The organism is Mesorhizobium sp. WSM4847, assembly GCF_055811335.1.
In genome coordinates, this window is record NZ_JBVVPY010000002.1 from 224904 (window position 1) to 282574 (window position 57671).

49 protein-coding genes and 1 tRNA gene (1 of these 50 only partly in view) are annotated in these 57671 nt (G+C 60.1%); 35 read left to right on the forward strand and 15 right to left on the reverse strand.

Translation table 11 applies throughout. The features are described from left to right. Positions 1-53 precede the first annotated feature (53 nt). The 5 genes from AC0L28_RS03835 (at position 54) to AC0L28_RS03855 (ending at position 4444) form a co-directional block, all read left to right on the forward strand. On the forward strand, positions 54-815 hold the full coding sequence (locus tag AC0L28_RS03835) for a 3-hydroxyacyl-CoA dehydrogenase (protein WP_023797931.1): 762 nt from the start codon (positions 54-56) through the stop codon (positions 813-815). 6 nt (positions 816-821) lie between these two features. Then, a complete protein-coding gene (locus AC0L28_RS03840) occupies positions 822-2012 on the forward strand; it encodes a CaiB/BaiF CoA transferase family protein (protein ID WP_473475628.1) in 1191 nt (396 codons plus the stop codon). Between the two features lie 38 nt (positions 2013-2050). Then, complete coding sequence (locus AC0L28_RS03845; protein WP_031254499.1) at positions 2051-2812, forward strand: HugZ family pyridoxamine 5'-phosphate oxidase; 762 nt, start codon at positions 2051-2053, stop codon at positions 2810-2812. Positions 2813-2985: 173 nt separating this feature from the next. After that, complete coding sequence (locus AC0L28_RS03850; protein WP_023797933.1) at positions 2986-3324, forward strand: ArsR/SmtB family transcription factor; 339 nt, start codon at positions 2986-2988, stop codon at positions 3322-3324. A gap of 316 nt (positions 3325-3640) precedes the next feature. Continuing rightward, a complete protein-coding gene (locus AC0L28_RS03855; RefSeq protein ID WP_023797934.1) occupies positions 3641-4444 on the forward strand; it encodes a TrmH family RNA methyltransferase in 804 nt (267 codons plus the stop codon). 29 nt (positions 4445-4473) lie between these two features. On the opposite strand, the gene AC0L28_RS03860 is transcribed toward AC0L28_RS03855, so the two are convergent. Then, entirely contained in the window at positions 4474-5622 is a 1149-nt protein-coding gene (locus tag AC0L28_RS03860; protein WP_473475633.1) for a coiled-coil domain-containing protein, read from the reverse strand. 148 nt (positions 5623-5770) lie between these two features. Next, positions 5771-6379, reverse strand: a complete 609-nt coding sequence (locus AC0L28_RS03865; protein ID WP_023797936.1) for a DUF1134 domain-containing protein — start codon at positions 6377-6379, stop codon at positions 5771-5773. A gap of 357 nt (positions 6380-6736) precedes the next feature. Between AC0L28_RS03865 and chpT the strand changes: the two genes are divergently transcribed. Next, positions 6737-7366 carry a histidine phosphotransferase ChpT gene (gene chpT / locus AC0L28_RS03870; protein ID WP_023797937.1) on the forward strand — a complete coding sequence of 210 codons (630 nt, stop codon included), beginning with the start codon at positions 6737-6739 and terminating at the stop codon, positions 7364-7366. A 244-nt stretch (positions 7367-7610) separates the two neighbouring features. After that, on the forward strand, positions 7611-7979 hold the full coding sequence (locus AC0L28_RS03875) for a response regulator (protein WP_023797938.1): 369 nt from the start codon (positions 7611-7613) through the stop codon (positions 7977-7979). 118 nt (positions 7980-8097) lie between these two features. On the opposite strand, the gene ctrA is transcribed toward AC0L28_RS03875, so the two are convergent. Further along, entirely contained in the window at positions 8098-8793 is a 696-nt protein-coding gene (gene ctrA, locus AC0L28_RS03880; RefSeq protein ID WP_006203583.1) for a response regulator transcription factor CtrA, read from the reverse strand. Between the two features lie 450 nt (positions 8794-9243). Between ctrA and AC0L28_RS03885 the strand changes: the two genes are divergently transcribed. Next, positions 9244-9621, forward strand: coding sequence for a flagellar export protein FliJ (locus AC0L28_RS03885; RefSeq protein ID WP_023797940.1), 378 nt, complete (start codon positions 9244-9246; stop codon positions 9619-9621). 414 nt (positions 9622-10035) lie between these two features. Here AC0L28_RS03885 and sciP read toward each other — a convergent pair whose 3' ends face one another. After that, entirely contained in the window at positions 10036-10311 is a 276-nt protein-coding gene (gene sciP / locus AC0L28_RS03890) for a CtrA inhibitor SciP (protein WP_006203587.1), read from the reverse strand. Between the two features lie 274 nt (positions 10312-10585). On the opposite strand from sciP, the gene mnmA reads away from it, so the two are divergent. Further along, positions 10586-11776 carry a tRNA 2-thiouridine(34) synthase MnmA gene (gene mnmA, locus AC0L28_RS03895; RefSeq protein WP_077380422.1) on the forward strand — a complete coding sequence of 397 codons (1191 nt, stop codon included), beginning with the start codon at positions 10586-10588 and terminating at the stop codon, positions 11774-11776. A gap of 55 nt (positions 11777-11831) precedes the next feature. On the opposite strand, the gene AC0L28_RS03900 is transcribed toward mnmA, so the two are convergent. Further along, positions 11832-12797, reverse strand: coding sequence for a Gfo/Idh/MocA family protein (locus tag AC0L28_RS03900; protein WP_023797942.1), 966 nt, complete (start codon positions 12795-12797; stop codon positions 11832-11834). 328 nt (positions 12798-13125) lie between these two features. Here AC0L28_RS03900 and AC0L28_RS03905 point away from each other — a divergent pair. The 7 genes from AC0L28_RS03905 (at position 13126) to AC0L28_RS03935 (ending at position 20380) form a co-directional block, all read left to right on the forward strand. Beyond that, positions 13126-13202: transfer RNA gene (locus AC0L28_RS03905), tRNA-Met, on the forward strand. A 312-nt stretch (positions 13203-13514) separates the two neighbouring features. Beyond that, positions 13515-15308, forward strand: coding sequence for a putative bifunctional diguanylate cyclase/phosphodiesterase (locus tag AC0L28_RS03910; RefSeq protein WP_128247152.1), 1794 nt, complete (start codon positions 13515-13517; stop codon positions 15306-15308). Between the two features lie 69 nt (positions 15309-15377). Then, positions 15378-15899: a ubiquinone biosynthesis methyltransferase UbiE gene (locus AC0L28_RS03915; RefSeq protein WP_473475640.1), complete on the forward strand. Its 522-nt coding sequence runs from the start codon at positions 15378-15380 to the stop codon at positions 15897-15899. Next, the gene (locus tag AC0L28_RS03920; RefSeq protein ID WP_473475643.1) at positions 15896-17074 is read left to right on the forward strand and encodes a methyltransferase domain-containing protein; all 1179 of its coding nucleotides are present in this window, start codon (positions 15896-15898) and stop codon (positions 17072-17074) included. The genes AC0L28_RS03915 and AC0L28_RS03920 overlap by 4 nt, the downstream gene beginning before the upstream one ends. Positions 17075-17088: 14 nt before the next feature. Next, positions 17089-19455, forward strand: a complete 2367-nt coding sequence (locus AC0L28_RS03925; protein ID WP_473475841.1) for a SpoIIE family protein phosphatase — start codon at positions 17089-17091, stop codon at positions 19453-19455. 2 nt (positions 19456-19457) lie between these two features. Further along, entirely contained in the window at positions 19458-20021 is a 564-nt protein-coding gene (locus tag AC0L28_RS03930) for a slr1658 superfamily regulator (protein ID WP_287240399.1), read from the forward strand. A gap of 20 nt (positions 20022-20041) precedes the next feature. After that, the gene (locus AC0L28_RS03935; RefSeq protein ID WP_023797948.1) at positions 20042-20380 is read left to right on the forward strand and encodes a slr1659 superfamily regulator; all 339 of its coding nucleotides are present in this window, start codon (positions 20042-20044) and stop codon (positions 20378-20380) included. A 230-nt stretch (positions 20381-20610) separates the two neighbouring features. Here the strand turns inward: AC0L28_RS03935 and melA (AC0L28_RS03940) are convergent, their stop codons facing one another. From melA (AC0L28_RS03940) to melA (AC0L28_RS03965), 6 genes are all read right to left on the reverse strand, one after another. Continuing rightward, on the reverse strand, positions 20611-21984 hold the full coding sequence (melA, locus tag AC0L28_RS03940) for an alpha-glucosidase/alpha-galactosidase (protein ID WP_287259345.1): 1374 nt from the start codon (positions 21982-21984) through the stop codon (positions 20611-20613). A gap of 23 nt (positions 21985-22007) precedes the next feature. Continuing rightward, on the reverse strand, positions 22008-23678 hold the full coding sequence (locus tag AC0L28_RS03945) for an ABC transporter ATP-binding protein (RefSeq protein WP_287227688.1): 1671 nt from the start codon (positions 23676-23678) through the stop codon (positions 22008-22010). Positions 23679-23691: 13 nt separating this feature from the next. Further along, positions 23692-24819: an ABC transporter permease gene (locus tag AC0L28_RS03950; RefSeq protein WP_128173700.1), complete on the reverse strand. Its 1128-nt coding sequence runs from the start codon at positions 24817-24819 to the stop codon at positions 23692-23694. Further along, entirely contained in the window at positions 24816-25829 is a 1014-nt protein-coding gene (locus AC0L28_RS03955; protein ID WP_128173701.1) for an ABC transporter permease, read from the reverse strand. Before AC0L28_RS03955 ends, AC0L28_RS03950 begins: the two co-directional genes overlap by 4 nt. A 123-nt stretch (positions 25830-25952) precedes the next feature. Beyond that, positions 25953-28037 carry an ABC transporter substrate-binding protein gene (locus tag AC0L28_RS03960; RefSeq protein ID WP_128173702.1) on the reverse strand — a complete coding sequence of 695 codons (2085 nt, stop codon included), beginning with the start codon at positions 28035-28037 and terminating at the stop codon, positions 25953-25955. A gap of 205 nt (positions 28038-28242) precedes the next feature. Then, the gene (gene melA, locus AC0L28_RS03965) at positions 28243-29709 is read right to left on the reverse strand and encodes an alpha-galactosidase (protein ID WP_473475650.1); all 1467 of its coding nucleotides are present in this window, start codon (positions 29707-29709) and stop codon (positions 28243-28245) included. Between the two features lie 230 nt (positions 29710-29939). Between melA (AC0L28_RS03965) and AC0L28_RS03970 the strand changes: the two genes are divergently transcribed. The 4 genes from AC0L28_RS03970 to AC0L28_RS03985 all read left to right on the forward strand — a co-directional run bounded on the left by AC0L28_RS03970 (position 29940) and on the right by AC0L28_RS03985 (position 34919). Next, positions 29940-30806: an AraC family ligand binding domain-containing protein gene (locus tag AC0L28_RS03970; protein WP_473475843.1), complete on the forward strand. Its 867-nt coding sequence runs from the start codon at positions 29940-29942 to the stop codon at positions 30804-30806. Between the two features lie 465 nt (positions 30807-31271). Next, positions 31272-32486, forward strand: a complete 1215-nt coding sequence (locus AC0L28_RS03975) for a glycosyltransferase family protein (protein WP_023797956.1) — start codon at positions 31272-31274, stop codon at positions 32484-32486. 1 nt (position 32487) lies between these two features. Continuing rightward, a complete protein-coding gene (locus AC0L28_RS03980; RefSeq protein ID WP_023797957.1) occupies positions 32488-33732 on the forward strand; it encodes a glycosyltransferase in 1245 nt (414 codons plus the stop codon). Then, a complete protein-coding gene (locus tag AC0L28_RS03985) occupies positions 33729-34919 on the forward strand; it encodes a glycosyltransferase family protein (protein ID WP_473475653.1) in 1191 nt (396 codons plus the stop codon). The genes AC0L28_RS03980 and AC0L28_RS03985 overlap by 4 nt, the downstream gene beginning before the upstream one ends. Positions 34920-35010: 91 nt before the next feature. Here AC0L28_RS03985 and AC0L28_RS03990 read toward each other — a convergent pair whose 3' ends face one another. Next, a complete protein-coding gene (locus AC0L28_RS03990) occupies positions 35011-35682 on the reverse strand; it encodes a class I SAM-dependent methyltransferase (protein ID WP_128173811.1) in 672 nt (223 codons plus the stop codon). Between the two features lie 187 nt (positions 35683-35869). Here AC0L28_RS03990 and AC0L28_RS03995 point away from each other — a divergent pair, with 187 nt between their 5' ends. From AC0L28_RS03995 to AC0L28_RS04010, 4 genes are all read left to right on the forward strand, one after another. Then, entirely contained in the window at positions 35870-36130 is a 261-nt protein-coding gene (locus AC0L28_RS03995; protein WP_287375542.1) for a hypothetical protein, read from the forward strand. Between the two features lie 17 nt (positions 36131-36147). After that, the gene (locus AC0L28_RS04000) at positions 36148-38862 is read left to right on the forward strand and encodes an ABC transporter transmembrane domain-containing protein (protein ID WP_473475656.1); all 2715 of its coding nucleotides are present in this window, start codon (positions 36148-36150) and stop codon (positions 38860-38862) included. A gap of 300 nt (positions 38863-39162) precedes the next feature. After that, positions 39163-39612: a cyclic nucleotide-binding domain-containing protein gene (locus tag AC0L28_RS04005; RefSeq protein WP_023797962.1), complete on the forward strand. Its 450-nt coding sequence runs from the start codon at positions 39163-39165 to the stop codon at positions 39610-39612. Between the two features lie 132 nt (positions 39613-39744). Further along, on the forward strand, positions 39745-40599 hold the full coding sequence (locus AC0L28_RS04010; RefSeq protein WP_473475659.1) for an MBL fold metallo-hydrolase: 855 nt from the start codon (positions 39745-39747) through the stop codon (positions 40597-40599). A 1-nt stretch (position 40600) separates the two neighbouring features. Here the strand turns inward: AC0L28_RS04010 and AC0L28_RS04015 are convergent, their stop codons facing one another. Both AC0L28_RS04015 and AC0L28_RS04020 read right to left on the reverse strand, forming a co-directional pair. Then, positions 40601-41365 carry a polysaccharide deacetylase family protein gene (locus AC0L28_RS04015; RefSeq protein ID WP_023797964.1) on the reverse strand — a complete coding sequence of 255 codons (765 nt, stop codon included), beginning with the start codon at positions 41363-41365 and terminating at the stop codon, positions 40601-40603. After that, positions 41362-42450 carry a glycosyltransferase family 4 protein gene (locus AC0L28_RS04020; RefSeq protein WP_023797965.1) on the reverse strand — a complete coding sequence of 363 codons (1089 nt, stop codon included), beginning with the start codon at positions 42448-42450 and terminating at the stop codon, positions 41362-41364. Before AC0L28_RS04020 ends, AC0L28_RS04015 begins: the two co-directional genes overlap by 4 nt. A 73-nt stretch (positions 42451-42523) precedes the next feature. On the opposite strand from AC0L28_RS04020, the gene AC0L28_RS04025 reads away from it, so the two are divergent. The 8 genes from AC0L28_RS04025 to AC0L28_RS04060 all read left to right on the forward strand — a co-directional run bounded on the left by AC0L28_RS04025 (position 42524) and on the right by AC0L28_RS04060 (position 53527). Further along, a complete protein-coding gene (locus AC0L28_RS04025; RefSeq protein WP_031254510.1) occupies positions 42524-43702 on the forward strand; it encodes a DUF3095 domain-containing protein in 1179 nt (392 codons plus the stop codon). Positions 43703-43812: 110 nt separating this feature from the next. After that, positions 43813-45156 carry a nucleotide sugar dehydrogenase gene (locus tag AC0L28_RS04030; RefSeq protein ID WP_473475846.1) on the forward strand — a complete coding sequence of 448 codons (1344 nt, stop codon included), beginning with the start codon at positions 43813-43815 and terminating at the stop codon, positions 45154-45156. 205 nt (positions 45157-45361) lie between these two features. Further along, a complete protein-coding gene (locus tag AC0L28_RS04035; protein ID WP_473475663.1) occupies positions 45362-46702 on the forward strand; it encodes an adenylate/guanylate cyclase domain-containing protein in 1341 nt (446 codons plus the stop codon). A gap of 166 nt (positions 46703-46868) precedes the next feature. Further along, a complete protein-coding gene (locus AC0L28_RS04040) occupies positions 46869-48764 on the forward strand; it encodes an ABC transporter ATP-binding protein (RefSeq protein WP_023797969.1) in 1896 nt (631 codons plus the stop codon). Then, positions 48761-50659, forward strand: a complete 1899-nt coding sequence (locus tag AC0L28_RS04045; protein WP_473475666.1) for an ABC transporter substrate-binding protein — start codon at positions 48761-48763, stop codon at positions 50657-50659. Before AC0L28_RS04040 ends, AC0L28_RS04045 begins: the two co-directional genes overlap by 4 nt. Before the next feature lie 2 nt (positions 50660-50661). Next, the gene (locus AC0L28_RS04050; RefSeq protein ID WP_023797971.1) at positions 50662-51660 is read left to right on the forward strand and encodes an ABC transporter permease; all 999 of its coding nucleotides are present in this window, start codon (positions 50662-50664) and stop codon (positions 51658-51660) included. Further along, a complete protein-coding gene (locus tag AC0L28_RS04055; RefSeq protein WP_091594734.1) occupies positions 51657-52838 on the forward strand; it encodes an ABC transporter permease in 1182 nt (393 codons plus the stop codon). Before AC0L28_RS04050 ends, AC0L28_RS04055 begins: the two co-directional genes overlap by 4 nt. Before the next feature lie 209 nt (positions 52839-53047). Beyond that, entirely contained in the window at positions 53048-53527 is a 480-nt protein-coding gene (locus tag AC0L28_RS04060) for a class I SAM-dependent methyltransferase (protein ID WP_128173712.1), read from the forward strand. Positions 53528-53578: 51 nt separating this feature from the next. Here the strand turns inward: AC0L28_RS04060 and AC0L28_RS04065 are convergent, their stop codons facing one another. Next, complete coding sequence (locus tag AC0L28_RS04065; RefSeq protein WP_023797974.1) at positions 53579-54994, reverse strand: adenylate/guanylate cyclase domain-containing protein; 1416 nt, start codon at positions 54992-54994, stop codon at positions 53579-53581. Positions 54995-55185: 191 nt separating this feature from the next. Between AC0L28_RS04065 and AC0L28_RS04070 the strand changes: the two genes are divergently transcribed. From AC0L28_RS04070 to AC0L28_RS04080, 3 genes are all read left to right on the forward strand, one after another. Beyond that, entirely contained in the window at positions 55186-56010 is an 825-nt protein-coding gene (locus AC0L28_RS04070; RefSeq protein WP_473475672.1) for a hypothetical protein, read from the forward strand. A gap of 74 nt (positions 56011-56084) precedes the next feature. Then, entirely contained in the window at positions 56085-56609 is a 525-nt protein-coding gene (locus AC0L28_RS04075; RefSeq protein ID WP_128168936.1) for a GNAT family N-acetyltransferase, read from the forward strand. A 58-nt stretch (positions 56610-56667) separates the two neighbouring features. Further along, positions 56668-57671 carry the 5' portion of a hypothetical protein gene (locus tag AC0L28_RS04080; protein WP_023797977.1) on the forward strand. It continues 382 nt past the right edge of the window, so the window shows 1004 of its 1386 coding nt (coding positions 1-1004); it begins with the start codon at positions 56668-56670; its stop codon lies off the right edge, out of view.

A 57671-nucleotide genomic window follows, 5' to 3' on the forward strand; every position in this document is an offset into this window, starting at 1 on the left:
GCGCTTCGATTGAGTCCGTTCAGTTCGACGCGCTTTAGATGGAGGACGCCGACATGAACCCGAACGGCCAGATTGCGATCGTCACCGGTGGCGGCTCCGGCCTCGGAGAAGCGACGGCACGTGCACTGGCCGCAAAGGGCGCCGGCGTTGCCATCCTCGACCTCGGCATCGAGCGTGCGGCGAAGATCGCGGCCGATATCGGCGGCATCGCCATCCAATGCGACGTAAGCAGCGCCGACGGCGGTGCTGCTTCAGTGGCAGAAGTGGTAAAAAAGTTCGGCGAACCCCGTATCCTGGTCAATTGCGCCGGCATCGCCATCGGCATGAAGACGATCGGCAAGGACGGTCCGCACCCGCTCGACCAATACCGCAAGGTGATCGAGGTCAATTTGATCGGCACCTTCAACATGATCCGCCTCGTCGCCGACCGGGCCGCGAAGCTTGAGCCGCTGGAGGGCGGCGAGCGCGGCGTCATCGTCAACACGGCATCGGTCGCCGCCTATGACGGTCAGATCGGCCAGGCGGCCTATTCAGCCTCCAAAGGCGGCGTCGTCGGCATGACGCTGCCGGTGGCGCGCGATCTTGCCCGGTCGGGCATTCGCGTCTGCACCATCGCGCCCGGCATCTTCAAGACGCCGATGATGGCCGGCATGCCGCAAGAGGTGCAGGATACGCTCGGCGCCGCGGTGCCCTTCCCGTCCCGTCTCGGCGAGCCTTCCGAATATGCAGCCCTTGTGCTGCATATCATCGAAAACCAGATGCTCAACGGCGAGACCATCCGCCTCGATGGCGCCATCCGCATGGCGCCGAAGTAGCCGACCATGAGTGCCGAAGTCGCCCTTCAGGCGAAGACTGGCCCGCTCGCCGGCCTGACGGTGATCGAGATGGCCGGGCTTGGACCGGTGCCGCTGGCCGGCCTGATGCTGTCGGAGATGGGCGCCGAGGTGCTGCGCATCGAGCGGGCTGGGTCGAGCCAGCCGTTTCTGGCGCTACCGGACGAATACGACATCGACTGTCACGGCCGCTCCATCCTGCGGATTGACCTGAAGCGCTGGGAAGGCGCCGAACTGGTGCTGCGCCTTGCCGAAAAGGCCGACATGCTGGTCGAAGGGTTTCGTCCCGATGTCATGGAGCGGCTTGGTCTCGGGCCGGATGCGGTTCTGGCGCGCAATCCGGCCCTGATCTACGGCCGCGTGACGGGTTTCGGTCAGGACGGTCCGCTATCGGGACGTGCCGGCCACGACATCACCTACCTCGCCTATTCGGGTGTGCTGCATGCCATCGGCCAGCAAGGCGGCCGGCCGGTCCCACCGCTCAATCTTGTCGCCGACTACGGCGGCGGCGCCATGATGCTGGTCGCCGGCGCACTGGCCGCCCTGTTTGAGCGCTCGCGCTCCGGCAAGGGTCAGGTGATCGACGCCGCGATGACCGAGGGCGCTTCAATGCTGGCGACACCTGTGCACGCCCTGATGGCGGCGGGCCTGTGGAGTGACACGCGTGGCACGAACCTGCTCGATTCCGGCGTGCCCTTTTACGACACCTATGAGACCGCGGACGCACGGCACGTCGCCGTCGGCTGCCTTGAGCCCCGGTTCTTCGCCGAATTCGCAAGACTGCTGCCGCTCGACCAGATTTTTGTACGCGGCCAATACGACAGGTATTTGTGGCCGCAGATGCGGGCCGCCATTGTCGATCGGGTAGGGCAAAAGTCACGGGACGACTGGGACCGTCTCTTTGCTGCGACCGATGCTTGCGTCGCACCGGTCTTGTCGCTGCGGGAAGCCAGGGATCATCCGCACAATCGCGCTCGCAACGCCTTCTTGAAGTCGGGTGCGCTTGAGCGCCCCGCCCCAGCGCCGCGCTTTTCGCGCTCCCGGCCGACGCTTGCCGCCATGCCGGCCGATCACGATTGTCAGGCGGCGACGGTGCTGGCACGCTTCGGTCTTTCGGAAAGCGAGACTGAGGCCCTTTTCAAATCTGGGGCCCTTGTCAAATCCCGTGTGATAGGTTGATAACTGGAGAGCAAAGATCAGCTTAGGACGGTGTGGATTTGAACGATCGGAAGAAGGACGTGATCCGCGAGACCGACGCCGAAGCGATCAGGCTGGCGAAGACGCTGATCCGCAGTGCCCGTTTCGGCGCGCTGGCGGTGATCGAGCCCGGCACCGGTTCGCCGCTGGCCAGCAGGGTTGGTGTCGCCACCGATATCGACGGCACGCCGCTGATCCTTGTATCGATGTTGTCCGCCCATACCGGCGCGATCCTTGCCGACCCGCGCTGTTCGCTGCTTGTCGGCGAGCCCGGCAGGGGCGACCCGCTGGCGCACCCACGGTTGACGCTCGTCAGTCGGGCGGCACGGCTTGAGCGGGGATCCGACGAGCACGCCGGCGCCGAACGGCGCTATCTCAACCGCAACCCCAAGGCGAAGCTCTATGCCGGCCTTGGCGACTTCTCGATCTTCCGCCTGGAGCTGGAGCGCGCCAGTCTCAACGGCGGCTTTGGCAAGGCCTACCTGCTCGAACGCGCCGATCTGGTCACGACCGCGCCGATCGTCGAAGAGCTTGCCGCTGGCGAACAATCCGCCCTCGACCATATGAATGCCGACCATAGCGACGCAATTGCCGTCTACGCGCGCCACTTCGCCAAGGCGGCGGGCGACGGCTGGGTCGTCACCGGCTTTGACGCCGACGGCATGGACCTGGCATTGGGCGACGATATCTGCCGGGTATTCTTTCCCGAGCCATTGAGGACGGCGCGCGAGCTCAGGCATGTTCTGGTCGACATGGCAAAAACCGGCCGAGTGGCGGATTAAACACAGTCCGACAGTTAATCGCGCCGGGTCGAAAGCAAGTCTTGAGGTTTGAGCTAGATGTTCTACGCTTTCCCGGTCGCGTTGAATCGCCAGCGCAAATTCGCAAGTGAGCCTATGGAATCAGACGCTATTGCCCCCATAGCGCCGGAGGAGCAGGAAGGTATGGGGGATCGATGGTCTCGAAAAAGCTAATCGCCAATGCCGAATCAGCGGCCTCGTTTCTGACGCTGATGGGCAACGAGAAACGACTGTTGATCATGATCCACCTGGCCGAAGGTGAAATGTCCGTCGGCGCTATCGCCGAAAAGGTTCTGCTCAGCCAATCCGCCCTGTCACAGCATCTGGCCAAACTGCGGGCGCTCGATCTCGTCGAGACCCGGCGCGACCGGCAGATGATCTACTATTCCTGCAAATCCGATGCCGTGCGCGAACTTCTCACCACGCTGGACGGGGTTTTCGGCGAGGGTGAGCTATCGCAGATGGCATACCGCTCGCGTCGCTCCGGGACTTGACCGGCCAATGCATGTCGCCCAAAGCCGGCACATGCATAAGATAAGAACTGGTCCGAGCGCCCCTTGCCTCGCTGACGACTCCTAATGCATGTCGCGCAAAAGCATGCCCGTGCAGCGGTTTTGCGATAGCGACATGCATAAACAACAACCTAAAGCGCGTCGCGAGAGGTCGGTTGAGGTCGGTCGAACGCGACGCGCTTTTGAGCGACTTGCGTCCACTTGGACGCAGAAGGTACGCTCTGACACTTTGGATCCACGCGTCGTGCTGTCGCAAAACCCACCACGATCGGGCCGATGCGGGTCAGTTGAGGCAAGCATGCGCAGCATTCGTATCGACGACCCGCAAGACCCGCGCGTCGCCGCCTATCTCGACATTCGCGAGCGCGATCTTGCCGGCCGGCAGGGTCGTTTCGTTGCCGAAGGCAAGGTGGTGCTCGAAATGTTGCTCGCGGCCAAACGCTTTGCCGCCGAATCGGTGCTGGTGCTCGAAAACCGGCTGGCAGGCCTCGACGCAACCCTGCGCAAGGCGCCCGCGGACCTTCCGGTCTACGTGGCGGCCAGCGAGGTTATGGACAGGATTGCCGGCTTTCACATGCATCGCGGCATATTGGCGATCGGCCGCAAGGGCGAGGCGCAGCCTGCAGAGGCCTTGCTGGATGCCCTGCCCGCCCGCGCGTTGATCGTCGTGCTGGTCGGCATCGCCAACCATGACAATATGGGCTCGATCTTTCGCAACGCCGCCGCCTTCGGCGCCGATGCCGTGTTTCTGGACGCGACCTGCTGCGATCCCCTGTACCGCAAGGCGATCCGCGTTTCGGTCGGCGCCGCGCTGAAAGTTCCTTTTGCCTCCTTCGCTGAGACCGTCGGCTTTACCGCGGCGCTCGATCGGCTGGGCTTCGGCCAATTCGCATTGTCGCCGCGCGGACAAACCGACATCCGCGATGCGAAAAGGACCGAACGGCTGGCACTCTATCTCGGCACTGAAGGCGAAGGCCTGCCCGAGATGCTGCTCGCCCGCCTGCGGACGGTGCGGATCGATATGACAGAAGGCTTCGAAAGCCTGAATGTCGCCGCCGCGTCAGCCATCGCCTTGCATCATTTCTCGGCAAGCAGGACCTGAGCCGCAGAAGTCAGCATCACTGCCTTGGCTCAATGCCCCGATTCGGCCTGCTGCAGCGCCCGCACGCGATCGGCAAGGCTGCGTTCACCGCTTCCTGGTGGGTTGGGTGCCGCAAGAACCTTTGCGATCGGCGATTCCGGCCCGTCGAGCTTCGCCGTCAGGGCTACGACCTGCGCCGCCAGGTCGCTCATCTGCTCGCGCAACGCAGCGCTGGCGCCTTCGGATCTGGATGCCGCGTCGGCGGCAAGATCCGTTTTCAGCCGCTTGTTCTCGCTGGCCAGTGCCGTCAATCTCGCCTCCAACTGCTCCCGGTCGCTGTCGAGCCTGGCGATAGCTTTTTCCATATCGCCCTTGACGGCCACATCGGCCTGACTGCCTTGCGCTCCGACGAGACGCACCGCCGCCGACGCATTTTCCACGCTTTCGCTTTTCAGCTTTTCGCGAAGCCGCGCGATTTCCTTTTCGCGGCGTTCAAGCTTGTCCTCGCGATCGGCAAGCGTGGCGAGCAGGCGCTCGATCTTCTTGTCCAGTTCGCCGGTCCTTTTCTTCTCGGCTTTCAACGCGTCTCGCGCGGCCTTGCTCTCGGCCGCGATCTCCTGTTGGCGCCTGTCCGCCTCCTTGCGCTGACCGCGCAGCACTGAAATATCATCGGCCAGCTTTTGCAATTCGGATTCGCGCGCCACAAGTTCGATCTGACGGCTGCTGGAAGAAAAGCTGGCGTCGTCATACATGTGCTCCAGTTTTTTCAGCTCGAGCACACGCTTTTCCAGGGCATCCTCGGTTTGAGCAAGCCGATCCGACAAAAGCTGCAACTGGTCTTTGCGCTGCCGAAGGTCTTCGCCCTTGACCTCGAGCGCGGAAAGGGCCTGTTCCTTGTCCTTCCGCTCGAGCGCCAGTTCCTTCAGTGCTTCGCGGCCACGGCCGATCTCGACAAGCTGTTCGGCCGATTTCTCGCGCAACGCCTTGACGCTCATCTCAAGCCGACGTGTCGCCATGGCGAACTCGGCGCGGATGCGATCCTTCTCCGCATGGATCTCGGCCAGCGTCAGCGGCATCGAGCCCTCGATGCGTTTACGCGTCAGCATCACGGCCCGCCGCCAGATGGCCGGGGCAATCATCAGCGCCAGAAAGCCGGCGCAGAGAAAGCCGAGGACAAAGAACAGGACCGACTGAACCAAGGTGACTATCCGTTATGAACGGCAAACAACCGTAAGGGACTGTGCCACGTTCGCATGACGGAATTCCAGTGCCGCGGCAAGGGTCTGCCGCAGCATTGTTCAGACCGTCGATCCTGGAAACAATCGCGGTGACGAGGCAACCACTTGCTCAGAATGGATTCCAGGTGGCGCGCTGGGTAAGCTTGAGGTAGCCGAGATTGACGCCAAGCCGGGCGCCGACGCCGGTACGGATCGGCACCAGCAGCACATTGTTGTTCTTCATCACGTTGAAGCCGACGCCAGCCACGAGGTAGGCGGAGCCGGCAAGGCCGCCGAAACGATTGTAGAGGCTGTTCACATCGTCGAGATTATAGACCAGCATCATCACCCGCGAGCCCTCGCCGCCAAAATCCCAGCCGAGAGACGGGCCCTGCCAGAACACTTTGTGATCGCCGGCATTCTTGGTGTAGAGTGTGCCTTCACCATAGGTCAGGCCACCGATCAGGGCGCCCGAGCCCTCCTCGCCAAGCAAATAGCCATTGGGCAGGCCATAGGAGGAGAAAATCTTCTCCACGACGGTGGCGAGCCCGCCCGACGTCGCACCGAAGAATTTATGACCGGAATCGACGATCTCCTGAGCGGTGTACTCCTGGGCCCGCGAAGGCGAGGTTGAAAAGACGACAAGGCCCATGAGAGCGATCGCCATCGAGAAGACACGGAGAAAACTCCGGTCTGTGAAGACACGGAAAAAACTCCGGTCGTAGTATCGGGAAAACATGCTTCCAATCTCCGTCAGGGAGCACTTTCGCCGACGCCTCGCATCCGTGCGGCTCTTTGGCGGCCGTTAAGGATGACTGTTAAGGACAAACTATGCCGTAATCCTTTTTCAACCATTAATCTTTCACATGAAGATGGCGGTTAGTAGGCTGGTTTCGCGCTGATTTCGCGTCGGCCCGCAGTATTCGCACCCTGGGTGAACACACCATTTTCGATAACGACAATTCCGGATTTGTTGCTGCACGCTCAGGCGCTGTGTATTCAGTAGGCCTTGGGAGAGCGAGCGTGATTCGTGTGGGCAGGCGTGATCGTTGATCGCCCGGCCATTTCCAGTGAAATTTTGCAGGGACTTTCGCCGATGGCCGAGCTTTTCACCCTTTCCGCACCCGATCTCGCCGCGCTTTTGTGCAGCCGGGTCTGCCACGACATCATTTCGCCGGTCGGCGCCATAAACAACGGGCTTGAGCTGCTCGACGAAGGCGGCGCCGACGAAGACGCCATGAGATTGATTCGCCAGAGCGCCAGAAACGCTTCGGCCCGCCTGCAATTCGCCCGCATCGCCTTCGGCGCAGCCGGTTCTGCCGGCATGATGATCGACACCGGCGATGCCGAGGCCGTTGCGATCGCCTTCTTGAAGAACGAGAAGCCGGAACTGATCTGGAATGGACCCCGTGCGCTGCTGCCCAAGAACAAGGTAAAGCTGCTGCTCAACCTCATTCTCGTCGCCAACGCTGCCATTCCGCGTGGCGGCAAGCTTACGGTCACGCTTGAAAACCTCGACACGGAACCACGCTTTGCGCTCGCCGCGAGCGGTCCGATGCTGCGCGTGCCGCCCAAATTCCTGGAGCTCCATTCCGGCAACAAGCCTGAAGAACCGATCGACGCGCATTCGGTGCAGCCCTACTACACACTGCTTTTGGCGCGCGAGGCGAACATGACAATATCGATCCACGCGACCGCAGAAGAAATCGTTCTCTCGGCTGCTTGAAGTTGCTAAGAAATGATTGAAAAGAACAGATAAGAGTTTTTAGACAATATTTACTACGCCATCACGGTGGAATGAAATGAGCCATCCAGGCTAGTTCGGCCGAAGCATCGGTTAAGAAGTTTCCGTAAAAGCTGTTCTTGCAAAATTTTACCTATCGGCTTTTCAGCTTCTTTACCGGATTGATCCTACGGTGCCTCCAGACCGCGACGCTGCCGGATTGCCGCATGGCAAAGAGGGCCCGGAAATGAAACGCTGCATGTTCATCGATGAGTCGAGCGTCATCAGGAGGGTTGCAAAGCGCATCCTGGGTGGTTCCGACATGCTGGTCATCGAAGCTGCCAGCGGGCTTGATGCGGTTGAGATGTGCACTGCCGACATGCCGGATATCATCATTGTCGACGGCGCCTTGCCGGACATGCAGGCCGAGGACGTCATTCGCCGCGTACGCGCCATGGAAAGTCCGATACAACCCCAGATCCTGATTTTGCTGGTTGAGGTCGACGTCGCTTCGATCATGCGGGCAAAGCGCGCCGGCGCGCAAGGCTATTTGCTGAAGCCGTTCACTCGGCCGCAACTTCTCGAGCGCTTCCGCACCTTGAGATTTGCCGGCTGATTCGCCGCCGCTGGCGCATGGCCGCGGAAATCGGCTCTCCAATATCTGCGACATAAAAACGCAAAATCCGGCCGAAGCCGGATTTTTCGGAAAAATCGATCGGATCGGCGTCGTCAGCTCAGGCGCTGACGCGGATGTCTTCCGGCTCGCGCAGCACGTAGCCGCGACCCCAAACCGTCTCGATGTAGTTCTGGCCGCCGGAAGCAGCGTCGAGCTTCTTGCGCAGCTTGCAGATGAAGACGTCGATGATCTTCAGTTCCGGTTCGTCCATGCCGCCGTAAAGGTGGTTGAGGAACATTTCCTTCGTGAGCGTAGTGCCCTTGCGCAGCGAGAGCAGCTCCAGCATCTGGTATTCCTTGCCGGTCAGATGCACGCGCTGGCCACCGACCTCGACGGTCTTGGCATCAAGGTTGACCACCAGGTCGCCGGTGGTGATGACCGACTGGGCATGGCCCTTGGAACGCCGCACGATGGCGTGGATGCGGGCGACCAGTTCGTCCTTGTGGAACGGCTTGGTCATATAGTCGTCTGCGCCGAAGCCGAGGCCACGTACCTTGTCCTCGATGCCGGCCATGCCGGAGAGGATAAGGATCGGCGTCTTCACTTTGGAAAGGCGAAGTGTTCTCAACACCTCGTATCCCGACATGTCGGGGAGATTAAGGTCGAGAAGGATGATGTCGTAGTCGTAGAGCTTACCTAGATCGACCCCTTCTTCGCCAAGATCGGTCGTATAGACATTGAAACTTTCCGATTTCAGCATCAGCTCGATGCTCTGTGCGGTCGCACTGTCATCTTCTATCAGCAGAACACGCATTTCATTCCCCTTTTCTGCTGCCGGACCATTTCACGACCCGTCCAGGACCGGAGCAGTGATTGCCTGAGCAGAGGCTGCCATCGAATGGTTAACAAAACCTAATTCCGTGCCGTTGACGGTACCAGATTTTTTAACCCTTTTCTACACCCTGTTGAATTTAATAGCGAATCTAAGAACCAAACCGCTAATGCAAAACATTAATAAGCCAGACTAAGTGACTCCAGGGACTCGCTAGCCGTGCTTCCGCATCGGGGCCGGAATTTTTACCCGGCCTTAAGTCCTGAGCCGTATGATTAACAATGCCCGTAAACGAATGGTTACCGCCGGCAAAAAACTTTAGGAATTTGTTTCCCATAGTTCTGGTAAAGTCGGTGGGAGCGGGTCGAAGCCTGAGTTTGCCAGGCGGATTAGACGATATGTGCAGGTGTGCGTTTCCAGGAGTACCGAATCATGAAGTCACGTGAAAACCTCGTTCGGCTGAAGCAGTTTCAGGTGAACGAGAAGCGGCGGCAGATGCTGCAACTCGACATGATGATCGCCGAATTCGAGCGCATGGCTGTCGAACTGGAACTCCAGATCACTGCCGAAGAAAAGAAAGCCGGCATCACCGACATCAACCATTTTGCCTATCCGACCTTCGCCAAGGCAGCACGCTTGCGCCGCGACAATCTCAGAAATTCGCAAAGCGACCTCGCCCAGCAGCGTAGCGTTGCCGAATCACTGCTTGGCGAAGCCGAAGCGGAGCTTTCCAAAGCAGAAATGCTCGAATCACGCGACACCAAGATCCGAGACGCCGAGACCGGCGGCCGCAGCGCCATGATCGGCTGAAAACAAGGCTTTCAGGCCGGTCAGCACCCAGCGATCAGGGCGTTGCCCATCTGGAATGTCGCCGCTCGTAGGTCGAGCAACTGCCAGTTTCAGGCCTACGCTGCCAAATCCCCTTGATGCTCCGCGACCGCCCGCACCTGGCATCCTGATGTCGGGCGCAGGCGATTCCGGCCAGGACCTTATCTGATTGAGCAGCCCACCAGGTTCCGGCCGAGTTCGGCTCGAGGCCGACCGCGCAGGCTTGTGGAACTCGGCAAGGTCGACGCGAAAATGCTTGCTCCAAGAAGCAGGCGCTGCTCATGCCTTTTGTCAGCCCGATCGGCAGGTGGTGCTGACCGTCTGAAGCAGAGAAAACCTGTCGGCAAAGCAAAAAGGGCGCGGATTGCCGCGCCTTTTGACATCCTTGAACCAGCCCTAATGCCGATATTGCTGGATGCGCGTCGTGCGCAGGCCGGCAAGGCCATATTCATCGATCGACGCCTGCCAGGACAGGAATTCCTCGGTGGTCAGCTTGTAGCGCTGGCATGCCTCTTCGAGGCTCAGCAGCCCGCCGCGCACCGCCGCCACCACTTCGGCCTTGCGCCGGATAACCCAGCGACGTGTGTTCGTCGGCGGCAGATCGGCAATCGTAAGGGGGCTGCCGTCAGGCCCGATAACATATTTGACGCGCGGTCTAACAAGATCGGTCATCGTACTCTCTACTAAAAACTCAAAGACCCAATCCCCACCACATTACCGCCACAGCTTTAAAATTTGCCTAAGCGATCCCTAATAGCTAGGTAAGGATCATGAACGCCGCGTTAGTCTTTTCGTCGGCATTTGAGGCATCTGCCCAGCAAGCGCCCGAATCCGTTCAAAAAAATCGGCCGGTTCGCGAAGCTGGCGCACCCGGAAAGCTTGACCTATATTCCGGCCATTGGCATTCAGGCGCCGTCATCCAGGCGCCGTGCAGAACGAAAGAACCATGAACAGCCTCGACCTTCCCGGACGCCCCGAAGATACCCGCATCGTTGTCGCCATGTCGGGCGGCGTCGATTCGTCGGTTGTTGCCGGCCTTTTGAAGCATGAAGGCTATGATGTCGTCGGCGTCACGCTGCAGCTCTACGACCATGGCGCGGCAACGCACCGGGCCGGCTCGTGCTGCGCCGGCCAGGACATCGACGATGCCCGCCGCGTCTCCGAAACGCTCGGCATTCCGCATTATGTGCTTAATTACGAGGAGCGTTTCCGCAAGGCGGTTATCGACCCCTTCGCCGAGAGCTATGTGGCCGGCGAAACGCCCATCCCTTGCGTTTCCTGCAACCAGACGGTGAAATTCGCCGACCTCCTGGCGACCGCCAAGGAACTCGGCGCCGAGGCGCTGGCCACCGGCCATTACATCCGCTCCGGCGCCAACGGCGCCCATCGCGCGCTGTACCGGCCGGTCGACGCAGATCGCGACCAGAGCTATTTCCTGTTCGCCACCACACAGGCGCAGATCGACTACCTGCGCTTTCCGCTCGGCGGCCTGTCGAAGCCGCAGGTTCGCGCCATCGCCGAGGAAATGGGGCTGACGGTCGCTGCCAAGCAGGACAGCCAGGACATCTGCTTCGTGCCGCAGGGCAAGTACTCCGATATCATCGCCAAGCTGAAGCCGACTGCTGCCAATCCGGGCGACATCGTCCATATCGACGGCCGCGTGCTCGGCCGCCATGAAGGCATTTTGCGCTACACGATCGGTCAGCGCCGCGGCATCGGCATTGCCTCGGGGGAGCCGCTCTACGTCGTCCATCTCGACGCCGACCGGGCCCGCGTCGTCGTGGGCCCGCGCGAGGCGCTGGAAACGCACAAGATCTATTTGCGCGACATGAACTGGCTGGGCGACGCTGCGCTGTCAGATATTCCGGCCGCCGGGCTGGAGCTTTTCGCCAAGGTCCGCTCGACACGCCCGCCACGCCCGGCCGTGCTGCGTCACAACGCCGGGATCACTTCAGTGGAACTGGTCGACGGCGAGTCCGGTATCGCGCCCGGCCAGGCCTGCGTGCTCTATTCCGACGACGGCAACGAGGCCCGCGTTTTCGGCGGCGGCTTCATCGAGCGTTCCGAACGCGGCGCCGAGGCCGAGGCGATGCTGACGCGGCTGGCGGCCCGGCCGGCGCAGATTCCCGCCGAATAGACGATAATCCCGATCTATCGGGATCGATCAGGCTCTGATACAGCCGCACTTTCTCTCAGGAAGACGATCCGGTGTGGGCAACCGTGCCAGCGGTCAGGATACGCAGCACCCTGATGGCTTCCTCGCCGCTGGTACGAGGTTCTGCCCGCGTCTCGATGCACTGGATGAAATGCTCGAGCTCTCGCGTCAGCGGCATGCCCTCGCCCACTGCAACATAGGACGGCTCGTTGGTGGTGAAGGCCCATTGGCCGCTGTCTTGCCAGACCGCGTGGCGGTAGACGGCGAGCTTGCGCTCCCACGGCTCGACATCGTCGAACACCGCCATCGCCTTGGTGCCGACCACGGTCAGCCGCCGTTCGCGGTAGGGATTGAGCCGCGACGCGAATAGGTGGCTGCGCAGACCGTTGGGAAAGCGCATGTGCAGATGCGCGAAATCGCTGAGATTGTCGAGGAGCGCTGCCCCTTCGCCACGCACCTCGATCGGTTCCGTGCCGGTGATGGCCAGGATCATCGACAGATCGTGCGGCGCCAGGTCCCACAGCGCATCGTTCTCGGTGTGGAACTTGCCGAGCCCGAGCCGGTGCGAATGGATATAGCGGACCTCGCCGAGCTCGCCGTTGTCGATCAGCGCCTTCAACGTCTCGAAGGCGGGATGAAAGCGCAGCACATGACCGACCATGAAGACGCGGCCATTGTCGACCGCCGCCTTCACCGAACGCTCGGCATCGGCCACCGTCAGCGCGATCGGCTTCTCCACCAGCACGTCCTTGCCGCCCTGGACGGCGCGCACCGCCATATCGGCGTGGAACTGCGGCGGCAGCGCCATCACAATGGCGTCGATGTCGCTGCGCACAAACAGCGCCTCCGGCTCGATCGCCAGGCAATCCTGCTCACTGGCGAAACCTTCGGCGCGGGCAGGGTTGACGTCCGAGACCGCGTGCAGCGCGCCGAGCGCCTTGAGGGTGCGGATATGGTTGCTGCCCCAGTATCCGCAACCGAGGACTGCAATGCGCGGTTTCATCATTCCAACTCTAGAATTTCGTGGCCGAGACATAGCGGCGCGCCCCGCCGAACTCAACCCGGCATTTCTGTGCCCGATTGTCTGCCCGGCAAAGCTTTTCGGCCATCAGAGCGAGGTGCGTCCGCCTGGACACACAAAGTACGTCTCAGACCGAGAAGCTTGGCGACGCGACAGGATGCGATAGAGTGTGGCGCCAGACCGGCTGCGTCGACACCGGCTGCATCGATGCTTGACAGGCTTGGCGTCCCAACCTTATATCCGCCCGACCTTGGCGAACGCTTCGACATGCCCTCTGATTTGAGGCAGATTTCGGGCCTTTCGCCGCCCTGGCGGGGTAGCTCAGTTGGTTAGAGCACGGGAATCATAATCCTGGGGTCGGGGGTTCAAGTCCCTCTCCCGCTACCACCTTCAAAATTGCCCAACAATTCTCCGGCCCCTTCATGACTCCCGGAAGCCCAGCGTTTGCGGGATGTGCGGCCGAAAGCTGGGGAGAGCGGAAACAACCTTCCCATTCAATCTGCTCTCCGAATGTCCACCATTCTCCGAAGCTGGGGAGCCTTTTGGATCTTCGATCCGGCCCATCCGCGGGCACAATCTTTGCGTTTCCGCCAACGGTTCCGCCAATGGCGTCTCTATGACTTGCCCGCAAGCACCGCCGCAACCTATAGGTTTGCAACTAGCCTTATGGTTTGCTAGCTTCACCGTAGGGATGAGGAGATGCGGATTTTGTACCGCCTTTGGAAGTGGCTCTTACGTCCGAAAGCACTGGGTGCCGGAGCGAACAGGGAGGAGCTTTCACCAAGTCATCCGTCCTCCATCAGCGAAGCACGTCTCCTGGACTTTTTGGCGAACACGACTGATGGTGTGTCGTTCTATGATCAGGACTTCCGCCTGACGCACTACGCAACCAACCTCAAAAGCATCCACAGCCGCCCGCCAGTTGCGGGCGACGCTCTGTGGGAGATTTATCCGAACGTCGACACTGAGCTCATCGAAAAATTTGTTCGCGTGCTGCGCGGCGGCACTCCAATAAATGTCAATCTCCAGCGATCGCTGGGGGAGGCGCCCCGTTCCGCTGTCGTTTTCGGCGCTGCGAATGGAATTGGAATCATTGAATCCAGAGAAAGGGAGCGGGGCGGGCGGGGCTCACCGGAAGAGCAAGAGCGTATGATGCTCCTTCATCAGGCGACGCATGACGCATTAACCGGATTGCAGAACCGGCGGGGGTTCAGCGAAAACCTGCAACAAGCTCTGTCGGTGGTCGATGAGCCAAATGCCACTGCCCTGCTGCAAATCGACCTTGACGGTTTCAAAGCGGTCAATGACACACTCGGCCATGGCACGGGCGATACGTTGCTTCAACTGGCAGCAGGCCGGATCCGGGACACGCTGCAGGACGGCGAACTCGCATACCGGTTAGCTGGAGACGAGTTCGCCGTCATTCAATCGCGTACGGGACAGCCCGCCGAAGCGGAACGCCTCGCGGGGGCGTTAATTGAAGCATTCAAGGCGCCGTTCATGATCAACGACATCCCCGTCTTCGTCGGCGCGAGCATCGGAATTGCATTCGGACCGGGACACGCGACCGAGGGCGAGCAGTTGATGAAGGCCGCGGATATCGCCCTTTATGCCGCCAAAAGAGACGGACGCGGCTGTGCGCGAATTTTCAATCGCTCGATGCAGCTCCTGCTCGAACAGCGTGAAAACCTGAGGCGCAGTCTTCGAATGGCGCTGGACCGGAACGAGCTTTATCTTGAATATCAACCCCTCATTCGGGCTCCCGCGTCGGTCGTGGGCTTCGAAGCGCTGCTGCGATGGCGGCATCCCGAAGTCGGGACCATTCCTCCGAGCGTGTTCATACCGATCGCCGAAGCCGACGGTCTCATGGACGAGATTGGACGATGGGTGATCGAAGAAGCCTGCCGCCAAGCAACGAGATGGCCGTCTTCACTGACGGTCGCCGTGAACCTGTCGCCGGCGCAGTTCCTGAGCGGTTCGCTCACGGACACGGTTGCTCAGATCGTCGACGCAGTCGGAATCCGCGCCGACCGGCTTGAGCTCGAGATTACCGAAACCGTTCTTCTCGAGCAAACCGTCGACAACATTGACACACTGAATACCCTGAATGTCCTCGGGATAAGGATCGCGCTAGACGATTTCGGCACCTACTACTCCTCGTTGAGTTACCTTAAGAACTTCCCGTTCGACACATTGAAGATAGACCGATACTTCATAAAAGACTTAGAAACCGATCGAAAAAGTCAGACGATCGTGCGATCGATCATAGGCATGGCGCACGGCTTGGGGATAAGCGTCACCGCGGAGGGAGTTGAAACGCCGGGACAAGCACAGTGGCTGATCAGGGAAGACTGTGATTACCTCCAGGGCGATTTCCTTGGACGGCCACTCGGAGCCGAGGCGACGCGCGATTTCATCAGGCGATCTCCCAAGGAACTAATACGCGAAAGTGGGGACGAAATCTGGCGATCCAGCGTCCGGCCCCATGCATAGCGGCGTGGACGAAACTGAGGGGTCGCATCGCTTGACTAAAATGCAGCCAGAAACGAGTGAGGAACGCCAATGAATATTGCTTCTCATGCCGAAGATGGCGAAGCAGTCTTTGAGACAATGATCCAGATCGATTTGGACGTCAAAACTTTTATGTCTGATTGGATGCTCTGCGATCAACTCTCGACCTACTCGGCGCGGATGATCAGCCATAACAGAACTGACTCCGTACGGCATTCAAACCTCTTTTCCTCTGCGTTGAACGAATTATTGGAGGTCGCCTTTCGTACGCGGCATTACGGCGGTGAAATAGCCTGTAGAGTGTCCCGCCGGGGTGAGACGGACAGGATCGAACTGACATTCCCTTGCATGCCCGAAGAACGACAATTCTTTGAAGAAGCGGTGTTTCAAATTACGGGATCCGAGGCAATGGAGCGCTATCTCAACTCAGTATCCGGAGACCTCGCGCCCAGTCGTGAAGTCGTTCTCCTGGAACTCGCCATCGACTACAACGCGACCCTTCGAGTCGAGCAAGTCGGCGCTGAAATCATCACTCTTGTCGTCGATCTTCCGCTTGAGGGCATGCCAAGTTGAGCGCGTACAACCTTTTCCCGCGTTTCAGAGCGCAATACGATGCAAACGATCAGGAGTTCTCGATATCGGGAATACTGCGGCCCCAATCGATCGATGAGCTTGCGCCCAGCATTGCCCTGTTGAAGGAATCAATCGCTCGTGTACGCGGCACTCTTTACGTAAACGTCAAACGATTGACGCAAATGAACAACACCGCATTTCATGCTTTCTCGCGGGTCATTATTGACGCCTGTCGCGTTCGACCAGATCTCAGGTTCGTACTCGTAACGTCAAGCGTTGTCGGGTGGACGACCAGAAAATTCGGGCGCCTGAACGGAATCGAAGCGAACATCACTGTTCAAGAGTATGACAGTGATTTCTATCCGGGGCAGAGCTTCCTCGAAGAAGGCGGGTTCATTCCGATCCTCCGCACACAGACGAAGATGACTTGGCGCCACGAGCGCACAATCTTGCCGCGACACGGCATGCAACCCGGTATCATCATGGCCGACATCTGTTGCGGAATTGGTGATTTCGCCGTACTCGTGCAGAAAGAATTTCAGCCATCACGGATTGTCGCTCTCGACCATTCCAGATCAAGCCTTGCTTATGCGCGAAGCGTGGCTGCGGCGTTCGATATCGGAGGAATTGAATACACCTATGGCGACGCGTCAGAAATGCTGCTCGACCGAGATCAGTTTGACTTGGTCACATGCCGACACTCCCTGCAGGTGTTCAACAAGCCCGAACTGATTCTCAAGGAACTCTTTCGCATCTGCAAGCCGGGGGGACGCGTCTACATCACGAATGAAAAGAACTCGCACTGTCTGGGCGAACCGCGCGCCGATAGCATCCAGTGGACCTATAATGAAGTCGCCAAGCTTTGGGCGCACTTCCAGATGGATATCGAGCTTGGCCCCAAAAGCCGTCGATACCTGGTCGAAGCGGGGTTCGAAGACATTCGAGTCGAGTCTTTCGTGGTCACCAACCACGACGGCGATCCGCAGGACTTCGCAGATGTCGTCGCGGCATGGGAGAACGTCTATGCAGGCGAGATGGCGACAAAGCGAGGTGACCCGCCGGCGTTCATCAGACGGTTCCGACAGGGTTTCCAGGATCACATTTTCGCTGCGCTCCACCCCAAGGGATATGCCGGCTGGCCAATCTGGGTTGCATCGGGACGTAAGCCACTGTGAGCGAGTCGCATGCCATTTCCCCCAAACCCTGGTCCGTTTTCCGGCCTAACAGCTTCCGCGCGAAATTCATAATCGTTGTAGGCGGGGCGGTGCTGTTCGACCTCCTGGTCGGTGGGAGCGTCGCCCTGTGGAACGTCAACCGGCTTTCCCGCGACGCGACGTACCAGATCGAGAGCGGCCTCACCAAGGCGAGCCAGGAATACCTCCAGAATTATATCGAGACGACTGCTCTGCGCGCCGATCTCCTGTTCGACCAAATGCACTCCGAGGTTACCGCACTTGCAGGCTCCATGCAGAGACTGATCGATCATCCAGAGGCGAAGGAGGCAATCGGCAACGCGCTGGCGACGGACTCCTATTTCAATGCGCCGCTTATACATGACCCCAAGGGAAACTGGATGCAGAGCCCACAAGGGTCGCCTTCGGTCTTGAGTATCTGGGGATATCTTCTCTCCCCCGATGGCCGACCGAAGCCCGAAATTCTCCACAAAATTCAGGAGAGTGCGGCGTTCGACATTTTTGGCCCAAGCCAAATGGCAACAGGCGCCAGGAAGTTGCAGGTCTATTACGTTGGACCGAAGGCAGCACCTATCATGCGCACGACTCCTTACTCCGATCAGGCGCAAACCTTCGACAAGCTCTATCCGGGCCACAACAACGCAAATTTCTGGGATTTCTTCTTTCCTGGCGTCTATGAGCGCTGGCAGGGGTGGATCAGGGACTCGAATTCGCGCCCCGTAAAAGGCGATGACATCACGGCGACTGCCCCATATATCGATGCGATTACCGGTAAGCTCATAGTGAGTTTCTTCCATCCGCTCTGGACGAAGGACCGCAAGGATGTCGCCGGCATGGTCGCTTCCGACGTAACGCTCGATCAACTCGCTGAAATCGTCGAAAGCGTGAAGGTCGCTGAGACGGGCTTCGGTTTTCTCACCATGTCGAATGGCAATGTGCTCGCGATCAAGCCCGAAGGCGAGAAAACGCTCGGGCTCAAGATTGCAAGCGGTGCGGCGGGTCAAGGCGTTACCGGACTCGATCGCTCGCTCAAAAAGAGTACGCATTCGGCCGTTGCGGCGCTCGAACTTCCTGCCGACGACAAGACGGTCATCAAGCATATTTCGATTTGGGAGGATGGCGAAGCCGAACCTCACATCGTCGCGCTTCGCCGACTGGAGGCAGTCAATCTCTGGAACAGCACGGGGTCCATCACAGCCGAAAACCAGATGCTCGGCTTCGTCGTCCCGGAGCGGGAAATCTATGCTTCCCTGCTTGCAGCGCAACAGAGCATTTCCAGCGCGACCAACCGGATCCTGGTCTCCCAGATCATCGCAATTATCATTTCGCTCCTGATTGTCTTTGCGGCTGTCTTCGGAATCTCAAAGCGGATCACCGCAGGCCTCAGCGCGCTTGCAGCAGCCGCAAAGCGGCTCCAGGCACAAGACTATTCAGTTCGAGTAAGCATTCCGACGCATGACGAAGTGGGAGAGGTGGGGGTCGCGTTCAACCGGATGGCGGAGGAGATCAGCTTCCATACGGAAAATCTCGAGCAAATCGTCGATGAAAGAACGAAGGAGCTTGAAGACGCAAATCAGGAGATTTCCGCCCTCAACAGCAAATTGCGAGATGAGAACCTCCGCCTTGGTGCAGAGCTTGCAGTTGCCAAACATATCCAGATGATGGTTCTGCCGAGAGCCAGCGAACTCGAAGCCATCCACGGGGTCGAAATCGCCGCTTATATGCGGCCGGCCGACGAGGTCGGCGGCGACTACTACGACGTCTTGCAAGAGGGATCGCGGGTCAAGATCGGGATCGGCGATGTGACAGGCCACGGGCTCGAAAGCGGTGTGCTGATGCTGATGGTTCAATCCGTTGCACGCGCACTGCAGGAGACTGGCGAGGACAATCCACGTCAGTTTCTCGATCGACTGAACAGAGCCATCTATAAAAATATCGAACGGACCAACACCGACAAGCATCTCTCGCTGGCCTTTCTTGACTTTGAGAATGGGAGGGTGACCCTGTCAGGGCAGCATGAGGAGGTTCTCGTCGTTCGTGCAAATGGAGAGATCGAGCGTATCGATACCGCCAATCTTGGTCTGCCGATCGGCCTCGAACGCAACATCTTGCCGTTTATCGCAACGCGCGACATTCCGTTCAACAGCGGCGATGTGATCGTGCTCCACACGGATGGTGTGACCGAGGCGGAAGATCAGGAGGGAAAATTGTTCGGTTTGATACGCCTCTCTAACAGTGCGCGCCACTATCATCGCAGGAGCGCCGAGGAGATCAAAACTGGAATTATTGAGGACCTGATGGCGCATATCGGAACACAGAAAATCCACGACGACATCACGCTCGTGATCATGAGGCACAAGTAGGAATGACAACACTGTTCGGAACAGCCGACTTTGCAATTGGAATGAGAGAGAGCGTCAGCCGCGTGCGATTGTTCGATGGACCTCTCGACCTGAGTTGGCATCATTGCGCTACTACTTCGGACTTCATCGCGGACGTTTTTGCCCTGCGCTTCCAGTCTTCTCGCAACGACTACAGGGAAGTGCGACACAGCATTGGCTATCTAGTCAACGAACTGATTGAAAATGCGGTCAAGTTTCGTGCGCCAGGCGAGATCACGATCGAGGCGGCCATAGAATCGGAAAGCTTTAAAATCAAGGTTTCGAATGTTGTTGACGTCGAAACAACCGCTAAATTTCAAAATCTTCTGTCGGAGATCACAGCCGGCGATCCGGGTGAGCTCCTGATCCAGCGAATCGAAGAGAATGCCGCGGACCCTCAGACAACAAATTCCGGTCTTGGATTGCTGACGTTGATGAACGACTATGGCGCGAGCCTGGCTTGGGTCTTCAGCCCCGCCGACGAAAGGGACCAGGTTCGCCTGGAAACATATGCTTCAATTGTGGTATCATCAGAAACTTATAACTAAAACGAAATGAAGACAAAATCGTGGACATAACAACGACAAATTATCGCGTGTGGAACGAAGGAAGCGATGTTTATTTTGACGGCGTAATGAGGTTGTCCAGTTCTGAGGCCTATGCGCCCATTTTGCAGCTAATGATGAATGTCCTTACCTCCAATCCTACTACTATAACGATACATGTATCAGACTTGGAGTTCCTTAACTCGTCGGGCATCAATTTATTGGCCAAATTTACCATAGAGGTCAGAAAGCATCCAGAGATCCAACTCATTGTCCGGGGAAGCTCGGAAATACCTTGGCAGTCGAAATCGCTGCCAAATCTCAAAAAACTACATCCTGCGATGGTACTCTTCGTTGGCTGACAGGCGGGTTTATCCAGGCGCCAAAGACCATTCGGCTACACTTTCCGGACGTCTGCCTTTTGAGATGCGAATCGAAAAGGACGGGAGCGGGCTCATACGCTCTGGCATCCGGCTGAATGCCGCTTCCGAGGCGGCGGCCGAAAGGCCGGTCAGGGTCATGACTTCCGGTACGGCTGAACGTCGGCGTTGGAGACGCCATATCGCGGTTCCAAACCAGGACCGTTCCGTCCTTACGCTGCCTGCACGTTTTTCGAGATCCGCGCCCACTCCGGAATCCAGTCGCGGTGCGCGGCGAGCAGGTCGTCGACCAGCGACCAGATCTGGTCGAGATCGAGCTCGGCGGCGGTATGCGGATCCATCATCGCCGCGTGATAAAGATGCTCGCGGTTTTCCGTCATCAAGGCCGCGACAGTCAGTTCCTGCACATTGACATTGGTGCGGATGAGCGCCGTCAGTTGCGGCGGCAAGGTGCCGATGAAGGTCGGCTGGATGCCGGACGCATCGACCAGGCACGGCACTTCGGCCGCGCAATTTTCCGGCAGCGAGGTGATGCAGCCATTGTTGCGGACATTGCCGTAAATAACCGAGGGCTCGCCGGTCCAGACCGAGTTCATGATCGAGGAAGCATATTCATGGCTCTCCTCGATCTCGATGTTCTCGGCGCTCCGGTAGGCGGCCGCCTGCCCTTTCCACCGCTCGATCTGCTCGATGCAGCGCTTGGGATATTCATCGAGCGGAATGCCGAATTTCTCGATCAGATCGGGCCTGCCGTCCTTGATGAAATAGGGCGTGTATTCGGCGAAATGCTCCGAGCTTTCGGTGACGAAATAGCCGAGGCGGGTCAGCACCTCGTAACGCACCTTGTTCGGGCAGCGCGGATTCCAGTGGCTGGGTTTCGGAAATCGCCCGTCGCGGTAGCCGCGCACGAGATCCGGATAAAGGTCGCGGTAGCTGCCATCGGCCTGCCGATGCTCGAATTTCAGGTAGAAGGCCATGTGGTTGATGCCGGCGGCACGGTAACGGATTTCCTCGAGCGGGATTTCGAGATCTCGGGCGAGCTCGAAAGCCGTTCCCTGCACCGAATGGCAGAGACCGACCTGCTTGATGAGCGGATACTTTTCCGCAATCGCCCAGGTGTTGATCGCCATCGGGTTGACGTATTGCAGGAGGATGGCGTCGGGGCAGATTGCCATCATGTCTTCGCAGATTTTCCAGAGGTGCGGAACGGTGCGCAAACCCCGCATGATGCCGCCAACGCCGAGCGTATCGGCGATCGTCTGGCGCAGGCCGTATTTCTTCGGCACCTCGAAATCAGTGACCGTGCAGGGCTCGTAGCCGCCGATCTGGAAGGCAACGACGACGAAGTCCGCGCCTTCCAGGGCCTTGCGCTGGCTGGAATGCGTCTCGATCGTCGCCGCAGAGCCAAGCGTCTTGACCAGCTTTCCGGCGACGATCTCGCTTTCTTCCAGGCGCTGCGGATTGACGTCCATCAGCGCGATGGTAGCGCCCGAAAGAGACGGCCGCTGCAGCACATCGCCGATGACATTCTTCATGAAGACGGTGGAACCGGCCCCGATGAACGTGATTTTGGGTTGTCTCGTCATGAATTGCGCCTCTTGTCTGCGATTTACGCGGCTACCTCGAACGCGGCCCTGACGAGCCGTTCAGTGTAGGCGGTCCTCGGATGGGAAAGAACCTCGTCGACGGGTCCCTCCTCGACGATTTTACCGTGCTGCATCACCACGACCCGATGACAGAGCGCGCGTACGACCTTGAGATCGTGGGAAATGAAGAGGTAGCTCAGTCCGCGCTCGTCCTGCAGCTTGCGCAGGAGGTCGATGATCTGGGCTTGAACGGAGAGATCGAGCGCCGATGTCGGCTCGTCGAGCAGGATGAATTCCGGCTCGAGTGCGATTGCCCGCGCAATAGCGATGCGCTGGCGCTGGCCACCGGAAAACTCGTGCGGAAAGCGCGACAGGATGTTGTGCGGAAGCCCGGCGCTGACAAGCGCCTGCTCCACGCGCTGCAACCGATCACTTTTGTCGTCGCCGAGCCGATTGACGATCAGCCCCTCCTCGATGATCTGGCCGACCGACATGCGCGGATTGAGCGAGGAGAACGGATCCTGAAAGACGACCTGCATGCGCGATCTGAGCGGCCGCATCTGGTCACGTGTCCTTGCGTGGATCGGTTCGCCGTCGAAGAAGATTTCGCCGCCGTCGGCCGTCAGAAGCTTCACCAGCGCCTGCCCGAACGTCGTCTTGCCGGACCCGGATTCGCCGACCAGCCCCAGCGTTTCGTACCGGTGAAGCTTTAGGCTGAGGCTGTCGACGGCGACGAGTTCCTTGAGCCGCGGCTTGAAGAACCCACCATGCTTCAGCATGAACGACACCCGCACATTGCTGCCCTCGAGAATGACGGCTGAGTCCACCGGCGTCGGATTGGCCATGCCCTTTGGTTCGGACGCCAGAAGATGGCGTGTATAGGGATGCTGCGGGTTCTTGAAGAGCGCTTCAGTGGTGTTGTGCTCCTTCACCTCGCCCTGGCTCATGACATAGACGTAGTCGGAAAACTGGCGAACGACCGTCAGATCGTGAGTGATCAGGATTACCGCCATACCGAGCTTCTGCTGCAGATCACGGATGAGGTTGAGGATCTGCGCCTGCACGGTGACGTCGAGTGCCGTCGTGGGTTCGTCGGCGATGAGTACGTCCGGATTATTGGCGAGCGCCATGGCGATCATGACGCGCTGGCGCTGACCGCCTGAAAGCTGGTGCGGATATTGGTTGAAGCGGCTTTCCGGGTCCGGAATCTGCACCTGCCGCAACAGCTCCAGCGTACGCTCCGCTGCTTGCCTGCGGCTCATCTTCTGATGAACGCGGATCGCCTCGATGATCTGCGCGCCGACCGTGTAGACCGGATTGAGCGAACTCATCGGCTCCTGGAATATCATCGAAATGCGGTCGCCCCGCAGCGCCCGGCGCTGCCGGTCGGAGAATTTCAGCACATTTTTCCCATCATATTCGATCCGCGAGTGCACGGCCACGGCGGCGCGCTTGGTGAGCAAGCCCATGACCGTGCGCGCCGTCACCGACTTGCCGGAGCCGGATTCTCCCACCACAGCGATGGTCTCGCCGCGATAGAGCTGAAACGAGACATCCTTGACCGCGTCGACCGTCCCGCCTTCTACCTTGAAGGTCACCGCGACATTGCGGGCGTCGATGATCGGACTGCCGGTCCTCACCGCATGATCGTGACGTTCGTCCGGCGCCATCGAGGTCTTTTCCGTCAGAGCCATGGTGCCGGCCTTCTCAATAGGGATCGACGGCGTCGCGAAGACCATCGCCCAGCGCATTGAACGCAAAGACGGTGACCAGCACGAAACCCACGGGGGCAAGGATCCAGGGATAGGACCCAATGACGGAGTATGTCGCGGTATCCTGCAGCATCAGCCCCCAGGAGATCAGCGGCGGCTTCACCGCGAAACCGAGGAAGCCGAGGAAGGATTCAAGCAGCACGACATTGGGGATCGCCAGCGTGACGGCGACGATGACGTGGCTCATGACGTTGGGGAAAATATGCTGAAAGATGATCCGGCGGTCGGTTGCGCCGATCGCCATCGCCGCCCGCACATAGTCGATCCGCGCCAGCGCCAGCGTCTTGCCTCGAACTTCGCGCGACAGCTGTGCCCAGCCGAGCGCCGACATCACGAAGATGACGAACGCGAGGAAGACATTGGTCGGCGCCGTCACCGGAATCAGCGAGGTGAGCGCGAGATAGAGCGGCAGTTGCGGAAAGGCGAGCACCAGTTCGACGAAGCGCTGCACCCATGCGTCGAACCTTCCGCCGAAATATCCGGACACCATGCCGACCGTCGTGCCGACTACCGTGATGATGAACACCACGGTCAGGGCGATCATCAGCGAAATGCGCGAGCCGTAGATGATGCGCGACAGCACATCGCGGCCGAACTTGTCGGTGCCGAGGAAATTGACCGGGCTTCCGTCGGTGGCGCCGAAGAAATGCCGCTGCGCCGGGATCAGTCCGAATAGCCTGTAGCCGAACCCCTTGACAAAAAAGCCGAGCGTCTGCGGGTTATCGTAGTCGGGGCCGACGATCGGCTGGAACGTGACGGGGTCGAATTCATCTGTTTCACGAATCGGATAGCTGCGCGGCGGAAAGACGAAGTTCCCCTCCCGATCCGTCATGCTGATTGTCTGCGGCGGCGCGAAACCGACGCCGGTCAGTTTCGGATCGACGGGTGCGAAGAACTCCGCGAAAATCGTCATGATCATCAGGAGGCAGACAAGGATCAGCCCTATCATGCCGGTCCAGGATCGCTTCAGACGGCGCCAGACAAGCGCGGTATAGGTTTCATTGCCGTTGCCTTTGGCCGGCGGCACGGAGGCGCAGACTACGGATTGGACGTCGGCTTTCATGCGTCGGCCCCTCCCCCAAGACGAACGCGCGGGTCAAGTGCCGCGAGCAGCATGTCGGCGATGATGTTGCCGACGATCAGCGTCACCGACAGAACCAGCATGAAGGTCGCCGTGACATAGACGTCGCCGACCCACATCGAGCCGACGATGGCCGGGCCGACCGTAGGCAGGGCGAAGATGATCGCGGTCTCGATCTCGCCGGTCAGCATGTAGGGCAGCACGACGCCCTGATACATCACGAGCGGATGCAGCGCGTTCGGCACGGCGTGGCGCATGACCACCGCGCCCTCGCTCAGGCCCTTGGCCCGAGCCGTTTCGACATATTGGGCGTTCAGCGTATCGAGAAGATTGCCCCGCATGACGCGCATGTTGTAGGCGAGCCCGCCCAAAGTGGCGATCGCGATGACCGGCCAGACATGCTTGACCAGGTCGACGAACTTGCCCCACGACCAGGGCGCCCCGCCGTAGCGAGCGGAATGGAAACTGTTGATCTCAGTGACATTGAAGTGGAACACCAGGATATAGACGATAATCAGCGCCATCAGGAATCGCGGTATCGTCATGCCGAGAAACGAGATACCCGACAGCAGGCTGTCCACCCAGGAATATTGCCGGGTTGCCGCCAAAACGCCGAAGGTGATGCCGATCACCGAAGCCAGGATATGGCAGACGAGCGCCAGCGCCAGCGTACGGGGCAAACGTTCGCCGACCACATCGGCGACAGGCTTGTTGTAGAAGAGACTGTGGCCGAAATCGCCGCGGGTGACGATGCCCGTGATCCAGTTGACGTACTGGAGGGGCAAGGGCTTATCGAGGCCATGCGCGATCTTGTAGGCCTGCGCCTGGGCGTCGGCCTTTTCGAAGGATGCGCCACCCTGGTTGATCAGTTGCGAGCGCACATAGTCGCTGTAGTCGCCCGGCGGGGCCTGGATGATCGCGAACGTCACGACGCTCAGGACGAAGAGGACAGGAATCGCCGAGGCGATACGCACAAGCAGAAATCTGAACATGATCGTGTTTGCTTCTCTTGTGGCTCGTGGGCGATCTGCTCCTTCACGAGGCGCGGTATCTCCACGGTTCAATTCGCAACCTCCCCTCCGGCGGATGCTCGCCGGAGGGGAAATCGACTGCGGTCAGTTGATCGGACCGCCTTCACCGGGCTTGCCCGGAAGCTGCTCGGGGAACAGCTCGTAGTCGCCCTGCTTGTCGGCAGCGACGAAGACCCGTTCACGGATGATCGTGTCCTCCGCCCAATTGAACATGAAGATCGGCACGCCTTCCGGAATGTTAGAGAAGCGCTTGTTGATGATGAGCGCACCCGGATATTCTGTCAGGCCGATCGTATCGAGATTCGTCGTCGAGACCTTCTGGAACTGCTTCATCAGATCAGCCCGCTCGTCATTGTCGTTGCTGGAGATGAACTTGTTGACGACGTCCACGAGTTCCTGTTCGAACGGCATCAGATCGACCGTGCCGTCCGTTCCTGCCCTGTGATGCCAACTCGTGCGCGGACCGGTCGGGGCAAGCTGGGTCGTGTTCTGCACAACTGAGGTCTGTTCCTGCTCGTTGCGGCGAACAAGCCAGTCGAAGCGCCCGGCATACTGGGTTGCGTCGCGCTTCGCGCCATCGATTGTGTTGAGCACGACCTTGAGGCCAAGCTGTTCCATCTGGCCGACCAGACCTTCCGCGAGATTGCGATCGGTGCTGTAGTCGGAATTCACCAGAAGCACGATCTGTACGTCCGAGCCGCCAGCTGTACCGGCCGGAAAGTTGACGGCGCCGTTGCCGTCCGTGTCCTTCAACCCGACCTTCTCCAGCAGCGCCTTGGCGCCTTCCAGATCGAACGGGTAGTACACCGTCGAGGCGCGGTCGTAAAAGCTCGTGCCAGAGGAAATGCCGCCGGGATAGATCGCGGTGAAGGGTCCTTTGACGAGGGATTCGCCGAGTTTCTTGCGATCGATGGCCATGGTCACGGCCTTACGGAAATCGACGTTGCGGTTGAGCTCGCGTACGGCCTGCGCCCGCTCGTCCGGCTCGCCCCAGCCATTGGCTGAAAAGTTCATGCGCAGATTGTAGCCGATCAGCCGGGCGCCAAAGGCCAGCCGCGCGGGAGCCGTTTCCTGTGCGGCGCGCTTCAGCGATTCCACGAAATTTTCAGGTTGCTCCAGGTTCGAGATATCGCCGGACCCGGCGATCGCCTGCACGTCACGATCGGCCCAGGTCGAAAGCTTGTAGTGCAGTTCGTTAAGATAGGGCAGCTGATTTCCCTCTTCGTCCACCTTCCAATAGTAAGGATTGCGGCGAAGCACGATGACGTCGTCCGAACGGTATTCGATAGGCACCCAGGCGCCCATGACGGGCATATTCAAGTATTCCGGCGGAAAGCCGTTCTTGTACTCGTCGTAGGTGGTGCCCGCATATTTCGGATGCTTGGTCTTCAAAATGTGCGAGGGGCCAGGGCAGAAGGTTCCATAGGCCATCGCATAGAGATGCTGGCGCGGGAACGCGTCCTTAAAAGTCCATTCGATCGTATATTTGTCTACCGCCTTCAGGGTGGTGCCTTCTCCGAACGTTTCCGGTGTTGCACCGTTCAGCGGCGAGACGTTCGGATCGACGACATTGTCGTCCCAATAGAACATCACGTCATCGGCGTCGAAGGGATCTCCGTCGGACCACTTAGCGCCTTCGATCAACTTCATCGTCAGTGTGTGGCCGTCTTCCGACCACTCCCAGCTCCGGGCAAGATTGGGCAGCGGCTCGACGTCTTTGGCATCGACCTGGAAGAGCGGCGCGGTGCGCGTCAGGCATTCGAACATCGCAATGTCAATGCCGCCCCAGCCTTGCGTCTGCCCGGCACTGTAGTTCCAGCCTTCCGGCCGGCCGCCGATGACGTGGCGCATAGTGTCGCCATAGACGCCTATCCCGTCGGGCATGTTGCCTGTCTTGAAGACCATCGGCTCCTTCGGCAGCCGCTCGGCCAACGGAGGCAGTTTCCCGGTCTTGACGAATTTTTCGGTGACCCACTCCGGCTCGCGATATTCGGATAGCGCCTTGAATTCCAGAATTGAATCGCGCGGCACGTAATTGATCTTGCCTTGCGCCGGAAACGGCGGCTGTTCCGGCACGATCGTCGGCTCGGAGGCCACGGCCTGGATCGCGAACGCCGATACACCAAACAGGAGCGCGGCGGCGGTTTTCATGCGGCCAAAAATGTTCATTGTCCTGGTCTCTCCCTTATGCTTCGGGCCTGCCGCGATGGCCTGGCTCTCCTCCTACAAGCATTCGATCGAAGCGGTATTCCGCTTTCTCAGAAGCGGTATTCCGCTTTCTCGGATGACAGTGCCGTGCTGCCCGAGCGCATTCGCCGAGGCACGATCCTGGCCGCCCGGTTTTCCGGAACATTGGCTTATCGCAACCAATGTCTCAGCCGGCCGCGCGCAATGCGTCCTTTTCGGCCCTGATCTCTTCGATCGAGCGAACCTCGCGGCGGGCAACGCCCTTCCATTCCCGCGTTTTTACCGTCGCGCGGCTCAGCCGCTCCTTGGCGCTGTCGATCGCATGGGCGAATTGCGGCAGCCATTGCGCTTGCGCCACAACCATCTCGTCGACCATCTGCCAGACCTCTTCCGGCGTGCAGATGGCGCCAACCAGCGGATCGTGCAGCACGGCCAGTTTCAGGAGGTCGATGTCGCCGGAGATTGCCGCGTGGACGGACATGCGCTGGACATTAATCGACGAAATGCAGGTCGCGGCGCAGGCTTCCGGAAGCGTGATGCCGGCCACCATGTTGATGCCGAAGCGATCGACGAAACCAGGCGATTCGATGATTGCATCGGACGGAAGATTGGTGATGACGCCTTCGTTCTTGACGTTGAAGTGACCGCGATAGACCCGACCGGTCTCGAGCGCCTCCAATATGTGGCTGGCGTGCTCGTTCGAGCGGCGCCCGGGATCGAAGGGCTTTCCTGCATCTTCGAGGAATTGCGGGAACTCGGTTTCGAACCAGTTCCGGGTTTCGGTCGAATAGCGCAGATAACCGCCGGTTTCGCCGTGGATCCAGTCCGACATATCGATCCACTTGGCAGTCTCCTCAGGCCGTTTGCGATACCAGGGCAGATATTCCGACAGGTGGCCGTTACTTTCGGTCGAATAGACGCCGAAGCGCTTCAACACGTCGATCCTGAGTTTCTCCTGCCGCGAGAAGACCGGATGCGCCTCGAAGGCGGCGACGAGCTCATCCCTGCCGATCTTGCGGCCCTTGACGCGAACGTCGACGAACCAGGTCTGGTGGTTGATGCCGGAGCAGACATAGTCGAGCTCGCCTTCCCCGGCGCCGAGGATCTCGGCAATCTGCTCGGCCCCATGCTGGACCCCATGGCAGAGACCGACCGTATCGACCTTGCCGAATTCGATCGCCGCCCAGGTGTTCATCGCCATCGGGTTGGCATAGTTCAGGAATTTGGCGCCTGGCTCGGCCAATTCGCGAATGTCCTTGCAGAAATCCAAAATGACCGGGATGTTGCGCTGGCCGTAGAGAATGCCACCGGCGCAGATCGTATCGCCGACGCACTGGTCGACGCCGTATTTCAAGGGGATGCGGATATCGTCGGCGTAGGCGGCGAGACCTCCGACGCGCACACAGCTAATGATGTAGCGCGCGCCCTCGATCGCCTTGCGGCGGTCCGTCGTCGCGGTCACCCGTGCAGGAAGCTGACTCGACTTGACGATCCGCAGGAAAATTGACTCGATCATCTTGAGATTGTGCTCGCTGATGTCGGTCAGTGCGAACTCGATGTCGCGCAGCTCCGGCACACACAAAATGTCCGTGAACAGCTTCTTGGTGAAACCGACGCTGCCCGCGCCAATGATTGCGATCTTAAATCTGCTCATTCGAACCTTCTCCGCAAGCGGATTGGACGATAGGTAAAATCGGTTCGTAGAAATCCAGTCCAGGCGTGTTATTCGGAAGACACGCAACCAAGCGGCGTGCAACCGGGGTTTCATCCTCATCTCTTTTGTTTTTTGGTCAATATGCGTAAGATCACGCCCCTCCGGTAGGGCGTAGATGTGCTTTGTAGGGTAATTTTGTGCTGCAAAAACTCGTCGACCTTGGACCGGTGATGAAAATGATTTCCCTGCCGCGCGCTCGGCAGCGATTGCACACCATGCCGACGAGCACCGGCTACGACGTGAGAACGGATGCCGGCTATAGCTGGGATGGCCGCAGGCGCGGGCAGACGCCGTTCACAGTGATACAGCACACCATCAGCGGCACCGGAAACCTGCGTTACGGAACCAGGTCCTACCGCATCGCTCCGGGCGAGACGATGCTGTTGGTTGTTCCGCATTCGCACCGCTACTGGGTCGAAAAAGGCGGGCGCTGGGAGTTTTTCTGGATATCGATGCATGGGGCGGAAGCGTTGCGCATCCATAGAGAAGTCCTAGCAACGAAAGGACCGGTGTTCAGCCTTCGGGCAGCGACCGTCGATAATCTGGCCGACTGCGCCTACCGGCTGGTCAAAGGCGACGGCTCAACGCCGGCACGCGCCTCGGCAATTTCCTACGAGGCGGCCATGGCACTCTATGACGACGTGTTCGAAACGCACGGAAATGACGTGGCGGAGAATTCGGTAGTGCGTCAGGTGACTGACTATATCGGTGCGCATCTGCATCTGCCGTTGCCGGTCGATGAGCTGGCGCGGCTTTCCGGTCTCAGTCGCGCGCATTTCTCACGTGTGTTCGCAGCGCATGAAGGTATTCCTCCGGCTGAGTTCGTCCTCAACAGACGCCTCGACCGCGCCGCAAAGCTACTGACCATGTCCGCCGACCTTCCGGTGAAGGATATTTCCGGCATGTGCGGCTTCGAAGATCCCAACTACTTCGCCAAGGTATTCCGACGTGGCTTCGGCGTCAGTCCGACAGAATTCAGAACCACTGGCATGTATGCAAGCGCCGGTTATCAGCAGGGGCAGATTTTGGACAGATGACAAATAGCGCTGACCTGTCACCCTTTGATGGCTGCTTTTAGCGCGAGAGAGACCGTCAACCTGGTCACTCGGACATCGGCTTTCAGGAGGCGGCAAAGCTGGCCTTGTAAGCAAAAAGCGTCCCGAAAGGCGCCTCTCAATAGCTTGATTCCCTTGAGAGAACTTGGAGCGGATGAAGCGATTCGAACGCTCGACCCCAACCTTGGAAACGTCTATTTCTGCCAACGCCGCCTTATCCGAATCTTCGCTGCCAATCCGAGATGATCAAGACCAGAAATGATGCAGGTTCTTCTGGACCAGCGTGGCAGCTGAGCAGACGCAGCTTCCTGGCTTCTGCATATGGACCCTCTTGGGTAATTGATAATTGCGCCGTCATGCTCCAAAACAGGTCGGCAGACCCGCGAGGATGGTTTCGTGCGGGGTCGTCCACGGTCCTCAGGCGAGAATTCCAAAAGACGTTCAACAATGACCCAGCACGTACAAAATGCTCGAATTCTCATGTACAGCCACGACACGTTCGGGCTCGGCCACTTGCAGCGCTGCCGGACGATCGCGCATTCGCTGGTCGAGGATTTCCGCGGACTTCAGGTGCTTATCATTTCGGGTGCGACTATCGCTGGCGCCTTCGACTACCGCGCCCGTGTCGACTTCGTGAAGATCCCCAGCGTCATCAAGTTGCGCAACGGCGAATACACCTCGCTGGAAAAGGATATCGATCTGCATGAGACGCTAAGGATGCGCCAGTCGATCATCCGCCACACAGCCGAGACCTTCCGGCCGGATATCTTCATCGTCGACAAGGAACCGCTTGGCCTGCGCGGTGAGATCGAGGACACGCTGTCCTACCTTAAGACGCGGGGCACCACGCTCGTGCTCGGCCTGCGCGAGGTGATGGACGCGCCGCATCTGCTCGAAGCAGAGTGGGCACACAGGGATGTGATGCGCAAGATAGGCCTGTTCTACGACAAGGTCTGGGTCTATGGTCCGCCGGATTTCTACGATCCGCTGATCGGTTTGGACGTGCCGCCGGCTGTCAGAGCAAAGATGAAGTTCGTCGGTTTCCTGCAACGGAGCCTGCAGAAGAACGAGTTGCCCGGCCACCGGCCCGACGGCGATTATATCCTCGTTACCACCGGTGGCGGCGGTGACGGCGGCGACCTGATCCACAGTGTCATCGATGCCTATCAGCAGGATCCGCAATTGCAGCATAGGGCGCTGATCGTGCTTGGGCCTTACATGCCGGCGCGCAAGCGCAACAAGCTGCTCAAGAAGGGGGCCAAGATCCCCTATATCAAGATCATCGAGTTCGACAACCGCATGGAAGATCTCATTGCCGGCGCTAAGGCGGTCGTGGCGATGGGCGGTTACAACACCTATTGCGAGATACTGTCTTTCGACAAGCCGGCGCTGATCGTGCCGCGCGTCAAGCCCCGCGAGGAACAACTGATTCGAGCACGGCGCGCAGCCGAACTCGGCCTCATTGAGATGCTTTTGCCGGAAGAAGCCGAGGATTCCCAGCGGTTTGCCAATGCGCTGGAGGTGCTGCCGGCCCGGCCCGGCCCATCGCAGAGCCATCCGCATCTGACGCTGGAAGGGCTGCCTCACATTTCTGAAATCGTCTCGGAACTGCTCGACCGGCGGGGCGGCCATCACCTTTCGGTCATTGAAGGCATGATCTGAGTTGCAACATCGCAAGATCGTCGTGGTTCTGAAGGGCTATCCGCGGCTGTCGGAAACCTTCATCGCGCAGGAACTGCTCGGTCTGGAGCGTGCGGGGTTCGACCTGATACTCTTCGCGCTCAGGCGGCCGACCGACGCAAAACGCCACCCCGTGCATGACGAGATCAAAGCGCCCGTCCATTATCTGCCGGAATATCTGCATGAAGAGCCGCTGCGCGTGGTTCGCTCCCTGTTTGCTTATCTGCTTCGGCCGGGCTTCTGGCGCGCGCTCGGATCGCTGGCTATCGACCTCGGCCGCGACTTTACGCGTAATCGCGCGCGCCGCTTCGGGCAAGCGCTCGTGCTGGCGGCCGAATGGCCGGAAGACGCGGGCTGGCTGCACGCACATTTCGCGCATACACCGGCATCGGTGACGCGCTATGCCAGCCAGCTTCGTGGCCTGCCCTGGAGTTGCTCGGCCCATGCCAAGGACATCTGGACTTCGGCGGACTGGGATCTGGCTGGCAAGCTTTCCTCGGCCCGCTGGACGGTAACTTGCACGAAAACCGGCTTCGACCGTCTGAAAAAACTCGCTAACGGCAACGCGTCTGTGCATCTGAGCTATCATGGGCTCGACCTTGATCGCTTCGGCAGTTTCGGCGAGGCGCGAAAACAGCATGACGGCTCGGCGCCGGACCAACCGGTTATCATTCTGAGTGTGGGGCGCGCCGTTGAAAAGAAAGGTTACGATACGTTGCTGGAGGCCCTTGCCCTCTTGCCTGGTGATTTGGCGTGGCGTTTCGAGCATATCGGCGGCGGCGAGGAACTAGAACGGTTCAAGGCGCTGGCGCAAAAGCTCGGCCTGGATGGCCGCGTCTTTTGGAAAGGCGCGCTTGCGCAGGAGGAGGTGCTTGAGCACTACCGCTGCGCCGACATCTTCGCCCTGGCCTGCAGGATCACCGCAAATGGCGACCGGGACGGTCTGCCGAATGTCCTGGTGGAGGCGGCTAGCCAGCGGCTTGCCTGCGTGTCGACCGATATTTCCGGCGTGCCGGAGCTTCTATCGCCGGATGAAACCGGGCTGCTGGTTCCGACGGAAAACCCAATTGCCCTGGCGCAGGCGCTGGAGCGCCTGATCCGTGATCCCGTGCTGCGCGCCCGCCTCGGCGACGCCGCAGAGCGGCGCGTGCGCGGTAATTTCGATCATTTGGCAAGCATTGGACAGCTCAAGGAACTGTTCGAGCGGGAGTGGCGGGCCGCCGAATGAAGCGGCTGCGGGCTTTCTTCTATGTCCAGCACCTGCTCGGCATCGGCCATCTCGCGCGCGCCAGCCGCATTGCGGCGGCTCTGGTCGACGACGGGTTTGACGTAACCGTCGTGACCGGCGGAGCGCCGATCGCGGGGTTTCCGGGAGTGGGTGTGAAATCTGTAACCCTGCCACCTGTCACCTCCGGTGATGAAGGATTTTCCGGACTTGTCGACCTGCAGGGCAAACCCATCGACGATGATTTCAAGAGATGGCGTTCAGAGATGCTGCTGCAGGCGTTCCGGGATTGCAGGCCTGATATCGTCATTGTCGAGGCGTTTCCATTTGGACGCCGGCAGATGCGTTTCGAACTCCTGCCGCTGATCGAGGCCATCGACGCGACGTCGCCCAGACCGCTGCTGGCGACGTCCGTCCGTGATATCCTTCAGGAGCGCGTCAAGCCGGGCCGAAACGAGGAAACGGTCGATCTGATCAACAGGCATTTCGACCTTGTCATGGTCCACGGCGATCCGGCTTTCGCAACCATCGACAAGACATTTCCACTGGCTGGGGCGATCAAGGCCGAGGTCACCTACACAGGGCTCGTTGCCGCGCCGCCATCGCCCGCGGCCTCCGCGCGGTTCGACGTTCTGGTGTCGGTTGGCGGCGGGGCTGCCGGAAAGAGCCTTGTCAGCTCCACCATCGCAGCGGCGCGGCATGCCAACAACGCTGGGAAATGGTGTTTGATCAGCGGCCCCAACCTGCCGAAAGACGAGTTTGACGCGATCACACGCGATGCCTCGCCGGTCCTGTCCATCTTCCGGTTCCGCGAGGATTTCGCCAGCCTGCTGACCGGCGCCCGCCTGTCGGTCTCGCAGGCGGGTTACAACACGGTCTGCGATGTCCTGCGCGCGGGTTGTCGCTCTCTGCTCGTTCCATTTGCAGCCGGCGGGGAAACCGAACAGACGGTTCGCACCCTGAGGCTCGAAGAACTCGGTCTTGCAACGGTGCTGATGGAGAAGGACCTAACGCCTGAAGGTTTGGCGCAAGCGATCGAACAGGCGCTTGCGGGACCGACGCCAGCCGCGCATCGTCTCGATCTGGAGGGCGCGCATCGCTCGGCGCAAATTCTGCGCCAGCGGTATCGAACATGGTCCCTAAAAGTGGGGCCCGGTTTCGGAGAAGTTCATGATCAAAACAGACGATAGATGCTAACGCGCGTCGCGTCTGGCGAGGTTCGTGCGACGCGCTTCAACTCCTCGTTTATGCATGTGGTTGTCCCAAACCGCGCGAAATGCGTCAAACAGTTCCAATCAGCATAAAGCGCGTATATTTTTTTGTCGGCAGTTCGCCGGAGAACCGCACCTCCCGTAACGCCGCCATTGCTTCGAAGGCTGCAAGCGAAGCCACGCAGTTGATGTGCGTCGGCTCGCTGAAATAATCGTTCGATTGCAGCAGTACAGCTGTGCCCCGCGGAAGCAGAGCAAGCCAGGCGCGCAGATCGGCTATGTGTTCGCAGCTCGTATTGACCATCAGGTCGGGCCGCCCGGCCGCATAGTCGAGTGCGTACATATCTGCCGTCAGCGCCCGGAACCGGTCGCCGGCTTCCCGGTTGAGGGTCCGGGCGACCGGCGCGACTTCGGGATCGATGTCGATGCTATCGACCGCCGCGACGTCGAAGCGGGCGTCGTTGAAAAGCATTGCCGGCAATACGCCGTACCATCCACCCAGAACCCATATGCGCCCGAACCGGCCGCCGCAGCTTTCGAACAACCTGTCGAGCGCCCACATCTTGCAGGCGACCTGCTTGTGGTTGAAGGCGTTGGCGATATCGGCGTTCGGATGCCTGGTGATGACGCGCGCCAGCCCTGCCACCAGGGGGCAGTTGACATAGGCAGCAATTCCCCGCGTCAGGTCAAAGGCTTGCTCGTGCCAGTCCATGCCGGCATTGCGTGGTTGCGTGACATCCATCATATTCGTCTTGTAGGTTGGGATTTCGGGCGACACAACGCAATCTTGCCTCCCGGAAGGCTGTTGATTCGCGGACGTCATTATGCTGCAAGCCGCTTCGCCATTGCCCGGTGCCGGAGAGAGCCTGTTGCATCTGTCCGGACCATCGGCGTCCATTCGCCAGCACCAGCCGCTCAGCTGCGGCTTTGTGCTGCTCGGCTATTCGCCGAAACCCTACCGAAGCCGCGAACCGTTTGGCCAGCCGCCTTCTTCGATGATCAGCAATGCCCATGTCGTTGTCATCGACCATGCGCCGGAACTGGATCGCGCCGCCTCGCAGGTTCCTTCCATCGTTGAGCGCAGGACAATCTCCGTGCGCTGCAGCTTCGAGTTTGTCTTTGGCGACGAAGAAATTGCCGATACGCCATTCGCCAGCAGGTGCTTTTGCATCCTGCATCGCTCCAACTGAAGGGTCCACAGCCGCATATGGAACCCAGCCTAGCCCGCTATATCTGGACGCACACCAAGAAGCAGCAGCTCTGGATATTGATGATCGTCGTGCTTTCGATGATCCCGTATTTCATGTCCTTCGACCTGCCGAAGCTGATCATCAACGGCCCGATCCAAGGTAGCGGGTTCGAGCAACCGGGCGCGACCCAGCCATTCATGAGGCTGCACTATAACCTGCCGTTCATCGGAGAGGTCCAGTTCTTCTCCGGTTTTCAGCTCGACCGCGTGGCGACGCTGTTTGCGCTGAGCCTTGTGTTCCTCTTGCTGGTCGTCATCAACGGCCTGTTCAAACTCTATATCAACACCTACAAGGGCCGCCTCGGCGAACGCATGCTGCGGCGAATCCGCTTCGATCTGGTCGATCGTGTGCTGCGGTTTCCGCCGTTTTACTTCAAGCGGGTGAAATCCGCCGAAGTGGCGACCATGGTGAAGGACGAGGTGGAGCCGCTGGGCGGCTTCATCGGCGATGCCTTCGTGCAACCGGTGCTGCTCGGCGGCCAGGCGCTGACGGCCATGCTGTTCATCGTGGTCCAGAATTTCTGGCTCGGAATGATTGCGGCCGGGATCGTGGCGTTCCAGATCGTGCTCATCCCGCGAATGCGGCGGCGGCTGATCGTGCTCGGGCGCGAACGGCAGTTGACGGCGCGCGCGCTTTCAGGCCGGGTTGGCGAAATCGTCGACGGCATCGGCGCGGTTCACGTCCACGACACATCAAACTACGAGCGCGCCGACATAGCTGCCCGGCTCGGGCTCATCTTCAAGATCCGCTTCGATCTTTACCAATGGAAATTCATGGTGAAATTCCTCAACAATTTTCTCGCGCAGGTCACGCCCTTTCTGTTCTACATGATCGGCGGGTATCTGGTCATCCAGGGGCGGCTGGACGTCGGTCAGCTCGTGGCCGTGATCGGCGCCTACAAGGACCTGCCCGGACCGATGAAGGAACTGATCGACTGGGATCAGGCGCGGCAGGATATCCAGGTCAAATATCAGCAGGTCGTTGAACAATTCACCGTCGATCGGCTCATTGCGCCGAGAATCGGGGTATTGACGATCGATGATCCCGATCCGATGACCAAACCCCTGTCGGCGATCGGTCTGTCTATAGCGGATGATGGCGGTGCCATGCTCCTCGACCGTGTCTCCCTCAAGATCAAGCCGGGTGAGACGGTGGCGCTGCTCAGTACCGCAACAGGTGGAGCCGAGGCGCTTGCAGAAGCCTTCGCGCGGCTGAACTGGCCCGACAGCGGAAGGGTCGCTTCGGGCGCCGACGACTTACTTGAACTCCCCGAAGCAGTGACCGGCCGGCGCATGTCCTATGCCTCGTCGGATGTTTTCCTGTTCCAGGCAAGCCTACGCGATAACCTGCTCTACGGGCTGAAGCATGCGCCGCTGACATCGGTGCCTTATGACGATGCTGCGGCAGACCAGCACCGCTGGAACATGCACGAGGCGCGCCTGTCGGGCAATCCGGATCTTGATATCCACAGCGACTGGATCAACTATGCTTCCGCCGGCGCTACCGGCCCGCACGACCTCTTTGAGGCCGTGCGCCGGGTACTCGACGCGGTTGTTCTATCGCGCGATATCCTGGATCTTGGCTTGCGCTCTTCGGCCGACCTCACGCGTCACTCCGAGCTTGCCAGGCGGATCGTCGAACTGCGTGCGGCGCTGCGAACCCAGCTGGAACACGAAGGGCTGAGCGGACTGGTGGTTCCTTTCGAACCGGGCGCCTACAACAAGGAAGCAACGATCGGCCAAAACCTGCTCTTCGGCGCTGCCGCCGGCCCCGAACTGGCCGACAGGGCTCTGGCGGCCAATCCCTATTTTGCTTCTGTGCTGAGGCAAGCCGGCCTCGAACGCACGCTCTACGAAATGGGCATGGAGATCGCCGAACAGGCGATCGAACTGTTTGCCGACCTGCCGCCCGATCACCAGTTCTTCCAGCAACTCGCCTTCATGAGCGCCGAGGAGATACCCACCTACGAAACCTTGCTGCAACGGCTCAAGAACCGTCCCCACGAGGCGGTTTCGGAGAACGACCGCGCCATGATCGTCACCTTGAGCTTTGCCTATATCGAGCCCCGTCACCGCTTCGGCCTGCTGAGCGACGAACTGATGAGCAAGATCGTCGCTGCACGCAACCTGTTCTATGAAAACCTGCCGCCCGAGCTGCAGAATGCCATCGAACGGTATGATCCCGCCAAATACATTGCCGCGGCCACCGTCATGGATAATGTCCTGTTCGGGCGTGTGGGCAACAACCATCCCGACGCGCCGGACCGCATACGCTCCATCGTCTATGACATTCTTGACGAACTTGGGCTTTATGCCGAACTACTGGATGTCGGCATGGACTTCAACGTCGGCTCCGGCGGCAGGCGGCTGACCAGTGGACAGCGACAGAAGCTCGATGTTGCCCGGGCCCTGCTCAAGCGTCCTGATTTTCTCATTCTCAACCGGCCGCTGTCGGCGCTCGACCAGCGCATGCAGGACAAGATTTTGCGGAACGTGCTCGAGGAAGCCAGGCGCGACGGCCATTCGCCGGCAATTGTGTGGGTCGTGACGAACCCGGCGATGGCGATGATGTTCGATCGCGTTATCGTCTTCGATTCGGGTAAATTGGTGGAAGACGGAACACCCGAGACACTTTTGGCAGGGAACGGTACATTCAAGGAACTGTTGTCATAGCAACGGACATTCAGATGGGATCATTCTGCCGGTGGGAATTTACTGCACGGTCAAGGGATTCGACGAAGGGCGCAGCAAGGCTACATCCCGCCGAAACCCGAAGGGCCTGCCGCAAATTCACCCGGCTCTTCGGGTTTCCGGTTGGCCGACGCCATTTCCAGGCGGCATCGCCCGATCGCACGACATCGGGCTCGCCACCTTTCGCGCGGTTCGTCTCGCCATCCCGGAAACAGAATTCATTCCATCAGGGCGTCCGTTGCTCTAGTCTGGCAAACGCGAATTTTGGGAAGGTTTGCGACAATGCTGCTCAAGGATGAAGTTGCAATGCTGCAACGCGTTCCCTTGTTCTCTGCCATCGACCCGACAAAGCTCAAGCTGCTTGCGTTCACATCCGATCGTGTGAGCTACGGCGCCGGCCAAATCCTTTTCCGGCAGGGCGACGAGGGAGACGCCGCCTATGTCATCCTTTCAGGCAGGGCGGATATTCTGGTCGATTCCGACAGCGGACCGATAAAAGTTGCCGAACTGGAGCCAAATTCGATTGTTGGCGAGATCGCCATATTGTGCAACAGCTCTCGCACCGCCACCGTCAGAGCGGCAAGTCCGCTGGAAGTCTTGAGGATCCGCAAGGATCATTTCCTGAGGCTTATGAGGGAGTTCCCGGAAATGTCCATCGAGATATTGCGGGTTCTTGCCGATCGCCTAAGCCATACGACCGCGGATCTGATCGACGCACGAAGCACAAAATAACGGATGACGTGCGCTCGATCCTCGCCGTCGCGATGGCACGCCTCTTGCTGAGAAGGTCGCCCGGAGAAAACCTGTCTCGCCTAGCAGCAGTTGATTGACTACGATGGGCGACGGGGACTGGGAAGGGGTAGCATGGACTACGAAGTTTTCCTGGTCAGGTTTTGGGGCGTGCGCGGCAGCACTCCGGTATCAGGGCCAGAATTCTCTCGCTATGGCGGCAACACGAGCTGCATTGAGATGCGATGCGGCAAGCATACGCTTCTGTTCGACGCGGGCTCTGGCCTACGGCCTGCCGGCGCCGCACTTCGGGCGTCAGGCGTGACCGATTTCGACCTGCTTTTCACCCATTGCCATTACGATCACATCATCGGGCTGCCGTTTTTTGCGCCGATCTATGACCGGAGCGTCAAGCTTACGCTTTGGTCCGGGCATCTTGCAGGACGCATGACGACCCGGCAGATGGTCGATGAGTTCATGCGGCCGCCGTGGTTTCCGGTGAAACTGGAGATCTGCAAGGCAAGCCTCGACTGCTGCGATTTCGTATCCGGAGACGTGCTTCGCCCGCGCGAAGGGGTGGTGGTCCGAACCGGCAGTCTTATCCATCCGGGCGGCTGCATAGGCTACCGGGTCGAATGGGGCGGCCGGGTCGTGGCGGTGATCACAGACACTGAGCACGAGCCGGACAAACTCGATCAGGCGGTGCTCGCCCTGATCGAAGATGCCGACCTCGTCATTTACGATTGCACCTACACCGACCAGGAAATGAAACGCCGCCGCGGTAACGGGCACTCGACCTGGCAACAGGGCGTCAAGCTCTGTGAGGCGGCCGGTGCGCGGCGGCTTGCGCTGTTTCACCACGATCCGACACGCACCGACGAGCAACTGGACGAGATCGAGCAACTGGCCAAAGACAGGTTTGCCGGCGCTTTTGCCGCTCGGGATGGCCAGACGCTCGAATTTCCGGGCTCGTTGCACAAAAAGCGCTGAGCTATTTTCCTCTACTGGCGCTACGCCCGATCAATGTCCCGATCGGAAGCCATGCGCAGGCTTCAGTCTGTGCGGTGACTGTGAACAGCCGTTCGAGGAACAGCCAGGCCGATTCATCATGCACGAGATGGTGGGTGAGCAGGCCGACCGGTTCGCCGCCGGCGATTGCACGCTGCAATTGCGCGACGATAGCCTGAACCAATAGGCCATGATCGCGGCAGCCGCGCGTGCCATGCCAATCCATGATGTCGACATTGCTGTTGATGACCGCCAGTGGAGCCGGCTTCGGCGGCCCATAGACCGACAATGCCGCAAATCCTATCGATCCAAGGTTGGGTACCAAGCCGGCGTCGATCCTGTTCCAGGGTGGCACCAGCATCGGAACGGCACGTGCGCCGTGCAGGCCGGTTACGTGCGACAGCCCGCGAGCCAGATCATCGAGCACCGCCTCGCGTGGCCGATGCGCGCCGAGCTCCTGCTTTTTCTGGTCCTCGGGCGCATGATTTCGGTGCGCCCAGCCATGGATGGCGACCGCGGCATGCGGCGCCTCGTCAAGCCGGACGACAAGCTTCTCATCAGTCAGGGCCGGAATGACGGCCAGAGTGACCGGAACCGCGAATTCACCGGTGAGGTCGAGCAGCCGATCGAGCGCAGGCGTCGGATCCACGGCGTCATCGTCACGCAGCCAGAACTCTGCCTTACGGTCCGCCCGTCGCCGGCACGCCAGTTCTTCCACCAAGGGCTGCCAGATCCGATCGGATGTCATGAGACCGGGATCTTCGCAAGAAGTTCGGCCAGACGCCCCGCTGCAACACCGAGGGAACGTTCTTCGAGGATGAAACGTCTGGCTTCCGCGGCCATGATGGTTCTTTCGTCGTTACGGGTGAGAAGCCTTTCAATGGCAGAAGCGAACGCCGCCACATCGCCCGGCGGGGTGAGAAACCCGGTCTGGCCATCCCGCACGACCTCCGGCACGCCGGCGATGGCCTGAGCCACCACCGGAAGGCCGGCGGCCTGTGCTTCAAGATAGGCAACGCCATAGGCCTCGCCGTAACCCGGCCAGACGTAAATTCCCCCACTGTAGAGGACATCCGCGACGGCGGCCGGCTCAATCGCGCCAAGCCATACGATACGATCGCCGGGCAAGCCGGCGAATTGCGCTTTGACCTCGTCACGGGCAGGCCCATCCCCGACGACCGACATGGTCCAGGGCAGGTGGCCGATCGGACCGAGCGCCTGCGCCAGCATGCGATAGCTTTCGACTTTGTCGCCCGGGCGCATCATGGCGACGGTAACGAGGCGCGTCGGACAACCCCGTGCCGGCATTTCCCGGAATGCCGATGTGTCGATGAAGGGCGAGAGCATACCGAGAGCGGCGTCGGGAATCGCATCTGCCAGTCCCTGACGATCCCTTTGCGTGAAGCAGATGTTCAGCGCTGCCTGTTCGACGGCTCGCGCCACCAACGCTTGCGTGTCGGCCCACAAACCGGCGTTGCGCCGCCTCGAATAGGAGGCTTCCGCTGTCACACAGGGGATAGCAAAGGCCGACGCCAGCTCGGGTCCGATCAGGTCGGGCGCCTTGTAATAGGGATGATAGGAGAACCAGAGATCGGGCTTGCCGTCACGATCCCAAAGCTTTGTCAGCCGCGCGGCTTCCTCTCGGGCTTCGATCTTGAGCGCATCGAAAATTTTCGGAACCGGTTCGCGTAGATAGAAGCGCAATTCGGATGCTAGTTCGACGCTATGCCCTGCATGCTCCAGCGCCTTGACCAGCGTCCGTGCCATCTGGCGGTCGCCGGAGGCAACGGGATGATTGGGCGACTTCAGCGGCGCGTAGAAGGCAATTCGCATCGCCCGACCCTATCATCGGAAAGCCTGCGCAAGTCAATTTCGAAGCATGATCGACTCACTTTCAAGCAGTGGAATGTGGTATCTGATGCTCATGGAAACAGCTGCAGCGTCCGATCCGTTTGTCGCTTCTTTGCCGGTCTTCGCAAGGTTCGAAAGCGTTGCCGATATCGATAACTATCGGCCTCTCCCGGATGGCTGGGCGCTGGCCACCGCCGATATTGTCGGCTCGACCAAGGCGATCAACGCTGGGCGCTATAAAACCGTCAATATGGCCGGCGCCAGCGTTATCTCGGCGCTGCTCAATGCGCTGGGTCGGCGGGATCTTCCCTTTGTCTTCGGCGGCGACGGCGCGCTCGTGGCGTTTCCCGGCTCGGCTCTGGAGATCACCCGCAACGCGCTGGCCGCTGTCCAGAGATGGGTGGCGGACGAACTGGACCTGACCTTGCGTGCCGCAATCGTGCCGATAGAGGATATAAGAGCGCAAGGCCTCGACGTTCGCGTGGCGAGGTTCCGGGCCTCCGAAGCGGTCTTCTATGCCATGTTCGCGGGCGGTGGCGGCAGTTGGGCGGAAGCCGAGATGAAAGCGGGGCGCTACCGCATCGATCCTGCGCCAGCCGGCACACGGCCGGATCTTACCGGCCTCTCCTGCCGCTGGAACCCGATCGACGCCCGGCACGGCGAAATCGTCTCGATCATAGCCATCCCGGGGCCGTCGCGCGACTTGCGCGGTTTTCAGTCTTTGGCTTCCGACATCATCGCCCTTGCCGGGGGGCAGGAACGCGATGGCCACCCGTTGCCGGTGAACGGTCCGGCCTACAGTTTTTCGCCCGCCGGCCTCGATATCGAGGCGCGGGCCATGGCGCCGGCAGGATGGCGGTGGCTGTCGAAGCTGTGGATATTGTTCCAGCTGACGCTTACGGCTGTCACCGATAGATATGGCTGGACGATCGGCAGCTTCGATCCGAAGATCTACAAACGCGACGTGGCCAGCAATTCGGATTTCCGGAAGTTCGACGACGGCTTGAAGATGACTATCGACGTTGACGCGGATGTGTTGCGACGGATCGAGAACCGGCTGAAACAGGCGGAAGAGGCGGGCATCTGCAACTATGGCCTGCACCGCCAGAAATCGGCCTTGATGACATGCCTCGTCGCCTCGCCGCTGCAGCGCGATCACGTTCATTTCATCGATGGCGCCGCCGGCGGCTATGCGATGGCCGCCGCAAGCCTGAAGGCGAAGGTGCCGGTCTGACGACAGCTTGCGGAAATCGATTTTCCGCAATATGCCTCGGGTTCTTGGGCAACCAGGTGAGCCTCGCCATGGGCGCGGACGGCCTGTCCGAATTGACGGAAAGCAGATTTTTGGACGCCTCACGATCGACATATGACCGTCTTCTGAACCTGATTTCGACACGCGCCGCGCAAGTCGGTGTGATCGGGCTGGGCTATGTCGGGTTGCCGCTGGCAGTTGCGATCGCACGCGTCGGCTTCCCGGTTTCCGGCTTCGACATCGAAGCCCAGAAGGTCGAGAGCCTGAACAACGGCCAATCCTACATTGAGGCGGTGACGTCGACAGCCCTTGCCGGCCAGGTGGCGAGCGGACGGTTCCGCGGCACTGCGGATTTTGCCGAACTGGCCGTCTGCGATGTCATCATCATCTGCGTTCCGACACCGCTGACGAAAAACCGTGAGCCGGACCTCTCCTTTGTCAGGAACACGGCAGGCACCGTCGCGAAGCATTTGCGTCTCGGCCAGCTGATCGTGCTGGAATCGACCACCTATCCCGGCACCACCGACGACGTGATCAAGCCGATACTGGAAGAGACCGGCTTGCAGTCGAAGATAGACTTCTTCCTCGGTTTCTCGCCCGAACGCGAGGATCCCGGCAACCGCAGCTTTGAAGTCGCGACAATCCCCAAGGTCGTGGCAGGCGACGGCATTGAAGCGGCGATACTCGTGCAGGCTTTCTACCAGGGCGTGGTCAAGACCGTCGTTCCGGTTTCCACCACGGCGACCGCCGAGGCGGTCAAGCTGACGGAAAACATCTTCCGCTCGGTCAACATAGCCCTGGTCAACGAGTTGAAGGTCGTGCTCGGTGCGATGGGTATCGACATCTGGGAGGTGATCGAGGCGGCAAAGAGCAAGCCCTTCGGCTACATGCCTTTTTATCCTGGCCCCGGACTCGGCGGGCACTGCGTTCCGATCGATCCCTTCTACCTGACGTGGAAGGCGCGCGAATACGAAATGCCGACCCGCTTCATCGAGCTGGCGGCAGAGATCAACACGGCCATGCCGCGTCATGTGGTCGATGAACTGGCGAAGGCGCTGGACCAGCGCTGCGGCAAGGCGCTCAGCCGCTCGCGCATTCTCATCATCGGGCTCGCCTACAAGAAGAATGTGCCCGACATCCGCGAGAGCCCCTCATTGCGGCTCATTGAACTCATCGAGGAATGGGGCGGCAAGGCGGAATTCCACGATCCGCATGTTTCCGAGATCCCGACGACACGGGAGCATATGGCGATCAAGGGGCGGCGCTCGGTCGAATTGACCGAGGCGGCATTGAAGGATTTCGATGCTGTCGTCATTGCAACCGACCACGACGCGATCGACTATCAGGCGATCGCTGATCACGCTCTTCTGATCATCGACACACGCAATGTTTTTGGCCGCCTCGGGCTGGCCCGAGAGACGGTGGTGAAGGCCTGACCGCGTCTGAGCCGGCGAGTTTTTTTGCCTGATGTCAGGATCGTGATTGCACTCCCCCGGCAGCCTCGCCACATAATGCCCCTCGCCGGCTTTTGCCCAAAGCCGGATTCATTGACTTCGAGGGTCTTATCCCTGGGGTCGTTAGCGGACGGTGTTGGGGCGGATCAAAGGAGAATGGCTCGTCTTCGACGGGTCTCAAGACAGCATGAGCACAGCGCAAGCAGAAATTTCCAGCATTCTCATGGACAAGGTTGCCGATTGGCTCACCCAATCGGCGCTGGCGGGCGACACCCTGGAAACATTGGTAAAGGGTTTTTGTGAACGGCTGGCTGCTGCCGGCCTGCCGCTGAAGCGGGTGCATTTGAGCTTTTCGATGCTTCATCCGCTTTATGACGCGCTTGGCTTCACCTGGCTTCGCGGCCAGGGCATGGAAGTGGAAGGCTTCCGCAAAGAGGACGGCGCTCATTCTGACAGATTCCTGACCAGCCCATACTACCATCTGCTCAGCAACAAGCTCGACCATCTGCGGCGCCGGCTCGACCCGTCGGTACCGTCGGAATTTCCTGTTTTCGATGACCTCAGGCTTATGGGCGTGACCGACTACATGGCATTCGTGCATCCCTTCAACGGCAATACCAGTCAGGGCATGCTCGGGTCCTGGTCGACCGACAGCGCTGCAGGCTTCAGCGACAGCATGATTTCAGCGCTGCTGCGCATCCAGAACCATCTCGCTATCGCAACGAAGATGGCGGTGCTCACCAAGCTGGCCGACAACATGATGACCACGTATCTCGGCGGCGACGCCGGCAGGCGCGTGCTGGACGGCCAGATCAAGCGCGGCGAGGGCGACACAATCCGGGCCGCACTGGTCATGGCCGATATGCGCGGCTCGACAAGGCTTGCCGAAACTTCCGGCCGCGAAATCTACATCGATACGCTGAACCAGTTCTTCGATGCCATTGCTGCACCTTTCAATCGCAGAGGCGGGCAGATCATGAGTTTCCTGGGGGATGGCTTCATTGCCGTCTTCCCTTGCGAAAGGCACCGCTCGCAGTCCGAGATCGCCTGCCAGGCTGCTCTTGCGGCAGCGCACAAGGCCACGGCGCGCATGAAAGATCTCAATCTGCGCAGAAAGGAGCAGGGATTGGGCGACATAAACTTTGGCATCGGCCTGCATGTCGGCAATGTGATGTTCGGCAATGTCGGGCTTACGGACCGGCTCACATTCTCTGTCTTCGGCTCGGCTGTAAACGAGGTCCAGCGCCTCCAGACCCTGACCAAGAAATATCCGCACAGCGTTCTCGCCAGCAAAGACTTCGCCAGCTATTGCGGCGCCAACAGCTGGCTGACGCTCGGCAACGAGGAACTGGCGGGCGTCAAACAGAAGCTGACGGTGCTTTCACCCGATCTGTCGGGTGCTCTCGCACTCGATGAAGACGGTGCGCTGGAGCCGATTCACGACCGAATATCCGACGCCGAGCAGGTCATGCTGCTTCATCGCGATGCAGCGCGGCTGTCGGCGGCCGACCGGAGGAAGCTCCAGTAACCGCCACGATCTGATCCGAACGCCTTTGGTGCGCAGTCCCGGTCGCCGGTTCCGCCAGGGAACTGGCGACCGATTTCGAATCCAAGTTGCTCTGCGCTGCCAATGCGTTAGTCTCGCCTTCTGGGCCCGCCGCCCGGCGGGCTGCCAGAGTGGGGCTGGTGTGAGAATGAATTCGGGTGTTGATCTGCTGCGGATCGAGGATGTTGGCATCTCTTTTGCCATTATCGGCGGACCGTTGCATGCCGTCAGACGTGCAAATCTTCGCGTCTTGCCCGGCAAGGTCACTGCGCTTGTAGGTGAGTCCGGTTCCGGAAAATCGGTTCTCAGCCAGGCAGTGATGGGCATTTTGCCGAACACAGCCCATGTTCGCGGCCGTATCCTGTTTTCCGATCCTGAAAAGCCCGGCACGACGCAGGATATCCTGCAGATGCCGCGTGACGGACCCGAAATCCGGGCGTTGAGAGGCAGCCGCATCGGCAAGATCTTTCAGGAGCCGATGACATCACTGTCGCCGCTGCACACGGTCGGCAATCAGGTAAGCGAATCCCTGCAGATTCATACGCCCATGGCGCGGGCGGAGCGCAAGGCGCGGGCCGAGGAAATGCTCGACCTTGTCGGCTTTCCCAACCCCAAGCGCGCCTATGACATGTATCCGTTTGAACTTTCGGGAGGATTGCGTCAACGCGCCATGATCGCCATGGCGCTTATCTGCCGGCCCGCCCTGTTGATCGCCGACGAGCCGACAACGGCGTTGGACGTCACCATCCAGGCGCAAATCCTGCAATTGCTGCGCGGGCTTCAGGCCAAGCTGAACATGGCGATGCTGCTGATCACGCACGACCTTGGCGTGGTCGCCAATGTCGCCGACGAGGTGGTGGTCATGTACCATGGCGAGATCATGGAAGCGGGACCTGTCGAGGCGATATTCCGCCGGCCAGGCCACCCTTACCTGAAGGGCCTGATGGCAGCCGTTCCGCATTTCGACCTGAAGCCTGGCGAAAGGCTAAAGGCGCTCCGCGAGGTGCCGGTGAATGTCGGGAACCTGCTCGGCAAGCAGACGGCGCCGGCATCGAAGGGGCCGGACGACATCCTGCTGTCGGTCAGGGATCTGACAAAGACCTTCACCATCCGCAAGTCCGGATGGTTCGGCGGAGATCATCAAACCTCTGTTCGCGCCGTCGACGGCGTGAGCTTCGATATCAGGCGGGGTGAGTGTCTGGGTCTTGTCGGCGAAAGCGGCTCCGGCAAAACCACCGTCAGCAAAGTCCTCATGCGGGCTGTCACACCAAGCGGCGGCTCTGTGATCTTCAACGGCAGCGATGGTCCGATCGACGTCCTGGAAGCCGAGGGAGACGCCCTGCGCATGCTGCGCGCGAAAATCCAGATGGTCTTCCAGGACCCGGTTTCGTCGCTTTCACCTCGCATGACGGTGGAGAACATCTTGAGCGAGCCGCTGGAAATCCATCAACGTGGCAATGCCGCGTCCCGACTCGTCACGGTCAAGAGCCTGATGCAGGCAATCGGGCTCGATCCGCGCTTCATAAAGCGTTATCCGCACAGTTTCTCCGGCGGGCAGCGTCAGCGTATCGGCATCGCGCGCGCGTTGGCGCTGGGGCCTGAACTCCTGATCTGCGACGAGCCGGTTTCGGCACTCGATGTCTCCGTCCAGGCGCAGATCCTGAACCTTCTGAAGGACCTGCAGAAGGAACTGGGCCTGACTTACCTGTTCATATCCCACAACCTGGCGGTGGTGGACTACATGGCAGACCGCATCGCGGTGATGTGCGGCGGCCGTATCGTCGAGCTCGCGCCGCGCGAAATTCTGCTTAGGAAACCGGTCCACCCCTACACGCGCTCACTGGTCGCCGCAGTACCTTTCCCCGATCTCGACAGGCCGATGGACTTCAAAACGCTGAAGCTCGACGGCGCTTCCGACACCAGCGCATGGGGACCGCAATTCCGCGACGAGAGCGACAAGGATATGCTGTCGCCGCTCGACCTTGGCGGCGGCCACCTCGTGCTGGCCCGGCGTACGGCCGATGTCAGCGAGTTACGCCATTGATCAGCCGGCGCACCGTCCTTGGACTTATGGCTTCGGCGTTTCTGCCGGGCACGTCGCGCGCCGGCGATCTGGAGCCGGAATTTCTTCAGCCGCAGCTGAAGGCCAAGGCGCTGCCGGCACTCGCCGAACGCTTGCCCAAGAGCCCGCGCGCGTTGAACCTCGCCGCGATGGGCCGGCAGCCCGGCCAGTATGGCGGCACGCTGCGCACGATCATCGGCAGCCAGAAAGATATCCGGATGATGACGATCTACGGGTATGCTCGCCTGGTCGGCTATGACGAAAAGCTCAACTTGCAAGCCGACATTCTCGAAAATTTCGACGTAGCGGATGATCGCGTCTTCACTTTCAAGATTCGGGAGGGCCATAAATGGTCTGACGGTAGCCTGCTGACGCCGGAGGATTTTCGCTATTGCTGGGAAGATGTCTGGCTGAACGATGAGCTTTCGCAAGGCGGGCTTGCCCCTGCCCTGCTGGCGAACGCCAAGCCGCCACGCTTCGAGATCGTCGATCCGTCGACGGTCCGCTATAGTTGGGATGCGCCCAATCCCGACTTCCTGCCCAAGCTTGCTGCTGCTTCGCCGCTATCGCTGGTTCTGCCGGCCACCTATCTCAAGCAGTTCCACAAGAAATACCAGGATCCATTTCGGCTCGCCGGCCTGATGAAGGAGAACCGGGCCAAGAAATGGACGCTCCTGCATATCCGCATGTCGCGGCAGTATCGCCCGGAGAACCCGGAACTGCCGACGCTCGATCCATGGCGGAACCGGACCAAGCCCCCGGCCGAGCAATTCGTCTTCGAGCGCAACCCGTTCTTTCATCGAATAGACGAGAATGGCCGGCAAATGCCCTATGTTGACCGGATTGTCATGAATGTCAGCTCGCCGGCGATCATTTCCGCCAAGACCGGTGCGGGCGAGAGCGACCTGCAAAGCATGGGAATTGACTTCACCGACTACTCCTTCCTGAAGGATGCGGAGAAGCGCTACCCGGTGAAGATGCATCTCTGGAAACGCACACAGGGTTCGCGGCTGGCGCTGCTGCCCAATCTGAATTGTGCCGACCAGGTGTGGCGCGGCCTTCTTCGTGACGTTCGCGTGCGCCGCGCCCTTTCGCTCGCTGTGGATAGGCGCGAGATCAATTTGGCCGTGTTCTACGGACTGGGGCAGGAAAGTGCCGATACGGTCCTGCCGGAGAGCCCGCTCTACCGGCCGGAATTCGCGAAAGCCTGGGTCGCCCATGATCCCGACCAGGCCAATGCCCTGCTCGACGAGGCCGGGCTTCAGACGCGTGACGATGACGGCCTGCGGATACTTCCCGACGGACGCCCAGCGCAGATCATAGTGGAGACGGCCGGCGAAAGCACGCTGGAAACCGACGCGCTCGAACTCATCACCGATCACTGGCGCAAGATCGGGATCGCCCTGTTCATCCGGACTTCGCAGCGCGATATCTTCCGCAGCCGCGCGCTTGGCGGCCAGATCATGATGTCGATGTGGTCGGGCATCGACAATGGCGTGCCGACCGCCGACATGAACCCGTACCAGTTGGCCCCAACTATGGACGACCAGCTGCAATGGCCGCTCTGGGGTGCTCACCACTTGTCTCATGGCAAGGTCGGTGAGGCGCCCGATCTTCCGCCTGTGGTCGAGCTGATGGCTTTGCTCAAACGCTGGAAGGCATCGACCGAAGCCACGGAGCGTGCCGAAATCTGGAATTCAATGCTGTCGATCTACACCGACCAGGTGTTTTCGATCGGCACCGTGAACGGAACGCATCAGCCGGTTCTGGCGTCCTCGCGGCTGCGCAATCTGCCTGACAAGGCGCTCTACGGCTACGACCCGACCGCCTATTTCGGTGTCTACATGCCGGATACATTCTGGCTTGGAGAGTCCTGAGCGTGCTTCGATATTTTGTCTGGCGCATTGCCGTGATGGTTCCAACGCTGCTGGTCATATCGGCACTGGTGTTCACGATCATCGAACTTCCACCCGGCGACTATTTCGACAGCTATGTTGCCGAGCTTCGGGCTCAGGGCGAAGCGGTGGATTCCGATCGCATCGAGATGATGCGCAAGGACTATGGTTTCGACCAGCCACCGGTCATTCGCTACTTCTATTGGGTCGGCGGGATGCTGCGCGGCGATTTTGGCTATTCCTTCGAATATGAGCTGCCGGTCCGCGACGTCGTCGGGGACCGAATGTGGCTGACTGTGCTGGTTTCCTTCGTCACGATCATCTTCACCTGGCTCATCGCCTTTCCGATCGGCATGTACTCCGCCACGCATCAATACAGCTGGGGCGACTACGGCCTGACTCTCTTCGGCCTTCTCGGCCTTGCCATTCCGAACTTCATGCTGGCGCTGATCCTGATGTATTTCGCCAACATCTGGTTCGGCACATCCATCGGCCATCTCATGGACCAGCAATATCTCGGCGAGCCGATGAGCTGGGCCAAGGCGAAGTCGATCCTCGCCCATCTCTGGATTCCGGTCTTGATCATCGGCACCGGGGGCACGGCAAGCATGATCCGGCGGCTGCGCGCCAATCTTCTCGACGAGCTACACAAGCAATATGTCGTGACCGCGCGCGCCAAGGGACTTCATCCGTTCAAGGCGCTGGTCAAATATCCGCTGCGCATGGCGCTCAATTTCTTCATTTCCGACATCGGCTCTATCCTGCCGGCCATCATCTCCGGCGCCGAAATCACGGCGATCGTGCTGTCTTTGGAAACGACCGGGCCGATGCTGATCAAGGCGCTGCAAAGCCAGGACATGTACCTGGCAGGGTCGTTCCTCATGTTCCTCGCCTTCCTGACGGTCATCGGTGTCCTGATTTCCGACCTGGCGCTGGCGCTGCTTGATCCAAGAATTCGTTTGCAGGGCGGAAGCACCAAATGAGCACGCATTCGCCGCTGCCCGCTCCGGGTGCTCCGCTGCAACACTACGTTTCCACCGCGCCCTTTGACCTGGAGTCGGTCGAGGCGATGACGCCGGAGCAGTCGAAGGTCTTTCAGGCGTCGCAGTTGCGGCTGATGTGGTGGAAATTCCGGGAGCACCGGCTTGCCGTTATTTCAGGCATATTCCTGGCAGCGCTTTATTTCGGAATACTGATCTGCGAGTTCCTGGCCCCCTACAATCTGCACACGCGCAACATGGACTACATCTATTCGCCGCCGCAGCGGGTGCACCTGTTCCACAACGGCCAGTTCGTCGGGCCGTTCGTTTATGGCCGCCAGATGACGCTGGATATGGACACGCTCAAGCGGAACTACATCGAGAATCAAGATGATGTTCAGCGGATCCGTTTCTTCTGCAAGGGCGACAGTTATCGGTTCTGGGGCCTGATCGAAGGTGACAGGCATTTTGTCTGCCCTGCCGAAAACGGCCAGCTCTTTCTGGCCGGCACTGACAGGCTGGGGCGCGACGTGCTCTCGCGCATCATCTATGGCGCACGCATTTCACTGACAATCGGCCTCGTCGGCATCAGTTTCAGCTTCCTGCTCGGCATCGTCATTGGCGGACTGGCCGGCTATCACGGCGGTATATTCGACCTGATCGTTCAACGGATAATCGAAGTTCTGCAGTCAATCCCCAGCATTCCGCTATGGCTGGCTCTGGCGGCGATCATGCCGATAACCTGGAGTCCGATCCTGATCTATTTCGGCATCACCGTCATCCTCGGGCTACTCGACTGGACCGGATTGGCGCGGGCCGTGCGTTCGAAGCTTCTAGCGTTGCGCGAGGAGGATTACGTTCTGGCTGCGCAATTGATGGGCGCCAGAAGCAGCCGCATCATCGGGCGGCATCTCATTCCCGGCTTCATGTCGCATCTGATCGCGACGGCGACGATCTCCATACCCGGCATGATCCTGGGCGAGACGGCGCTGAGCTTCCTCGGGCTCGGCCTGAGGGCGCCGATAACCAGCTGGGGCATCCTGCTCACGGAGGCGCGCAGCGTCAGCGTCATCGCGTTCTATCCATGGCTGCTTTTGCCGATGCTCCCCGTCATTCTCGTCATCCTGGCGTTCAACTTCCTCGGCGACGGCCTGCGGGACGCCGCAGATCCCTACAAGTGAGATCGCTATTCCGCCGCGCGCCGGGCCACCCGCTCCACCCGGTATGATCCTGTCGGCAGCCTGTTCGGTTATTGCAGGGTTCATCGTTCGCCTCTATACGTGCCGGGACGCGATCGGCGGTTAACATGTCGCCCTCGGGTTTCACCCGTGAACCGCTCTGGTCGCGGGCATTGCTGATCTCTTGAGCTGGTTTCAGGACACACACGCATATGACTCGCCTTGAGAATTTCATCAGCAGGATGACCGCACAGCGCGACATTCTCGATCAGGTTTGCCCCGAGGTGGCGAAGATGGAAGGGCCGGTGCTCGAGCTCGGCCTCGGCAACGGCCGGACGTACCACCATCTGCGCGAGCGCCTGCCCGGACGCCGGATCGTGGTGTTCGACCGCGAACTTAGCGCACACGCCAGCTCAATTCCCGACGCTGAAGACTTCGTGCTCGGCGAAATACGCGAGACGGCGAAGAGGTTCATTGGCATCGACGCGGCTCTCGTTCATGCTGACATCGGCACCGGCTATGACGATCGCGACGCAGTGACCTCTACCTGGCTTCCCGATCTGATCGCGCGCCTGCTTCGCGTCGGCGGCTTCGCGGTCAGCGGCACGCCCCTCGAGCACCCGCTGTTGCAACGCCTCCAGCCGCCGCCTTCGGTGCCCGCCGATCGTTATTTTGTCTGCAGGCGCGTGTGAGGGGCCGAGACGGCCCAAACATTTGGCGGCCAAATCTTCGGGGCCAAATCTTCAGGGGATCATAAATACTGCTATCTCCCGCTCGATGCCGCGCAGCGAGACCTCGTGGGGCACGGGCGTCAGCGCGTTCCTGTTCAACAGATCGGCGGTGAGATTGTCGCCGACCACGGCACGAGTGGCGAAGATCGCCTGTGCATTGGCAAGGTTCTGGACCCGCGAAGCAATGTTGACCGTCTGGCCGAAATAGTCCTGTCGCTCGTTCATGGACACGGCGATGCACGGGCCGGCATGGACTCCGATCTTGAGCAGCAGATCCTCGCGCCCGCTCTTGTCGTTGAGCTCACGCATGGCATCGCGCATCCTGAGGGCCGCAGCAATCGCACGATCAGGCGTCGCGAAGGTCGCCATCACCGCATCACCGATCGTCTTGACCACCGCGCCTGCCTCCGCCGCAACGATCTCGTGCAGAACCTGGAAATGCACGCGCACGAGATCGAAGGCCGAAAGATCGCCCACCCGCTCGTAAAGCTCGGTCGATCCGCGCAGGTCGGTGAACAGGAAGGTCAGGCTGGTGATTTTCAGGCGCTGGTCGATGTCGAGCGTATCCGTGCGATAGAGATCGCGGAACGTCTGGTTGGTGAGCAGGCGCTTGGCGGTCAGGAAGGGCCGGCGTTTACCCAGGAGACCATGCAATTCCTGGCCGGCGATGAAGACCGTCGGCAGCACGCGTGTGTCGGTCCTGTTCTCCAGCGAAATGCGCAACGGGCCGGGTTGCATCTCCAGCGTCTGGTTCTGGACATGGTCGCGGTCGAAGACCAAAGAGAGGCTTCGGCGCTCTTTTGTTGGTTCGCCCTTCACGTCGATGAACTGTGCTGAATGGGTGACCGGCTCGAAGACGATGACGAATTCAGACGGAAGCTGTATGGGCAGAACCGCCTTTTCGCCGGGGGCAAGCTCGATATCCTCCAGCGAGAACGCTTCGATCTTTTTCGCGAAATCCTCTTCCGGCAGATCGACGCCGGACGCCCAGTAGATCTGGCGGTAATATTCCAGCAAGGGCAGTTCGTGTGGATTGTGGGCGGCAATCCTGCGCACGCGGGGACTGACGGTGAATGTCACCTCGACCATCTCGTCGAGGGTCGGCGAATAGCCCTCGGAGCACAGCGCGCAGGTGTATTCGTCCTTCTGCAGGGTTTTCAGCGTGGCGTTTGTGTCGAGCACGCCGCCACAGCCGGGGCATAGAACATTCCAGGAAATGTCGAAGATGCCTACCCGTGCCGCATGGAGAAAGGCGCTTATGGCGCGTTCCTCGTCGAGGCCATGCTTGCTGGCGAAGGCTGGCGCATTGATGCGGCAAAGTTCGCGGTCCTTGCCCTCCGCGATGGTTCGCTTGATCGCGTCGATTGCCTGCGGATCGACACCGGTCGATTGCCGCAGAAGCGAGAACAGATCCTGAGCTTCGTTCATCGTGCAGGCTCCGGAAAATGCGCCCCCGGAGGCGTCTTTGGTCCCAGTACTCCATCTTACTTCGAAACGCATCCTACGGCCAATCGAATAGATGGGCATGGTGACAGTTCAATTTCCATTCGGCGGATTTTCACCGGCCGCAAGCGGCACTATGATGGTCCATGGGGCATTCATCTTGGGGACTTTCTCCCATGCCGACATCCAACAACCCGCCATTTCCCGCGGCCCTGCGCCTATTCTCTGTGGTGGTCATCATCGTGCTGATCGTAGGCGCCGGCCTGTTTTTCGCGCCTGTGCTGGTCAAGCCGCGCTGGCCTTGGGCCGTCACGCCGTTCAATGCCCGCTTCCTCGGCGGCTTCTACACCGCCGAAATGGTCGTGATGGCGGCGCTGCTGGTCTGGAATCGCTGGTCGCCCGGCAGGCTCGTGCTCGTCATGGCCTTCATCTTCACCGTCATCGTGTCGCTGGCTTCGTTCATCAATCTCGGCTATTTCAACTTCGAGCGCAAAGCGCCCTGGCTCTGGTGTTTGGTCTATCTCGCTTCGGTCGCGGTATCCGGGCTGTTCCTGTGGAGGGCCAAGGCCCGTCCTTCTGCAAAAGGCGTGACCTTAAATCCGGCATGGCGCGGCTACATGCCGGTGGAATCGGCGATCCTTGGGCTCTATGGCCTAGGCCTGTTGCTGTTTCCCCTGACATTCGGCAGCCTCTGGCCATGGCCGATCGATGCCTTCCATGCTCAGGTCTACAGCGCCATCTTCCTGGCCGGTGCGGGCGGTGTATATCTCGTCTGGAGAAGCGCGCCGCGCGAGGAACTGCTGGTGCTCGGCCTGGCGCAGTTTCTCACTGGCCTGCTTGCCATCCTTGGCCTCGTTATCACCGACGCTGCGGTGCACCGGATTGACTGGACAGCGACCAGGACATTGTGCTGGCTCGGCCTTTTCGGCTGGATCGGCATCAGCGGCGTCTTCAAATTCTACGCCGCCTCTCGGTATTTTAGCTCGCAATCGGCGTCATAGGTTGAAGAGACCGCTGGATTTTCAGGTGACGTCCGGTGCATCGTGCCGGGCCGATCGCCTTTGCCGGGAAAGCCATGACCAGCACGACCTCGCCATCCCCAAAGAAAATCCAGCCGCAGCTCCGGTCCGTCCGGCTAAGCGATGCGGAGGCGCTTTGCGCTATCTTCAACATGCCGGGCTTCCGCTGGGGCACGCTCAGGATGCCCTTCGAGATGGTGGAGCAGGTGGAGCGGCGCATCGCCAAGTCCGGCCAGGAAACCACCTGGATCGTTGCCGAGTTGGACGGCAAGGTCGTCGGCCATGGCAGCCTGGTCGTGCAGGGTTCGCCGCGCCGTTCGCATATCGGTGAGATCAATATCGGGCTTGACGATGCCTTTGTCGGCAAGGGTATCGGCTCTGCCATACTTGGCGCGCTGCTTGACGTGGCCGACAACTGGCGCGCCCTGAAGCGAGTCGAATTGACCGTCTTTGCCGACAACGAGCCGGCCGTCCGTCTCTACACAAGCCACGGCTTCGAGGTCGAAGGCCGGCATGTGAAGGCCGGGTTTACCGACGGGCAGTACCACGACCTCCTGAGCATGGCCCGGCTGCGGTTCTGATATCCGCTGTTGTCTGGTCTCCCTTGGCGTTTGCACCGCAAGCGGCTAGACGGGACCAATGACCGCCGTCTTTGACCCAACCCCTACGCCTCCGGTGGAAATTCTGGCGGTGCTGTCGCTGCTCTGCCCGGAAGTCGTGCGTGACATCGAGCAGAACTGGAATGCGCCGGTTTCAGATTATGCCCGCCATGTGTGGCGGCCGGTGGCAAGGCCTGCATCGGGCCCGGCAATCGCTGCCCGCTCGATCCTGCGCGAAGTCCTGCATCAGCGCCTTGAGGTGTTCATGCAGCCCGAAGAGATCGGCAAGGCCCTCGAAGAGTTCGAGCACAGACCGGTGATTCAGTCCGGCCTGCACTGCCTGCTTCTGATGGACCGGATCACCTTCGATGCCCTCCTGCTTGCCTGGCTCGGCGCGGTCGAAAACGGGCTGTCGGCCTTCTTCAGCTTCATGGGAACGACGATGACCATGGAGACAATTGGCCGGGAGGGGCCGGGATGGCTCGATGTCGGCGACGACAAGGTTAACCTGTTTGGAATGGGGCGCCACAAACTGTGCCGCAAAAGCGCCTGCGTGGCCGGTCCCGTCTCCCTCAACAAGCGCGCGCTCGAAGCGGTGGGCGACGAAACGGATGCCAGCCGCTGGCTGGGCACACTGCTTGCCAGCCAGGACAAGGTGTTTGGAACCGCCGCCGATGCGCTGATAGCCCTCAACGAGGATCTGGTCGCCGATTGGGATCGTTCCGGCATGGCCCAGCCGATTTTCATCGATGATCGGCTCGCCGCTTCTGCCATGGCGCGGCATCTGGAACATGACGGCAGCCTTGTTTCCAGGCTGCTCCTTGAGCCCGCAAGGCGCCAGCGTCTCGAACGTGCCTTGCAAGCAGCCGCATCGAGCCCATTTGGCAGGTTCCTGCCCAATGCCACGGCCTATTTCTGGGGCATCCGCGAGGAGCGCGTGCGCAAGCTCGTCCTCGAGAACGGGCACCTGATCGAGCCTGGCAGGCCGCATGGTCTTTCCATTCCGTTCGAGCGGCCGCATCTCAGGCAGGCGCTGCTGGACGG

Excerpts from the sequence above, each read along its gene's own strand:
- AC0L28_RS03915 (WP_473475640.1), top strand. The coding sequence starts at position 15,378 with ATGAATATTGCTTCTCATGCCGAAGATGGCGAAGCAGTCTTTGAGACA.
- AC0L28_RS04060 (WP_128173712.1), top strand. The coding sequence starts at position 53,048 with ATGACTCGCCTTGAGAATTTCATCAGCAGGATGACCGCACAGCGCGAC.
- AC0L28_RS03875 (WP_023797938.1), top strand. The coding sequence starts at position 7,611 with ATGAAACGCTGCATGTTCATCGATGAGTCGAGCGTCATCAGGAGGGTT.
- AC0L28_RS04075 (WP_128168936.1), top strand. The coding sequence starts at position 56,085 with ATGACCAGCACGACCTCGCCATCCCCAAAGAAAATCCAGCCGCAGCTC.
- AC0L28_RS04020 (WP_023797965.1), bottom strand. The coding sequence starts at position 42,450 with ATGCGAATTGCCTTCTACGCGCCGCTGAAGTCGCCCAATCATCCCGTT.
- AC0L28_RS04005 (WP_023797962.1), top strand. The coding sequence starts at position 39,163 with ATGCTGCTCAAGGATGAAGTTGCAATGCTGCAACGCGTTCCCTTGTTC.
- AC0L28_RS03900 (WP_023797942.1), bottom strand. The coding sequence starts at position 12,797 with ATGAAACCGCGCATTGCAGTCCTCGGTTGCGGATACTGGGGCAGCAAC.
- AC0L28_RS04010 (WP_473475659.1), top strand. The coding sequence starts at position 39,745 with ATGGACTACGAAGTTTTCCTGGTCAGGTTTTGGGGCGTGCGCGGCAGC.
- AC0L28_RS03850 (WP_023797933.1), top strand. The coding sequence starts at position 2,986 with ATGGTCTCGAAAAAGCTAATCGCCAATGCCGAATCAGCGGCCTCGTTT.
- AC0L28_RS03945 (WP_287227688.1), bottom strand. The coding sequence starts at position 23,678 with ATGGCTCTGACGGAAAAGACCTCGATGGCGCCGGACGAACGTCACGAT.
- AC0L28_RS03930 (WP_287240399.1), top strand. The coding sequence starts at position 19,458 with ATGACAACACTGTTCGGAACAGCCGACTTTGCAATTGGAATGAGAGAG.
- AC0L28_RS03855 (WP_023797934.1), top strand. The coding sequence starts at position 3,641 with ATGCGCAGCATTCGTATCGACGACCCGCAAGACCCGCGCGTCGCCGCC.
- sciP (WP_006203587.1), bottom strand. The coding sequence starts at position 10,311 with ATGACCGATCTTGTTAGACCGCGCGTCAAATATGTTATCGGGCCTGAC.
- mnmA (WP_077380422.1), top strand. The coding sequence starts at position 10,586 with ATGAACAGCCTCGACCTTCCCGGACGCCCCGAAGATACCCGCATCGTT.
- AC0L28_RS03955 (WP_128173701.1), bottom strand. The coding sequence starts at position 25,829 with ATGTTCAGATTTCTGCTTGTGCGTATCGCCTCGGCGATTCCTGTCCTC.
- AC0L28_RS03970 (WP_473475843.1), top strand. The coding sequence starts at position 29,940 with ATGAAAATGATTTCCCTGCCGCGCGCTCGGCAGCGATTGCACACCATG.
- AC0L28_RS03960 (WP_128173702.1), bottom strand. The coding sequence starts at position 28,037 with ATGAACATTTTTGGCCGCATGAAAACCGCCGCCGCGCTCCTGTTTGGT.
- AC0L28_RS04015 (WP_023797964.1), bottom strand. The coding sequence starts at position 41,365 with ATGACATCCGATCGGATCTGGCAGCCCTTGGTGGAAGAACTGGCGTGC.
- AC0L28_RS04040 (WP_023797969.1), top strand. The coding sequence starts at position 46,869 with ATGAATTCGGGTGTTGATCTGCTGCGGATCGAGGATGTTGGCATCTCT.
- AC0L28_RS04070 (WP_473475672.1), top strand. The coding sequence starts at position 55,186 with ATGCCGACATCCAACAACCCGCCATTTCCCGCGGCCCTGCGCCTATTC.
- melA (WP_287259345.1), bottom strand. The coding sequence starts at position 21,984 with ATGACGAGACAACCCAAAATCACGTTCATCGGGGCCGGTTCCACCGTC.
- chpT (WP_023797937.1), top strand. The coding sequence starts at position 6,737 with ATGGCCGAGCTTTTCACCCTTTCCGCACCCGATCTCGCCGCGCTTTTG.
- AC0L28_RS03910 (WP_128247152.1), top strand. The coding sequence starts at position 13,515 with ATGCGGATTTTGTACCGCCTTTGGAAGTGGCTCTTACGTCCGAAAGCA.
- AC0L28_RS04000 (WP_473475656.1), top strand. The coding sequence starts at position 36,148 with ATGGAACCCAGCCTAGCCCGCTATATCTGGACGCACACCAAGAAGCAG.
- AC0L28_RS03835 (WP_023797931.1), top strand. The coding sequence starts at position 54 with ATGAACCCGAACGGCCAGATTGCGATCGTCACCGGTGGCGGCTCCGGC.
- AC0L28_RS04065 (WP_023797974.1), bottom strand. The coding sequence starts at position 54,994 with ATGAACGAAGCTCAGGATCTGTTCTCGCTTCTGCGGCAATCGACCGGT.
- AC0L28_RS04025 (WP_031254510.1), top strand. The coding sequence starts at position 42,524 with ATGTGGTATCTGATGCTCATGGAAACAGCTGCAGCGTCCGATCCGTTT.
- ctrA (WP_006203583.1), bottom strand. The coding sequence starts at position 8,793 with ATGCGTGTTCTGCTGATAGAAGATGACAGTGCGACCGCACAGAGCATC.
- AC0L28_RS04035 (WP_473475663.1), top strand. The coding sequence starts at position 45,362 with ATGAGCACAGCGCAAGCAGAAATTTCCAGCATTCTCATGGACAAGGTT.
- AC0L28_RS03865 (WP_023797936.1), bottom strand. The coding sequence starts at position 6,379 with ATGTTTTCCCGATACTACGACCGGAGTTTTTTCCGTGTCTTCACAGAC.
- AC0L28_RS03975 (WP_023797956.1), top strand. The coding sequence starts at position 31,272 with ATGACCCAGCACGTACAAAATGCTCGAATTCTCATGTACAGCCACGAC.
- AC0L28_RS03990 (WP_128173811.1), bottom strand. The coding sequence starts at position 35,682 with ATGGATGTCACGCAACCACGCAATGCCGGCATGGACTGGCACGAGCAA.
- AC0L28_RS03840 (WP_473475628.1), top strand. The coding sequence starts at position 822 with ATGAGTGCCGAAGTCGCCCTTCAGGCGAAGACTGGCCCGCTCGCCGGC.
- AC0L28_RS03885 (WP_023797940.1), top strand. The coding sequence starts at position 9,244 with ATGAAGTCACGTGAAAACCTCGTTCGGCTGAAGCAGTTTCAGGTGAAC.
- melA (WP_473475650.1), bottom strand. The coding sequence starts at position 29,709 with ATGAGCAGATTTAAGATCGCAATCATTGGCGCGGGCAGCGTCGGTTTC.
- AC0L28_RS03950 (WP_128173700.1), bottom strand. The coding sequence starts at position 24,819 with ATGAAAGCCGACGTCCAATCCGTAGTCTGCGCCTCCGTGCCGCCGGCC.
- AC0L28_RS04055 (WP_091594734.1), top strand. The coding sequence starts at position 51,657 with ATGAGCACGCATTCGCCGCTGCCCGCTCCGGGTGCTCCGCTGCAACAC.
- AC0L28_RS03985 (WP_473475653.1), top strand. The coding sequence starts at position 33,729 with ATGAAGCGGCTGCGGGCTTTCTTCTATGTCCAGCACCTGCTCGGCATC.